Below are 55726 nucleotides of genomic sequence, written 5' to 3'. Positions count from 1 at the left end.
AGCGCCGCGCACAGCGCCCGCGTCCCGGCGATCCGGTTCACCAGGTAGCCGTCCACCGGTTTGCCGGTGAAGTTGTCCCACGTGGCGTACTTGGAATCCCACCGGATCCCCGGCGCCATCTCGTCCACGAAGGCGAAGTCAGCGTTCACTGGAGCTTCCCGGTCAGGGTCACCGACACTAGCCGGTCGATCACTTCACTCAGCGGTACGCCGGCCGCCGCCATCATCCTGGGATAACGGCTGTACGACGTCATACCGGGCAAGGTGTTGACCTCGTTGAGGACTGCTCGACCGTCCGCGGTGAGGAACAGGTCGACACGGGCCAGCCCGCCGCAGCCCAGCGCCCGGTACACGGCCTGCGCGGTCTCCTGGATGAGCGCCCGCGACTCCTCCGAGATGTCTGCGGGAACGACGAACGTCGCGTTCTCGGAACCTGTCTCCGGCGAATCCTCCTGGTGGATCTTGAAGAAGCCGTGCGTCAGCGCGACGCGATCCAGCTCGCCGGTCATCAGGTCCACGTCGTTCCCGAGGACCGCGCAGCCGACCTCACTGCCGACGACGGCCTCTTCGATCAGCACCTTCGAGTCGTACTGGCCGGCGGTCTCGAGAGCTTCCCGCAGTTCGGCGGCGTCGGACACCTTGGTGACGCCGAAGGACGAACCCGATCGGGCCGGCTTCACGAAGACGGGATACGGCAGCTGCTCGGGATCGAGGTCGGGCGTGGCGAACCAGAAGTTCGGTGTCGCGATGCCGGCGCTGCGGGCGACGGTGTAGGTCAGCGACTTGTCGATGCACTGCACGGAACTCTGCACATCGCAGCCCACGTAGGGGATCCCGGACAGTTCCAGCAAGCCCTGGATCACACCGTCCTCGCCGCGTTTGCCGTGCAGCACCGGAAACACCAGGTCCAGGTTGATCGTCCGGTACTGCCCCTGCCTGATCCGCGAACCCATCCGGTCGGACTCCAGGACGAGCAGGCCCTGGACGCTGCTGTCCGGCGACAGTACGACCGGTCGGCAGTTGCCGTTCTCCCAGTCCGGGCCGGGGCCGTCGCAGAGTTTCCACGCGCCGCGCTCGGTGATCCCGATGTAGAACGGCTCGTACTTGTCGAGGTCGAGGTTCTTCGCGATCTCCTGCGCGGACTTGACCGAGATGTGGTGCTCCTCGGAGATGCCGCCGAAGAGGACGGCGATCTTGACCCTATTCATGGTGTTCCCTGCTTCCGAATCTCAGGCAATTGATGATGGAGTTCTCGACCGTGTCGCGGAGTGCGTGGTCGGTGTAGTAGGCGGTGTGCGGACTGACGATCACGTTCGGCAGCTTCTGCAGCCGCAGCAGCAGGTCGCTCTCGACGGGTTCGTCGCGGCGGTCGGCGTAGAAGATGCCTTCTTCGCCTTCGAGTACGTCGAGGGCGGCGCCACCCAGCCGCCCGCTTTCCAGGGCCGCGAGCAGCGCCTCGGTGTCCAGGAGTGCCCCGCGTCCGGTGTTGACCACGAACGCGCCGGGCTTCAGCTGCCCGATCCGCCGGCGGTCCAGGAAATGATGCGTTTCCGCGGTAAGCGGCGTGTGCAGCGTCACGATGTCGCTCCGCCGCAGAAGCTCCTCGAGCGGAACACGTGTTCCGGGATCCTTGTCATAGGCAAGCACCACGCACCCGAACCCGCGCAGCCGGTCGATCACCGCGCTGCCGATGCGCCCCGTTCCGACGACGCCGACGGTCAGGTCGCGGAGTTCTCGCCCGCGGGTGGCGCTCAACCGGTAGTCGTGGACGTCGGCGCGCCGGAGGACCGACTTCATGTTCCGGACCGCCATCAGCATCAGCATCAGCGTGTAGTCCGCAACGCTGTCGGGTGAGTACGCGACGTTCTCGACGCGGATGCCGACGCGCTCGGCGTACCGCACGTCGATGTGGTTGTAGCCGACGCTTCGGGTGGAGATGTAGGTGACTCCGACCCGGCTCAGTGCGCGCAGGGTGGCGTTCGTGACGCGGGTCTTGTGGCCGACGCTGACGCATCGACTGCCGAACGCAAGGTCGATGTTGGCCTCGGAGACCGCGGCGTCGGTGATGGTCGGCGCGATGCCGAAGCGTGGCGCCAGTTCCCGGAACAAGGCGGCTTCGTCCGGTTCACACCCGAAGACGGTGAGGTCCGTGACGGTACGCCGTACCGCCAGAGCAGCTGGTTCGGTCATCTTCGCTTGCCTCTCAGGTGTTCGCGCCGCTTCATGTAGAGGTCGAAGGCCCGGTACATCACCGGCCGCAGGGGCAGGTCCCACTCGCCGACGTACCGGACCGCCTGACCTCCGGTGCCGACCTTGAACTGGATCAGTCCGACGTGCGGGTCGTCGACGTCGAGGGTCGGGGTGATGCCGCGGAGGTCGTACACGTCGCAGCCGGCCGCGAGCGCGTCGCGGATCATCGCCCACTGGCACGCGTTCGAGCCGCGGACCTCCCGCTTCTCGGTCGCGGAGGCGCCGTACGAGTACCAGGCGTAGGCCCCGACCTGGACCAGGATCGTCGCTGCGACCAGATCGCCCTGGTGACGGGCCAGATAGAGCTTGATCCGCGAAGGGTCCTCCGCGCTCAGCTCGGCGAACATCGTCTCGAAGTACCGCAGCGGCCGCGGCACGAAGTGGTCGCGCTCGGCGGTGTGCACGTACAGATCGTGAAACGCCTTCAGATCCGTGCCGACCGTGACCTCGACACCGGCTCGTGCAGCCTTCTTGATGTTCCGCCGCCAGAGCTGGTTCATCCCCCCGAGTACGTCGTCCGCGCTGCGGCCGGCCAGCGGGACCTCGTACTTGAACTGCGGCTGCCCGGCCCCGAACCCGTCCTCCGGGTTCTGCGCCAGCCACCCGGCGCCACGCAGCCAATCAGCCACCCGCCGACCCACCGGATCGAAGACCGCCTCGGGCATGTCGGTGAGCTTCCCGATGCCCGGATCCGCGATCCCGGCCTTGACCTGAGTGGCGCTCCAACTGTCCGTCCGCAGCGGCGGAACGAGCCGGATCGCGAACGCTCCCTGCGCCTTCAGGTACGCCGCCAACGGGTCGAGCCACCCGCTGAGATCGCCGGTCCAGTCGATGGACGGCCCCTCGGGCAGATAGGCCAGCGTATGACGCTCGAGCCGAGGTACCGGCCGGTGCAGCACGAGTCCGGCGCCGACGAGCCGAGGACCGTCGTACCAGCCGAGGGATTCGCTCCGCCATTCGGTCTTCACGCGGCCCCATGCCGGGGTCTGCAGGAAGCTGACCGACCGCTGGGTCCGCACGTACTCCAGATGCTCGATCGAGCTGATCGGCGCGACGGTCAGCGTCACCGCTGCATCCTCGGATCGTGCGTCGGGTCGGCGTACCTGGGCGGGCAGCCGCGCGTGACGGCCTCCGGGCGCAGCTCGTAGTGCCACGGCTCGTTGTCGTAGATCTGGCACAGCCCGTACCTGGCGCCATGCTCGGACAGCCACGCCGTCGCGTCGGAGCGCCCGATGTCGATCGCCTGCCCCGACACATGCGGCGACGTCGTCGGGGTCGCGACCCAGCGCGCCGCCTCCTGCTCGGAGCCGTACTTCGACACCGCCTCGCGGAGCAGGTGCTCCTGGTACGCCGGCGTACGCCAGCCGCTGTTGACGAAGAACTGCACCCCGTCGTCCGCGGCGTCGGTCGCGGCCTTGCGCAGGGCAACGAGCAGCGCGGGATCGAGGTTCGCGACCGCGGGAATGTCGTCGAAGACCGTGACCCCGTCGGGTACGGCGCCGTCGGTCTCGCCGAGCGTGGATCCGGCCGAGTACGACGGGACCGCGAGTGATTGGTGGATGAACACGCCGATGATCGCCACGTTGGCGACGACGAGCGCCGCCCGGAAGGTCATCCGGCGTGAAGGTGCGCTGACGGACATGGGTCCAGTCAAAACAGGCGCGTGTTGTCGGCGCGTATCCGGTTTTGGATATGCGGGCGATATGCGCCGCCTCGTACCATCGAGACTGTGCGGGTACTGATCGTCGAGGACGAACCTGAGATGGCGGACGCCATCCGTGCCGGTCTGCGCCTCGAAGCGATCGCCGCCGATGTGGCCGGCGACGGTGACGTGGCGCTGGAGCTGCTGAGTATCAACAGCTACGACATCGCTGTTCTGGACCGCGACATCCCGGGCCCGTCCGGCGACGAGATCGCCAAGCGGATTGTTGCCTCGGGCAGCGGTATGCCGATCCTGATGCTGACCGCGGCCGACCGGATCGACGACAAGGCGTCGGGGTTCGAGCTCGGCGCCGACGACTACCTCACGAAACCGTTCGAACTCCAGGAGCTGGTGCTCCGGTTGCGGGCGCTCGACCGCCGACGCGCCCACAACCGGCCGCCGGTGTGGGAGATCGCGGGCCTGCGGCTGGACCCGTTCCGCCGGGAGGTCTACCGCGACGGCCGGTACGTCGCGCTCACCCGGAAGCAGTTCGCCGTCCTCGAGGTCCTGGTCGCTGCCGAAGGAGGGGTCGTCAGCGCGGAGGAGCTGCTCGCGCGGGCCTGGGACGAGAACGCCGACCCGTTTACGAACGCCGTACGGATCACTGTCTCGGCACTGCGCAAACGCCTCGGTGAGCCGTGGCTGATCGCCACCGTGGCCGGCTCCGGCTATCGCATCGACACTGGAGCTGAGGGTCGTGAATAGGGAGCCCGGGCTGAGCGTTCGGCTCAAGCTGACTCTCAGTTATGCGGGATTCATCATGCTGGCCGGTGCCTTGCTGCTCGCGGTCGTGTGGGTGTTCCTGCTGCGCTACGTGCCTGACGTGACAATGGGCCCGCTACGCACGCCCGACCGCTCCGACCTGATGCGTGCCTTCGTCCCGAAGGTCACCATGATGCTGGCGTTCCTGCTGGTCTTCGGTCTCGCCGGTGGATGGATTCTGGCCGGCAGCATGCTCGCGCCGCTGACCCGGATCACCAACGCGACCCGCCTGGCCGCGAACGGCTCGCTGTCGCACCGGATCCATCTGGAGGGCCGCACCGACGAGTTCCGCGAGCTGGCCGACGCCTTCGACGTCATGCTCGCCCGGATCGAGGCGCACGACGCGGAGCAGCGGCGGTTCGCGGCGAACGCCTCGCACGAACTGCGCACCCCGCTGGCGATCACGCAGACACTGCTCGACGTGGCCCGCAAGGACCTGAACCACGACCCCGGCGAACTCGTCGAGCGCCTGCACCTGGTGAACACCCGGGCGATCGACCTCATCGAGGCGCTGCTCATGCTCAGCCGCGCCAACCAGCGGACCTTCATCCGGGAACCCGTCGACCTGTCCCTCCTGGCGGAGGAGGCCACCGAGACGCTGCTCCCACTCGCGGAGAAGCGCGGCCTCACCCTTGAGACCTCGGGAGACGTGGCCCCCACCATGGGTTCGACCTCGCTCCTCCTGCAGCTGACGACGAACCTCGTCCACAATGCGATCGTCCACAATCTGCCGGTTCAGGGCAGCATCTGGGTCCGGACCGGCGTCGGCCCCCGGACCGTGTCGCTCACCGTCGAGAACACCGGCCAGAAACTGACCGCGCACCTGGTGTCCACGCTGGTCGAGCCGTTTCAGCGGGGGGCCGAGCGCGCCCGCTCCGACCACGCGGGCGTCGGGCTCGGCCTCGCCATCGTCAACAGCATCGCGCAGGCCCACAACGGAACCCTCACCCTCACTCCACGCGACGGCGGCGGGCTCCGCGCCACCGTGGAACTGCCCTTGCGGAGTGTCGAGAAGAGCTGGACGCGACGAGCCCGTGGAGCCGCCGGGCCGGAAATCTGATCTTCAGCGGTTCTTGGCCGTGAGAGTCAGGTGCGTGATGCCGCTCGGACTCGTGACGACCTCGATGTCGTAGGTGTCCTCGAGGGCCTCCAGGCCGTCCCACAGGCGGACGCCGCGGCCCAGCAGGATCGGGACCTGGGCGATGTGCGCGTAGTCGACCAGGCCCTCGGCCAGGAACTCGCGGACGACGGTCGGACCGCCGCCGACCCGGATGTCGGCGCCGTTCGCCGCGGCCCGGGCCTGCTCGATCGCTTCCTGGGGCGTGCCGTCGAGGAAGTGGTACGTCGTCCCGCCCTCCATCTCGACCGACGCGCGCGGGCGGTGGGTGAGCACGAACACCGGCGAGTGGAACGGCGGGTTCGGGCCCCACCAGCCCTTCCAGTCCGGATCGTCCTGCCAGCCGGGCGGGCCGAACTTCCCGGCGCCCATGATCTCGGCGCCGATCCCCGGCTCGTGCCGTTCGGCGAACGCGTTCTCGGTGCCGACGGTGCCACCGGGCAGACCGTCCGCCGCGTGGAAGAACTTGGTGGCGACCAGCCACTCGTGCAGCCGCTCGCCGGCATGCCCGAACGGCGCCTCCAGGGACTGCCCGTCCCCAGTGGCGAACCCGTCGAGCGAGATCGCAAGGTTGTGAACACGAACTTCGGACATCGCACTACTCCTTCGTTCCGGCACCGCCCTTCGGCGCCCTCACGGAAAGGTCGGCACCGGCCGCCCCGTCTTGACATCACCCCACAGAAATCTCCATTTTGCCGCTGGTTCACCGGCGGAATGAGTCTGATTAGCGTGTCCGGTATGGAGAGAGCTCACATCAACAGGAGAACGGTTCTGGGCGGCCTGGCCGGGGCTGTCGGCGCCACGGCACTGCCGGGCGGAACGGCGTACGGAAGCAGTTCGCGGTATCCGGCGGCCTGGCCCGAGCTGACGCCGTACGGCGTGGCTGACACCCGGCTCGACCTGTGGCCGCGGGACAACAACTCCTTCGTGCTGCCGCTCGAACTCCGGCCCCGTGACGAGGAGCTCGGGCGGGTGTGGATGCGCGACACGTATGTCAACTGCTTCCGGGTCGATGGCCGCCCGCTGTACGTCGCAACGGGTACGACGCGGGTACCGGGGCGGCCGGGCGCCGGTCCGTGGAACGACGGGATCTTCGTCTGGACCGCATCGTCGCTGCGCGGCCCGTGGCGACTCGCCGACACGAGCGGGATCCGGCCGGACGCGGAGCGGGGCAAGGTCTGGTCACCCGAGTTCGCCGGCGAGAACACGCCGGGCCGTACTGTCGTCGCTCCGTGGCAGGAGTACTGGTACGACGACCAGTTCGGTAAGCGAGGAAACGCCTGGGCTCCCGAGCTGCACTACTTCCGCGGGACCTGGTACATCGTTGCCTGCATGGGCGACCACTCGCGCAAGGTCGGATCGTTCCTGCTGATCAGCGAGGGCGGCGTCGAGGGCCCGTACCGGGTTGCCCAGGGCAACTACGACAAGCCGTTCGGCGACTCGTTCATCGGCGGCCCGCCGTTCATTGAACCCGGCGCCTACCACCACATCGACGGCGGCCTGTACTCCGAGGGCGACGACGCGTGGCTCGTCCTGCACAACAACCTCTACGCGAAGTTCCGCGACGACATGGAGGACATCGTCCCCACGACCAACCTGCCCACGTTCCAGCAGACCGCCTACACACCCGAGCCGTACCTCGAGGGCGCGTACGTGATGAAGCACGGCGGAAAGTACTACCTCATGCACGCCGCCTGGGACCGCGCCTCGACGAACCCGGACGGCACTGCACGCAACGCCTACGACCCGCCCGCACCGGGCCGCGTCCAATACCAGTACGACCTGATCATGGCCGTCGCCGACCACTTCGAAGGCCCGTACTCGAAACGCTGGACCGCAGGTGTCGGCGCCGGCCACAACAACCTGTTCACCGACGCCGCCGGCCACCTATGGGCCACGTTCTTCCGCAACCCTGCCTTCGGCTACTGGGCAGACCCCACCCGCGTCGACGATGCCGCCGTACCAGGCGTCGTACGGATGGAATGGACCGGCCCCGAGACCAACCGAATCTACGTCAAGCGCCGACCGGCCAACGGCTGAACCGGAGCTTTGTCATGCCCCGTGTGCTCACCCGCATCCTCCTGGTCGCCGGCGCGCTGGTCCTGGTGAGTGGTGGCTCCCTCAGCGGAGCCGCCACCCCCGCGCCAACCGCTAACACACTCCCGGCGCTGGGCGCGCTCGGTGCCAACTACAACGAGAACCTGGATCAGCTGAACTATCGCGAGCTGCGCGCGGCACGCGCGACCTGGGTCCGCGGCTTCTACCCGCTGCCCGAGGCCGACACCGTCCCGCCCGGGCAGAGCGAGACCCTCAAGGTCATCCGCGATGCTCACAACCGCGGCTACAAGACCCTGCTCAGCCTGAAGTTCCCGAAGACCGGGACGTCGTTCCCACGACCAGGCACCCCGGAGATGGCCGCCGAGCTCGAGCGACTCGATCGAGTGCTCCCGCTGGTGCTCGGCACGGTAGACGTTGTCACGATCGGCAACGAGCCGTTCATCGAGAGCTTGCCGGCCGAGCGCGACGTACGCCTCAACGAGTTCTACGAGACCGTCGCGCGCCACATCATCCAGGCCCAGCCCGCAGGAAGCACCACCCACCTCTTCATGGGCGCACTGAACCGGCTGGATCTGCCGCAGAACCGCACACCCGCCGTCGAGCGTTATCTGAGGTTCGTCCGCGAGACACCTGAGCTCGAGGGCGTCGACCTGCATCCGCACGTCGCCGACGAGGCGGCGATCCAGAAATTCCTCGACTACACACTGCCGCGGCTCCGGCCCGGCCAGACGTTCCTCGTCACCGAGTTCTCGCTCGTCTGGTACTGGCAGCAGCACCTCACCGACCGCATCCCGGCGGCCTTCGCCCAGCGGTACGGCTATCTGCCGGAAACGCAGGTGTGGCAGGTCATCGGCGACGCGATCAAGGCGCCGTTCCCCGCGCGCAAGTGGAACGATCTGCTGTCCGAGAGCCCGTGGTTCGAGTCCAAGAAGCACTTCCTGCGGGACGAGTTGGACCGCTTCCGCGCGACGGGCCGGCTGGCTGTGGCGACGTACGGCTTCCGGCAGATCCCGTCCATGACAACCGGATGGAGCGCCACGAAAACGCCCTGGCTGTTGAACTCAGTGTTCGCCCCGCTGACGGTGCGGCCGCGTGACAGCGCCATGTCGACGCCGGGCTATGCCTGGATCGACGACTTCCGCGCACTGCAGTGAGAGCCGTGGGCCCTCGGCTGAGGGCCCACGGGCACTACTCCTTCTGGTACGTCGTTTCGTCGAGGCCGCTCATCGTCGGGTCGTAGGCGACCTCGCCCACGTCGTACATGGACGTCATCCAGTGGTAGAAGTTGTCGCCACGCTCCCGCAGCACCGTGTACAGCCGTCGCAGCATCCGCGACCGTACCTCGGCCTGCTCCGGGTGCTCGTACACGTTGAGCAGTTCGTCCGGATCGAGTTCCAGGTCGTAGAGCTCGTTCACCGAGTCCGGATTCACCACGAGCTTGTACCGGTCCGTCCGCAGCATCCGTTGCGGGTAAGGGAAGTGGTGCCCGTGGAACTCGCACACGATGTCGTCGTCCCACTCGACCGGCTCTCCGCTCACCAGCGGCAGCAGGCTCCGCGAGTCCACGGCCGCCTTCGGATCGGCGCTGGCCAGTTCGAGGATCGTCGCGGTGCAGTCGAGCAGACTCACGAACTCATCCCGTACGACGCCTTCCGGCTGCCCCGGCACGCGTAGCAGACCGGGAGTGCGGTAGATGTCCTCGTACATCGCCGGCCCCTTGTCGTGCAGCCGGTGCGAGCCGGTGAACTCCCCGTGGTCACACGTGAAGAACACCGACGTATCGTCGGCGAGCCCGAGCCGCTCCATCGCGTCGAGCACCCGGCCAAGCTCGAAGTCGATCAGCGCGACGTACCCCTGGTAGATCGCGATGAGCTTGCGCGTGGTCTCGATCGGCATCGTGTCGAATGTCCAGTGCGCGCTGTAGTTCTTCTGCACCATCGGCTTGCCCTGGAACGTCTCCGCCACCGATCGCGGCAGTTCGACATCCGCGGGATCGATCAGGTCGAAGTACTCGTCCGGCAGGATGTACGGCAGGTGCGGCCCGAAGAAGTGCAGTGCGAGGAAGAACGGTTTCCCACCGTCCGCGGCGTACCGCTCCAGCATCTCGATCGCCCGCGTCGCGAGATAGTGCTCGAAGGTCGCCTCCACCGGCTGGTGCAGCCGGGCGGCGAGCAGGTTGCCGGGCCCGCCGTTGGGCAGCGTGCCGCGGATCCGGTCCGAGATCTCGTACGGCGGCAGTCCCCGCTCCTCGAGGTAGGCCAGGTAGTCCGGGTGATCGACCGGGTTGTGCCAGCCCGGGAGATCGGGGCCGTCGAAGCCGAAGTCACCGGCCGACTTCCGCGTGCCGACATGCCACTTGCCGATCAGCCCGCAGTTGTAGCCACGATCGCGCAGCGCCTGCGAGAACGCGAACTGTCCTTCGCCCAGGTCCTCGAGATACCCGACGTTCCGCTCGTAGTTCGCCAGCAGCTTGTGCCGGAACGGCGCCTGACCCGTGAGCAGGCTGGCGCGGGCCGGCGTACAGATCGCCGTCGGCGTGTACCAGCGGTCGAACCGGGTCCCGGTGCGGGCCAGCTCGTCGAGGTTCGGGGTCGTGCCCAACTGGTTGCCGTAGGCACCGAGGGTGTCGGCCCGGTGCTGGTCGGTCATCAGGAACAGGATGTTCTTCGGCTCGGTCACTTGGACGCCGCCGCGGTGAACAGATCGCCCGTGTAGTAGGTCTTCGGGTCCGTCTTCGTCTTGAGCTTTCCGGCCTGGACGAAGTAGTCGGTCATTCCGTTCAGCCACTTGCCGATCGTGCCGTCCTTGGTCTTGGCGTCGAGTTCGTCGACCGGCAGCACCTTGACGTTGCTCGCGTCCGCCTTGACCTGGTCGACCGGCACGCTGAGCATCTTCGCGGTCAGTTCGATCGCCTTGTCCGGGTTCGCGGAGCGGTAGGCCATCGCGTCCCGCAGTACGGCGATCGTCTTCTCGGTCTTGTCCTTCTGGCCCGACACGACGTCGTTGCCGGCCACGAATGCGGTCGGGAACGAGACCTGGGACTCGAAGTCGGAGTTCTTGGCGAGCTCGGTCAGATCCGGCACCTGCTTCTTGATGGTGCCGATGGCGGGGTACCAGAAGCCGGCCGCGTCGATCTTCTTGGACGCGAACGCCGAGACGATCGTCGAGGCGTCCATGTTGACGACCTTCAGGTCCTTCTTCGTCATCCCGGCCTTCTGCAGCGCGAGGGTGAGGATCATGTCACCCGACGTGCCTTCCGGTACGCCGACGGTCTTGCCGCGGAGCTGGTCGATCGAGGTGGTGCCGGAGCGGGCGATCACCCGGTCGGCGTTGCCGAGGGTGTTGATCGCGATGATCTTCGCCTGCCCGGACGCCGGCAGCCAGAACGCGCCCGGGCCGATGTAGCCGAAGTCGAGGTCGCCGGTGCCGAGCGCCTGGATCTGCAGCGGGCCGTTGGTGAAGACCTTGGCGTCGGCCTTCAGCCCGTGTTTCTCCCAGAGCTTCTGGTCCTTCGCGATCGCGAGCAGGCTGGTGCCGTTGTAGTCGGCGATGTAGCCGAAGTTCACGGTCTGCAGGGGTCCGCCTGCTTCGTCTTCGGATCCGCCGCAACCGGCGAGGGCGAGGGTGAGAGCGACGGCACCAGCCGCCAGCTTGCGTGAAAGAGACATGAGGTTCCTTAAGATCGAGCTGCGACAGGGGCCGCGGTGCGGCCGTCCTGGTGGTAGACGGAGTGCCAGACCCGGTTGCGCAGGTCGGCGAACTCGGGGCTGAGGCGGAAGTCCTCCGACCGCGGGTACGGCAGGTCGACCTCGACCACGTCGTAGATCCGTCCCGGCCGGGCGGCCATCACGATGACGCGGTTCGCGAGGAAGACCGCCTCGTCGACGTCGTGCGTGATGAACAGGACCGTGCGCTGCTCCTGGCTCCAGGTGTCGAGGAGCTGCTCCTGCAGCTTGACCCGGGTCAGAGCGTCCAGGGCGCCGAACGGTTCGTCCATCAGCAGGATCGACGGATTCACGGCGTACGCACGGGCGATCGCGCAGCGCTGCCGCATACCGCCGGACAGCATCTTGGGCAGCGCGTCCGCGAAGTCGCCGAGCCCTACCAGGTCGATGAAGTGCTGGGCCCGTTCGCGTCGCTCGGCCTTGCCGACGCCTGCGGTCTTGAGGCCGAACTCGACGTTCTTGCGCACGGTGAGCCAGGGGAAGAGCGCGTACTGCTGGAAGATCACGCCGCGCTCGGGCCCGGGCCCCGACACCGGTACGCCGTCGACGAGCGCGCGCCCCGCGGTCGGTTCCTCCAGACCGGCGAGGATGTTCATCAGCGTGCTCTTGCCGCACCCCGACGGACCGACCACGGTGATGAACTCGTTGTCCGCGATGTCGAGCGACACCTGGTCGAGGGCGGTGAAGGTGTCCTTGCCCAAGGCAAATGTCTTGGTGACGGACTGGACGGAGATCATCGGCGCTCCTGCCATCCGGTGAGTTTGCGTTCGGCCACGAGCAGGATCCGGTCCATCAGCAGGCCGAGGATCCCGATCGAGATCAGGCCGACGAAGATCGTCGGCAGGTCGTAGTAGAGCTGCGCGTTCTGCATCCGGAAGCCGAGGCCCTGCTGCGCGGCGATCAGCTCGGCGGCGACCAGAGTGGCCCAGGCCGACCCGAGCCCCACCCGCATGCCGACGAGGATGAACGGCGTCGACGCGGGCACCACCACCCGGGCGAAGATGCCGGCGTCCTTGGCGCCCAGCACCCGGGCCGCGTTGATCAGCGTGCGGTCGACGTTGACCACGCCCTGGAACGTCGAGATCACGCAGGCGAGGAACGCGGCCAGGAAGATCACGAAGATCTTCGGCGCCTCGCCGATCCCCATCAGCACGATGGCCAGCGGGATGATCGCCAGCGGCGGAACGGTACGGAAGAACTGGATCCACGGCTCGACCAGTCCGCGAACGGCGGCGTACCAGCCCATCAGGAACCCGACGGGGACGGCGGCGGCGGTGCCGAGCGCGAAGCCGATCAGGACCCGGGTCAGGCTGGCCAGGACGTCCTTGCCCAGCGTGCCGTTCCCGATCAGGGTGATCGCCTGCGTGACGACCTCGGGCGGCGTGGGCAGTTTGAGTCCGGCGAGAGCCAGCGCCCACCACACCGCGATACCGAGGGCGACCGAGACCGCGTTCAGGAGCAGGGGAAGACCACCCGTCCGGGTGCGCGTTCGTCCGCCGGCGCGGTCGCGCGGCTTGGCGCCGCGGGCGGTCTGGTCACTGATGACGGCCATCGGCCACTCCTCGGGTCTGCCGCGGGGGCATCGCCGCCCGCGGACCGGCGCCGGTCGGCGCCGGCGTCTCTGGGTAGCCCGCCAGCAGTGGCGAGCTGTGGAACACCGCGGCGAGGGCACCGAGAGCGCCGTCGTCGTCGGCCAGGTGCGCTGCCCGTACGTCGGCGGCGTGCGCGGCGAGGTGCGCCGCTCGTACGTCGGGGGAGGGGGTGCTCGGGAAGCTCTCGTACGCGACTGTTGCGGAGGCTTGCTGGACGATCACGGGCGCGAGGCGGGTGATCTCTCCGCCGATGACGATCTCGGACGGGTTCAGCGCCATCGCGACGGCAGCGAGTACGCGGCCGACCGCGGCGGCAGCGTCGCGCAGTACCCGGTCGGCCAGTGGATGCGAGCGGGCGATCGCGGCCGCGAGGTCGTCCAGGCTCTCCACCGGGAGCCCGGCCGCCCGGCAGGCGGCCAGGATCGCGGGGACCGAGGCGATGGTCTCGAGGCAGCCGTTCTTGCCGCACCGGCAGGGGCTGCCGTCGGCCGTGACTGTGACGTGGCCGAGTTCGCCGGCCAGCCCGGCCGAACCGGACACCAGCCGGCCGCCCACCACGAGCCCGCCGCCGACGCCGTCGGACAGACGGACGTAGAGGAGGTTCTCGATCGCCTTCTCACCGAAGATCGCCTCCGCCAGCGCCGCCAGCCGGGTGTTGTTGTCGACGATCACCGGCGCGCCGAATCGCTCCCCGAAGGCCTCGTCGACCGACGCCTCGTGGAAACCGTCGGCCGCCGACCGGTGCGAGGGGTAGTCGCGTACGCCCGGCTTGCCCGAGTACGGCCCGGGAATGCCGATCCCCACCCCCTGCAGCGCGCCGTAGTGGACGCCGTACTGGTCGCTGAGGCGCTCCACCAGGCGGAAGGCGACATCGAGCCGGGTCGGCCAGTCGACATGGTCCGCATACCGGTCGGAACCAGAGGCCACGATCTCGTGCGAGGCGTCGGCCACGACGACGTGGACGCGGCGATGCCCGAAGTCGACGCCCATGAACTGCCCGGAAGCCGGATCCAGCGCCAGCCGCTCAGCGGGCCGGCCGCTGCCCTCGCGATGGGCCGCGTCGGTGTCGGTCACCACGATCGCGCCCCGTTGCAGCAGGCTCCCGGTGATCTCGGACAGCGTGGTGCGGGACAGGCCGATGGCCCGGGCGATCTGGTTCCGGCTGAGCGCGCCCTGCTCCCGCAGCACCTGGAGGACCCGCTCTTCGTGGGTCCTCCGCACCAGCGCCTGCACTCCTGGATAGCTCTGCACAACGGCGACGGTAGAAACCCGGAATTATTCCGTCAACACTCCGACAAAATTCGGCTTCCTTTCCGACGGCACCGGGCGCAACTCCCCACCGACCGCCAGGCCATCACAATTGATGGACGCCGGGGGCGGGTGCGCTCAGGGTGCGCTGGGGCGGGCAATCGTGATGGCCTGGAGATCCGGGCATCAGGCTGAGCGGAGGGTGATGTTGCCGCCGTGGGTGCGGGCGCGGACCTTGACGGTGCGGGCTGGGTGGTTGACGGACTCCAGTTCGTTGAAGATGCGGCCGACCGAGGTGTGTGCGTCCAGGGCGGCCGCGGTGCCTTCGGGTACGTCGATCGCGACCTCGCCGGTGGCGGTGTAGAGGTCGACGTTGCCGGTGCCGATGGCGCCGACGTGGATGTTGCCGCTCGCGGTCCGGGCGTTGATGTCGGCGCCGGCCGCTTCGACGGTGATGTGGCCGGTGGCCGACTTGGCCCGGAGGTTGCCGGTCACCGTGCCGACCCGGATGTCGCCGTTTGCGGTCTTCAGCTCGCACGAGCCGACCTCGCCCTCGACGACGTACTCGCCCTTGGCGGTGTATCCCTGGACGTCGGAGCCGGTCGGCAGCTCGATCAGCACCACGACCGCGCCGTACCGCTTGCTGAAGATCGAGCGCAGCTTCGGGTGCTTGACCTGCAGTTTGCCGTCGGTGAACTCGACGACCACCTGCTCGGCGGCCTTCACGTCCAGGTCCCAGGCGGGGTCGACGGGCCGGACCTCGACGACGGTGTCGGTACGGTCGCTCGCCCGCACCGTGATGTCGCCGAAGATGATGTCGACGGTGGCCGAGATCGGTGCGGGAGTGGTGAACGTGGACATCTGAGCTCCTTGGGGTGTCGGTTGCCGACAACTCTGGCCGCGCGCGCTGACAGGGCCCTGCGACGAGCGCGGACAGGGGGCTGACACCGTGTAGGCGGCGTGTCAGGTGCGTGTCAGGACGCCCGCCGAAGGTGTTCCCATGACAACTTCGGCGATCGCGGTCACAGGACTGCGCAAGGCATTCGGCGACAAGACCGTGCTCGACGGGATCGACCTCGACGTCCCCGCGGGCACCGTCTTCTCCCTGCTCGGCCCGAACGGGGCCGGCAAGACGACCACGGTGAACGTGCTGACCACGCTGACCAAGGCCGACAGCGGCACGGTCCGGGTGGCCGGGCACGACGTCGCGACCGAGGCCAAGGCGGTCCGGTCCGCGATCGGCGTCACCGGCCAGTTCGCGGCCGTGGACGAGCTGCTGACCGGCCGCGAGAACCTCCAGCTGATGGTCGACCTCAGCCCGGTCACGGACGACAAGCGGATTGTTGACAATCTGCTGCAGCGCTTCGACCTGGCGGAGGCGGCCGACAAGGCGGCGGCGACGTACTCCGGCGGCATGCGCCGCAAGCTCGACCTGGCGATGACCCTGGTCGGCGACCCGAAGATCATCTTCCTGGACGAGCCGACGACGGGCCTCGACCCGCGCAGCCGGCGCACCATGTGGACGATCATCCGCGAGCTGCTCGCCGACGGCGTGACCATCTTCCTGACCACGCAGTACCTCGACGAGGCCGACCAGTTGGCCGACCAGATCGCGGTGCTCGACAAGGGCCGTCTGGTCGCCCAGGGCACCCCGGAGGAGCTCAAGCGGCAGATCCCCGGCACCCACGTCCGGTTCCGCTTCGGTTCGATCGAGGACCTCGACACCGCCGCGCGGATCCTGCCCGACTCGACCCGGGACGACGACGCGCTGACCCTGCGGGTCCCCAGCGACGGCGGCACCCAGTCGGTCCGCACGCTGCTCGACCGGCTTGCCGAGTACTCGCTCGACGCCGACGAGTTCTCCGTCAACACCCCTGACCTCGATGACGTATTCCTCGCCCTGACGGGCCACGACACCGCGGAGGTAGTCGCGAAATGAAGAACCCCTCGATCGTGATGCTGCGCCGCAACCTCAAGCACATCGCGCGGAACCCGACCTCCGTCTTCAACGCGGTCCTGATGCCGGTCGTGGTGATGCTGATGTTCGTCTACATGCTCGGTGACGCGTTCAGCGTCGGCGTCCCGTACGTCGACTACGCGACTCCCGGCATGCTCCTGCTGGCGGTCTGCTACGGGCTCGGCGCCGTGGCGACGGCCGTGAACTCCGACATGACCAAGGGCATCATCAACCGCTTCAAGGTGATGGACGTGCCGCGCGGCGCGGTCCTGACCGGGCACGTGATCGCCAGCGTGATGACCAACCTGATCGCGATCGCCGCGATCATCGGGGTCGCGTTCGCGCTCGGCTTCAACCCGTCGGCGAGCTTCGCGCAATGGCTGGCCGTGATCGGTCTCGTCGTACTGCTCGGACTGGCCACCGGCTGGCTGACCGTTGCCCTGGGCCTCTTTGCGAAGACACCCGAGACCGCGGGTCTGGCCTCGGTGCCGCTGGTGATGCTGCCGTTCTTCAGCAGCGCCATCGTGCCGGCCGACAAGATGGGTCCCGGTGTGAAGCAGTTCGCGCAGTACCAGCCCTTCACGCCGATCATCGAGTCGCTGCGCGGCCTGCTGAACGGCTCGCCGCAGACCGGTGACCTGATCGCCGCGTTCGCCTGGTGCCTCGGGATCGCCGTGGTCGGATACTTCTGGGCGACCTCGACGTTCAAGAAGCGAGCGTGACCTCGACGAGCTCTCGCCAGCTCGCCTGCCGGCCCTCTTCCGTCGCCTCGGTGAACTTCTCGTCACCGAGGCGGCGGCGCGTTTCCTGCTCCAGCCGGTCCGCATCGGGGTTGGACCGGTCGGGCAGTCCGCGGACGACGGCGCTCGCGGCGAGCAGCCGCGCGGCCTGCTCGTCCTGATCGGTGCGCAACGCCAGATCCGCGATCCCGACGAGCATCTGGGCGATCCCGGGCGGGTGCCCGCCCTCGGCCGCCGCCTGGAACGACGCGCTGCGGTGCTGCCAGGCCTGGTCGAGGTCCGTCGCCAGATACCCGAGGACGTCCTGGATCATCGCGCGCAGGTTCGCCCGCTCGGCCTCGTGGCCCAGCATCGTGGTCGCCAGGTCGAGCTGCCGGTGCGCCTCCTCGGCGTCGCCGCTCCACCGTGCGAGCTCCGCCTTGCACAACGCCAACTCGACAAGGGCCTCCGGCCACGCGACACGCTCCGCCTGCCGCACGGCGTCCGTCATCGCGGCTGCGCTCGCGTCCAGGTCACCGGCGAGCCAGTACAGCTGCGCCTGCCGCGACCGCATCCGTACGACGTCCTCGGTCGCGCCGACCTCCGCGGCGACCGCGATCGCCTGCTCGCAGTACGCGCACGCGTCGGCGAACTCGCCGCGGACCGCGAGCCGGTCGGCGAGCTCGGTCAGCGCGAACGACATCCCCCAGCGTTCACCGATCGCGCGGAACTCGGCGAAGGCGGTTTCGATCGCCTGGTCGGCATCCCGGCCGCCGTCGCCGAGCATGATCCGCATCTTGCCGGTCTGCAGCCGCGCCAACGCCCGTACCCAGGGATCGTCGGCGGTCAGCAGCGGTTCGAACGCGGACACGAAGGAGTCAGGCCCTTGCAGCAGGCCTTCCAGCGCGGTCGACAGGGTTACCGCCGGGTGTGTGCTCTTGACCCGCCGGCTGATGTCCGCGGCCTTGTGGATCCAGTCGACCGCGTTGAACTGGTCGCGGCCACGCCCCGACGTCATGAAGTTGGCGACGAACGCGTACACCACGGCGCGGCTCTCGTCGGGCACCTCGCCGGGCACGTCCGGCGCCGCCAGCAGGAACTCACTGCCCTCGACCTTGTGCCCCGCGAACCACCAGTACCACCCGGCGGCCGCGGCGAGCCGCATCGAGCCCGCCGCGTCGCCTGCAGCCAGTGCCCCGCGCATCGCGGCGGCGATGTTGTCGTGCTCGGTCGCGACGTTCGCCAGCCATTCGAGCTGCTCCGTACGGCGCAGGTGCGGGTCGGCGGCCTCGGCCAGCTCGGTGAAGTAGCCGAGATGGGTACGGCGGGCCTGGTCGGTCTCGCCCGCTTCCTCGAGCCGCTGCTGGGCGTACTCCTTGATCGTGCCGAGCAGCCGGTACCGCGGCGCGCCCTCGTCCTTTGTGACCACCAAGGACTTCTCGGTCAACGCCGTCAGTAAGTCGAGCACCTCCCACGACTCGACCTCGCCACCCGCGCAGACCTGCTCGGCCGCCTCCAGGCTCGCACCGCCCGCGAACACCGACAGCCTGCGCAGCGCAGCCCGCTCGGCTTCGGACAGCAGCTCCCAGCTCCAGTCGACCACCGCCCGCAGCGTGCGGTGGCGGGGGAGCGCCGTACGACTGCCGCCGGTCAGCAGGCGGAACCGGTCATCGAGACGGTTGGCGAGCTGCTCCAGCGACATCGTCCGCAACCGCGCCGCGGCCAGCTCGATCGCCAGCGGCATACCGTCGAGCGCCCGGCAGATGCGCGCCATCGTCTCCGGATCCAGGGCGAGGTCCGCGCGGACCGCCCGGGCCCGGTCCTGGAGGAGCTGGACCGCTGGTGAGGAGCCGCCGTCATCCGTTGGAAGTGCCAACGGTGCGACCGGCCACAGCGCCTCGCCGGTGATGCCGAGCGGTTCCCGGCTGGTCGCGAGGATCCGCAGCCGCGGGCACTCGCCGAGCACCCGATGGGCGAACGTCGCCGCGGACTCGATCACGTGCTCACAGTTGTCCAGGATCAGCAGCATCGCCCGCTCGCGGACCGCGGCGATCACCCGGTCCGTCGGGTCCGCGTCCGGTACGTCGCCGAGCAGCGCGTCCCGCAGCGCGAGCGCGCCGAGCGTCGCCTGGGCCACGTTGTCGTCGGCGCCGATCGCCGCGAGTTCGACCATCCACGCGCCGTCGGGCAGGTCGCCCAGGACGGTTCGCGCGGTCTCGCTCGCGAGCCTGGTCTTTCCCGATCCGCCAGGCCCGATCAGCGTCGTCAGGCGGTGCCCCGCGATCAGGTCGCGGACGGTGGCGATGTCGGCGTCCTTGCCGACGTACGTCGTGAGTTCTTCGCGGAGGTTCGTGTTGCGCTTCTCGTCCCGGCGTACGAGCTCGCCGCGGAGGAGGGCGACGTGCAGCGCGGACAGCTCCGGCGAGGGGTCGACGCCGAGTTCGTCGGCGAGGGTCTCGCGGGTGCGCTCGTACACGCGGAGCGCCTCGGTGTCGCGGCCGGAGGCGACCAGCGCGCGCATCAGGGCGGCGACGAGGCGTTCGCGGACCGGGTGCGCGGCGACCAGGTCGGTCAGCTCGGTGACGAGGTCCGCGCCGTGGCCGAGGGTGATCTCGGCGTCGTACCGGTCCTCCATCGCGGTCAGGCGGAGACCGTCGAGCCGGGTCACGGCCGCGTCGAACGCGCCGCTCTCGGTCAGCCCGACATCCTGCATCGCCGAGCCGCGCCACAGCCCGAGCGCCTCACGCAGCAGCCGGACGCCTTGCGGGTCCTGGTCGGTGCGGGCACGAGTGAGGAGACGTTCGAACCGTACGGCGTCGACAGCCTCGGGATCGATCTGCAGCCGGTACCCGTCCGTGTGACCCTCGACCGAGCCGTCCGGCAACACCTTCCGCAGCCGCGACACCAACCGCTGCAGGGCATTCGCAGCATCCGCCGGCGGCTGCTCACCCCAGATCCAGTCGACCAACGTCGCCTTCGGAACCACCCGCCCGGCATCCAGCGCAAGCACGATCAACAGCCCACGCAACCGCGCCCCCGGTACGTCGACAAGCCCCCCATCGTCCGCACGCACCTCAAACGGCCCCAGCATCCCGATCTGCACCCAGCAGATCTTGCCACGCACCCGGCGCCCACCTGACCAGTCCCTGCACAGGCTGGTGATGCCGGCGCAGGTTCGGGTGAGTGGGGAGCAGACCGGCGGGGCCTTCTCGCTGACTGAGAACCTGGCGCGTCGGGGGAGCGGTAGCCCGGTGCACATCCATGAACACGAAGAGGAGTCACTCATCGTGCTGGACGGTGAGCTGCGGGTGGTGCTCGGCGATGACGAACATCTGGCCGGGCCCGGGACCGCTGACCTTGCCACCTGAGCCCGCCGTGCCGCCGGACCTCGCCGCGGTGACGGCGATCGCCGCCCGCCACGGCATCACGATCCTGGCTCCGCCGCCGACGCCTTAGCTGACGGCCCGCTTGACCAGCGCGGTGAGTTGTTTCTCGACGGCGGGGGTCAGCTTGGTGATCGCGTACGACGTGGGCCACATGTCGCCGTCGTCGAGGTTGGCGGTGTCCTGGAAGCCGACGGTCGAGTAGCGGTACTTGAACTTCGCGGCGTCCTGGAAGAAGACGACGATCTTGCCGTTCTTCGCCCAGCCGGGCATGCCGTACCAGAGCTTCGGAGTCAGTTCCGGCGCGATCTGGGGGATCAGCTCGTTCAACCGCTCGGCGATCTCGCGGTCGGCGTCGGCCATCCCGGCGATCTTCGCTGCCTGTGCCGCGGCCGGGTCCTCCTTGCCCTTCAGCTCCTTCGCGCGCTCCTTCATCGCGTCCCGCTCGGCTTCGCTGAACCCGTCGTACGACTTCTTCGTGGTGGCCATCGGACTCTCCCTTGAGTGGTTGCCGTTCCCAACACCTCAAACCCTAGAAGCCGCCGTCCACCCGCCGCTTCTCGAAAACTGATCGATCCGCATGCGTGACGACGGTCACGTTCCGTGCTGTCACGAAGCGGGGGCGCCGCCCGGTCAGGTGGGCATCGGACACGAGGAGGAAGACATGGATGCAGTCCTGACCCGCGGGGCCGACGCCGAGCGGCTCGGTGAGGCGCCGAACCGGACCTGGCTGATCGCCGACGCCGAGCACACCGACGGGATCATGAACGTCGTCCGGACGACGCTCGGCCCGGGCGTCGACGGCCCGCCGCCGCACTTCCACAAGGAATCGCCGGAGATGTTCTATCTACTCGGCGGCGCGCTCCGGATCCTGGCCGGCGACCAGGTCCTGACGGTGCGGCAGGGCGACTACCTGCTGGTGCCGCCGCTGATGCATCACGCGTGGGGTACGCCGATGGACACCGGCGCCGACGTACTGATCGTGAAGGCGCCCGGCAACAGCCGGTTCGAGTACTTCCGGCTCGGCGATCGCATCCGCCGGGGAGAGGCGTCGCCGGCCGAGGTACTCGCGACGGCGGAGCTGTTCGACAATCATTTTGTTGACAATCCGGTCTGGCGGCAGGAGCTTGCCGTACGGGAAGGGGAGCGCGAGCAGCTCGTACCGTTCCAGGGGGTTGAATGAGAATTGGGGCTGTGGACGACGTCGCCGAGTTCGAGCAGCAGCGGCCGCGGCTGTTCGGGATTGCGTACCGGATGCTCGGCGAGGCGAGCGAGGCGGAGGACGTCGTCCAGGACGCGTACCTGCGCTGGCGGTCGGGCCATGGGCCGGTGCAGACCCCGGCCGCCTGGCTGACCACGGTCGTCACCAACCTGTGCATCAACCGCCTGACGTCCGCACGCGCGCGGCGGGAGCGGTACGTCGGCCCGTGGCTGCCGGAGCCGGTTGCCACGGGCAATGACCCGCAGGAACTCGTGGAACGCCGGGACACGGTGTCGCTCGGCTTCCTCGTGCTGATGGAGAAGCTGACGCCGCCGGAGCGAGCGGTCTTCGTACTGCGGGAGGCGTTCGGCTACACGCACCGGGACAGCGCGGAGGTGCTCGGGATCGACGAAGGGCATGCGCGGCAGCTGTACCACCGGGCACTCGGCCGCCTGGGTGACGAGCGGCGGCGGTTCGACGCGCGTCCCGCGGACGGTACGAAGCTGGTCGAGCGGTTCATCGCGGCGACCGTCGACGGCGACGTCAAGGGCCTGGAGGCGATCCTGACCGAGGACGCCGCGATCTGGGCCGACGGCGGCGACAAGGCGATCGCGGCCCGCGAACCGATCTTCGGCCGCTCCAACGCAGCGCACTACCTGGCCGGCCTGGCCGCCGGCCCGCGCGCCCGCATCGCTCGCCTGTCCGTCATCGAGGTCAACACCACGCTCGCCGTCCTGGTCCACGAGTCCGGCGCCCTCACCGGCGTACTCGTCCCCGAGATCCACGACGGCGCCATCACCACGATCCGCGCCGTCCTGAACCCCGACAAACTCGCGTACCTGCGCAGCCAACTAGATTGACGGCGTGTACGACGACTTCCCGGCAGAGCTGACCACCGAGCGCCTGTACCTGCGTCGCTGGCAACCGTCCGACGCCGAGGACCACCGGGGACTGTGGGTCGAACGCGACCACCGCGCCCGCCGGCGGATCGATGCCGACGGTCACCCCACCGTCGAGGAGATGCGCGAGTGGCTGATCGACAACCCGCTCGGCGCCGAACCGGGACTGGGGCTGCTGCCGATCGAGCTGCGCACGACCGGGGAGTTCATCGGGTACTGCGGGCTGACCGTCGGGCAGGCGACGTTCGACGAGCCGGAGATCGCGTACGAGCTGGCGCGGCGGGCCCACGGACACGGGTACGCGACCGAGGCGGCCCGCGCCGTCGTCGACGCCGCGGCGCGAACCGGTCGCAAGAGGCTGTGGGCGTCCGTGCGGCAGTGGAACGCCCCATCGTTCCGCGTCCTCGAGAAGCTCGGCTTCGAGAACAGCGGCCAAGGCATCGCAGACCCGGAACGCGGCGACCTGGTCTGGATGACGCTGCAGCTGGATCAGGCGTAAAGACAGAACGGATGGCCCGCCGGGTCGATCAGCACCCGGACATCGGCCTGCGGCTGGAACTCGGCGAGGGTGGCGCCGAGTTCCAAGGCATGCTCGACGGCCGCGTCCAGGTCGCCGACCTCGATGTCCAGGTGCATCATCATTTGTTGCCGGCCCTCGGCAGCCGGCCAGACCGGGCGTTCCCACGGCGCCGACCTCTGGGGCTGGAACGCCAGGTACGTCTCGGAGTTGCCGGGGACCGCGAGGGTGAACTCGTTCGGCTCGTTCTTGTGGATCTCCCAGCCGAGCACCTCGTGGTAGAACAGGCCGAGCGTCTGCGGATCCGGTGCGTCGATCACCGTCCCGAACCAGTGCCCCTTCGCGGATCGTCCTCTGAGCATCGTCGTACCTCCTCGTGTGGACTACGACGCTAGAGGAGCGATCCGACAGATCAGCGCTTTCGGTAGGTGGCCGTGTATGTGGTGTTGGTGGTTGGTGCAGTGATGGTGTGGCTCTGCGGGCCTCCGTCGGACCAGGACGTGAAGTTGTACGTGAACTTGTTGAACTGCTGTGGCGACGGTGCGCTGACCGAGTTCGCCGAGCCGACCACAACGGTGACGGAGAACGGGGTCGAGCGTGGTGCCTCGTTGACAACCATGTTGGTGAGGTTGAGGCCGCCGGGGTTGGTGCGGAACGTGAGTACGACGGTTCGCGGGTCCAGCCGGACCGAGGTGGTCGAGGACAGGCCGCCGGAGTCGGTCGCGGTCAGCGCCAGTTCGAGCCAGCTCGGATAAGAGTGGTCCGGTGCCGTGAAGTTCCCTGACGACACACCGTTGAACGTCTGCAGCAGGTGTGCGTGGCAGTCGGACGGCGTCGAGCAGTGATGCATGGTCACACCCCAGCTCAACGCGGACGCAGGCAACGACCCGTCCTGCACGTCGGTCGCGTGGCCGCTGAAGCCGATCTGGTCTCCGACCTTCCACGTCAGGCTCGAACCGGGCGTGTCGATCACCGCCGTCGGCGCCGTGTTGCCGGCCGTGACCGTGACCGTCGTCGTACCCGTCGCGCCCTGGTTGTCCGTCACGCGGAGACCCGGGTGATAGACCCCGGCGGTGCTGTAGGTGTACGTCGCCGTCGCGCCGGTCGCGTCGCCGTACGTGCCGTCACCGTTGAGATCCCACGAATAGCTGAGCGGTCCGCCCTCGGGATCGGAGGACGCGGTGCCGTTGAAGTTCACGGTCAGCGGGACGGCACCACTGGACGGCGTTGCCGTGAACACCGCGGTCGGCGCCTGGTTGGCGGCCGTGAACGTGATCCGGTGCACGGCGCCGCTGTCCATGTCGACGTAGAACAGATCACCGCCCGGACCGATCTTCAGGTCGACCGGATGACCGGCCGCGCCACCCGTCGCGTCGACCCCGACGAACGACCGCAGCCGCGCCGGATCGGGCAAGCCGTTCGTACCGGGCAGCATCGCCCAGATCTCGTTCCGCGAGTGGTCGGCGAAGAACAACGCTCCGCTGTACTCCGACGGATACGACCCGCCTTGGTAGAAGGCGATCCCGGTGATCGACGAACCGCCGGTGCGGCACCCGGTGTAGCTCACCACGCAGGCACCGTGGTTGTAGGCGTAGTACGGCGCCACGACCGAACCAGGCGTCGAGTACAGCGATGAGCACGACGACAACCCCGCGCCCTGGTACCCGCCCTGCGCGCCCGCCCCCTCGTAACAAGGCCAGCCGAAGTTGGCGGCCGTCGTCGGGGACACCACGCGATTGATCTCTTCCCAGGTGTTCCACCCGACATCGCCGATCCACAGCTCGTCGGTCCCCGGGCGCTGCGTCATCCGGAACGGATTACGGACGCCGTAGGCAACGATCCGCCGGGCGTTCGGATCCGCCGACGAGAAGAACGGGTTCCCCGCGACGCCGGCGCCGGTGGCCGGATCGAGCCGCAGGATCGCACCGTCGAGCGTGGCCGGACCGCTCGGACGGCGAATGCTCTGACTGCGCAGCGCACCGCCCTGAGCGTTCGGCGGCGTCAGAGCGGTGCCGACCGAACCCGGCGGATCGCCACACGGATTCGCCTGGTCGCCCGCGTACGTCGCGCCGTACTGCCCGTAGTCGACATTGTTGAAGCTCGCGCCGTCGCCGGCACTGACGTACAGGTAGCCGTCGCGCCCGAAGAGCAACGTACCGACCGAGTGGCTGGGGAACTGCTGGCACCAGTCGTTGATCAGGACCTGCTCGGGGCCGGTCATGACGTTGCCGCTGATCTGCAGCCGGGACAGCCGAGCCGACACGAGGCAGCCGTCGGTGGTCGGACCGGGTGGTGTCGGGCAGGCGTCGTTCCACCGCGGGGCGGTTCCGCCGATCGCGGCGTCGTACGCGTAGAGCACGTAGATGTACGGGCTGGTGGGGAAGTTGGGCGGTAGGGCGAGACCGAGGAGACCGCGGTCCCAGTAGTCCCCGACCTGGAGCGACAGGTCGGCGACAGTGACCGGACCGGTGTCGGTGAGGCTCTGGAAGATCTTGATCACGCCGTTCTTCTGACCGACGACGATCCGCCCGTCCGGCGCGAACTGCAGCACCGTCGGGTTCGTCAGTCCGCTCAGGACGACCGTGTCACGGAACCCGGCAGGCAACGTCGCCGCCCCGGCCGCGCCCTGACTGAGTACCGCGGCGACCAGCAGCATCGCCGCCGCCACACTGATCCACCCGCGCGCACGCCTGACCAGACCCCACATCTCGCGCCCCCACTTCCCAGCGCCTCAGACCCCTCCGCGCGCTGTCTGCTGGTTCAGAATGCGCCGATCCACGCGAACCGTCGAGTGGGTAGCTGCCCGCAGCCACCCGAGCTCAACAGGTAGCCGACACTGGACGGGTGAATCGACAGAACGATCTCGCCGCCGAAGGTGAGCCGGAGCGGGAGTTCAATCCGGGCATCGCCGCCCGTTTCCCTCGCAAGACGGCCGCCGGTGGCGCACTCATCCGCGACCCGGCAGGCCGGATTCTCTTTCTCGAACCCACCTACAAACCCACGCTCGACATCCCCGGCGGCATCGTCGAGTCCGACGAGTCGCCGTACGAGGCCTGCTGCCGTGAGGTGCGGGAGGAGATCGGCCTCGACCTGCCGATCGGCCGCCTACTGGTCGTCGACTGGGTCCCCGCCCACGGCCCCTGGTCCGACTCTCTGGCCTTCGTCTTCGACGGCGGCGTCCTGGACCACGAACCCCTCACCCTCGACCCCACCGAAGCCCGAGCCCACCACTACCTGACCCTCCCCGAGGCCACGCCCCGCCTGCGCCCCTCCATGACCCGCCGCCTCACCCTCGCCCAACAAGCCCTAACCACCGGCATCCCCACGTACGCCGACTTCGGCCGGCCCATCTGAGGGATCGTGTGCAGCTCGACAGGAGGTGTCTGGCCGCGGGGTAGTGCACGTGAGCGTGGCGGAGGTAAACGTGTACGGCGTCTCAGGGTGCTCTACCTGTCGAGAGTGCACACGTCGCGCGCCGCTACCGCTCCTGCGGCCGGCAGGTGATCTGGAGATCGTTTCTCCGGTTAGTGGTAGTGTGGTAATCGGAGAAGTGATCTCCGGTTATGAGGTGGAGACGATGGTTGCGGTGCTGGTGACGGGCGGGACCGGGTATGTCGGTGGATGGGCGATTGCCGGTCTGCTCGAGCGGGGCTTCGATGTTCGGACGACGGTCCGGAGTCTCGGGCGGGCGGATGCGGTGCGTGCGGCGGTGGGAGCGGACGAGCGGTTGAGTTTTGCCGTTGCGGATCTGCTGCGGGACGACGGGTGGGATGCGGCGATGGAGGGCGTCGACTACGTCCTGCATGTCGCGTCGCCGCTCGGGGACGAGAACGCGAGGGAGGCGGACGCGCTGATCGTGCCTGCGCGGGATGGTGCGTTGCGGGTGCTGCGGGCCGCGACCCGCGCCGGGGTGCGGCGGGTGGTGATGACGTCGGCGGCGAACGCGGCGAGTCCCGCGTCGTACGCCGAGGACGGCGTCACGGACGAGGCGCTCTGGACGGTCGACGACCCGAAGCTGCCGGCGTACCGGCGGTCGAAAACCCTGGCGGAGAAAGCGGTCTGGGACTTCATGGCGACGTACGACGGTCCGACCGAGCTGACCACGGTGCTGCCCGGCGCGGTGCTCGGGCCGATCCTGAGTGCGGACAATGTCGGTACGACGCGGATAGTCCAGCGGATGCTCGCGGGCCGGATGCCTGGTACGCCGAGGATCGGGCTGGAGGTCGTCGACGTCCGCGATCTGGTCGACCTGCACGTGCGCGCGATGCTCGCACCCGAGGCGGCCGGCGAACGGTTCCTCGGGACCGGTGAATTCGTGTGGATGCGCGAGATCGCCGCGGCGCTGAAGGACGCGCTGGGTGCACAGGCCGCGAAGGTGCCGACGCGCGAGCTGCCGAACTTCGTCGTCCGCCTGGCCTCGATCACCGACCCGTCGCTGCGCGCGCTCACGATCTCGCTCGGTCGTCGCAACCGGCATACGACCGCGAAGGCCGAGCGTGTGCTCGGGTGGAAGGCCCGCCCTGCCGCCCAGACCGTGGTGGAGTGCGCCGAGAGTCTGATCTCACACGGTGTCGCCGGATGAGCGAGCCTGCCCAGCGCCCCGCCCGGCGGGACTCCGTGCGCAATCGGCAGCGGCTCGTCGTCGCCGCGCGCGAGGTGTTCGCCGAGCACGGCTTCGGCGCGACCTTGGACGACATCGCGCGGCACGCCGGCCTCGGCACAGGTACGGCGTACCGGCACTTCCCGAACAAGCACGCGATCGCCGCGGAGGTACTGCGGGAGGCGACCGAGCAGATCGTGGTCGACGCCGAGGAGGCGCTCGCCGTCGACGATCCGTGGGACGGGCTGGTGCAGTTCTTCGAACGCACCGCGGCTCGTCAGGCCGCGGATCGGGGACTGTACGAAACCCTGACCGGGCAGGGGGATGACGACGAGCAAGCCCGGATCTGGCCGCGGATCGTTGCCGCGGTCACCGAACTGTTCGAGCGCGCCCAACGCGCCGGTGCGATCCGTCAAGACGCCGCACCGCAGGACGTCGCCGCGATCTTCGCGATGCTCGGCCCAGCGTTCGCGATGAGCCGATCCATCAACCCTGACCTCTGGCGCCGCTATCTGGCCCTCCTCCTCGACGCCCTCCGCCCAACGGACGGGCCCGCACTCCCCGTCGCCCCACCCCCACCCGAATCCCTCTCCACAATCCTCAGCTCGGGAAAGAGCTGAGCCGGCTCCCTAGTGAGGAGCCGGCTCGCCGTGTCCTACGGGAACTTCAATCGGACAATCACATTGTCGATTGTTGACGGGGTGCCGCCGTTCTTGTCGTTGTTGGTGGAGGTCAGCCACAGGCCGCCGTCCGGTGTGTGGGTGATGCTCCGCAGTCGGCCCCAGCGGCCGGAGAACAACGCCTGCGGGGTCCCGACGCCGGTGCCGGCCGAGTTGATCTTCGTGACCCACAACTGCTCGCCGGTCACGCCCGCGATGTAGATCCAATCGTTGACAATCTCGATCCCGCTCGGTCCGGCCTGTGACGTCGGCCAGGTGCGCTTCGGTGCGATGTACCCACTGCAGTCGCCGATCGTTCCCTCGCACGCGGGCCAGCCGTAGTTCCCGCCCTTCTGGATCAGGTTGAGCTCGTCCTGGCTGTTCTCACCGAACTCGGCCGCCCACAGCTGGCCCCGCGAGTCCCAGGCGAGCCCTTGCGGGTTCCGATGCCCCCAGCTCCACACGTACCGCGCGTTGCCGCCCGTGCTGTAGAACGGGTTGTCGCTCGGCGCGCTGCCGTCCGGGTTCATCCGCAGGATCTTCCCGTTCAGCGAGCCCTTGTTCTGCGCGTTCCCGGAATTCTTGGCGTCACCAACGGTCGCGTACAGCTTCCCGTCCGGACCGAACGCGATCCGCCCGCCGTTGTGGTACCGGTTCTTCGCGAGCCCGGTGAGCACCGGCGAGGATGTCGTACCGAGCTGCCCGTTCTCGTACTTCATCCGCACGATCCGGTTGTCGCCGGACGCCGTGTGGTAGAAGTACACCCAGTGGTCGCTCGCGAAATTCGGCGACAGCGCGATCCCGAGCAGACCGCCCTCACCGGTCGTCGTGGCCACCCCAGGCACCTTCCCGAGCGTCGTCTTCTGCCCGCTCGCGGTCACCCGCAGCACCTCGAACCGGTCCCGCTCGGTGACCAGCGCGGACCCGTCCGGCAGGAACGCCACACTCCACCCGAGATCGACCTTCGCGATGTCCTTGTCGTACGCCGGAATTCCGCCGGCGCCCGTGGTCGCCGTACGAACCGTCACCGCGTTGCTCGCACCGGACGCGTTCCCGTCCGGGTCCCGCGCCTTCACGGTGAACGTGTACTCCGTGTTCGCCGCCAGCCCGGTCACCGTCGCGGTCAGCGAACCGGTCGACGCGACCTTCGTCGAGCCCTGGTACACGTCGTACCCGGCGATGCTCCCGCTGTTGTCCGTGGACGCGTTCCACGCCAGCGACACGCTGCCCGCGGTGACGCCCGTCGAGCGCAGGTTCCCGGGCACGGTCGGCGGTTGGGTGTCGCCACTGCCCGGCGTGGTGAACGTGACCACGTTGCTCTGCTGCGAAGCGTTGCCCGCGGCATCGAACGCGCCGACCGAGATGTCGTACGCCGTGTTCGCGGTCAACGTGTCGACGGTCGCGGACAGCGTGTTGCCGTCGACAACTTTCAGCACGTTGCCGCCGCGGTTGATCTCGTACCGGACCACGCCGACCTCGTCGGTCGCGGCGGTCCAGTGGAACGTCGCGGCGTTCGACTTGATGTCGCTGACGGTCAGGCCGGCGGGCGCGGACGGGGGAGTGGTGTCGTCGGTGGTCGGTGTGACGGTGAGCTTGTCGGCGTTCGGTCCGCCGTCGGCGCTGGTCGCGCGGGCGCGGATCGTGTTCGTGCCGGCGGCGAGCTGGAGGCGGACGGTCTTGGTCTGCCAGGTCGCCCACGCGCCGGTGCCGGGGAAGGTGATGCCGACGGCGCCGGGCTGCCCGTTGACGGTGAAGTCCATCGGACGCGCGGCCGCCGTACCGTTCGCGTACCGCAGCGTGACGTCGGCCGGTCCGGCCGGAGCCGTCACGGTCCACTCGACGTAGCTGCCGACGAGGTTGTCGTAGTTGACGAAGCCGGTGCCGGTGTAGCCGGTGTGGTTGGACTCGACCACGCCTTGCGAGACGGTCGCGTCCTCGGCCTGGTAATCGGTGGCTGCCGCGGTCGCGGCAGAAGGTGCGCTGAGCCCGAGCGCGGCGACGGCCAGCGCGGTGACAGCCCAGAGGGAGCGTTTCATGAGGTCTCCTGGTGTTCCGGGGCGGAGGAGCTGCAGGGGACAAACTATTAGGAAAGCTTCCTAACGATAGAACCTCGTGTCAACAGCACGAAAGCCCCCGCGGAAGGGCGGTTTCAAGGGGTCGTTGCAACACCGCCTTGGTTTCTAGGTGGTGAGTAGATCACGTAAGCGCTCGGCTGGGGTGTCCCAGCCGAGCGTTTTGCGTGGTCGTCCGTTGAGTTCTTGGGCGACGTGTTCGAGGTCTTCGGGTCCGTGGACGGACAGGTCGGTGCCTTTGGGGAAGTACTGGCGCAGGAGTCCGTTGGTGTTCTCGTTCGAACCGCGCTGCCAGGGTGAGTGCGGGTCGCAGAAGTAGACCGCGATGTCGGTGGCCATCGTGAACTGTTTGTGCCGTGCCATCTCGCTGCCTTGGTCCCAGGTCAGCGAGCCGCGCAGGTGCTCAGGCAGGGTGGTCATCGTGGCGATGAGTCCGTCCCGCACCAACTCGGCGTCGTGGCCGCCGGGCAGGTGGACCAGCATCGTGTAACGGGTGGCGCGTTCGACGAGTGTGCCGATCGCGGACTGGTTGCCTGCGCCCATGATCAGATCGCCTTCCCAGTGGCCAGGGACCGCGCGGTCGTCGGCCTCGGCTGGCCGCTCGGAGATCATGATCATGTCGTCGACAAACCGGGTCTGGCGCTGGTCTGGGCGGCGTTGCGGTTTGCGGCGGGTCCGGCCGGTGCGCAGCGCGGTCTGGACCTCGCGTTTGAGGCCGCCGCGGGACTGGAAGTAGAGCGCCTGGTAGATCGTCTCGTGGCTCACGCGCATGCTCTCGTCGTCGGGGAAGTCCTTGACGAGCCTGTTGCAGATCTGCTCCGGAGACAACTTCTCTTCCAGGCCCTGTTCGACCTGTCCACGCAGCGCCGGGTTGGTGACCAGCTTGGACGGCTTCGGCCGGGCCCTCGCGGCCGCGGCGGTGCGATCAGCCTGGTGGGGCAGGTAGATCCCGTCGACGCTGTGCGCGCGGACCTCGCGGGAGACCGTGGACTTGTTCCGGCCGATTCCGGCTGCGATCGCGGTCAGCGTCTGCCGGTTGATCAACCCGTCGGCGATCACCAACCGGTCATCCAGCGACAAGTACCGCTCAGCGGCGCCGCCGGTCCCCGCACCACCGCTGATCCCCCCATCACCGCTGGTTGTGGTCACACCGGTTGAGTAGCGGGTTCCGGCGGTGTAGTCCACGACCGTGCCGTCGGGATGGACCCGCGTGTTGCCGACCTTGCGGATCCCGCGCCGCCAGTCACGCCCGGTCCGCTCATGCACCCCCACCTCACGCGCCGCCAGGGCGGTCGCCCAGCCCAGCTCCACCAACTCCTCGAACCGGGCCTTCGCGCCGGGCTTGCCCGCTGTCCCCGCCTCGGTCGGCACCAGCCCAGCTACCACCAGAATCCGGCGTGCGGCGCTGTGACTCAACCCAGCCACCTTCGCCGCCCGATTCACGCTCCCCGAGGCGCCGAACTCACCAACCACCTGCTCTCGCAACTCATCGGTGATCCCGGTCCGCGCCCGCCCGACACCCCGCCCCGCCTCCCGCAACAACCGGTACGCCCGCGCCCGAGACACACCCAACTCATCCGCCGCGACACCAACCGGCACCCCAGCATCCACCAGCCTCAACAGACCAGCCAACACCTCCGAAAACGACACGGCCCTCGCAACTCCTCAAATCGAGGTGTTGCGAGGACCGCATGAACCCGCCAAGGTCCGCGGGGGCTTTCGTCTCCGGTTGTTACGCGGTGGCCAGCATGGTTGGGCGGTAGAGCGTCAGGCCCTCCTCGTCGACGACGGCGACCCGGATCGCCGACGGGGTGGAGTCCTGGTGCGGTACGGCGAAGACGGCGGTCGCGCGGCGGCCGTCGTACTTGGCGGCGTAGCTCACGTACCGCCAGTCCTCGTCGTCCCAGTAGTCGTGGATGTCGGAACGCAGCAACCCGTCGACCGCGCGGTACGCCGGGCTGAGCAGGACCCGCCGCTGGGTTGCGACGAGTGGTGTGTCGTCGGACGCGGTGCCGGCGTACGGGTGTCCGAGCCGGATCCGGAACCGCCGCAGTGGCAGCAGCCAGTACCGGTCCAGCTCGGCGGACAGCATCGCAAACGCCGCCGCCTCGACGACGAGTACGAGCAGACCCGCACCCGCCGACCACCAGCCGGTCGACGCCGTGGCCGCGAGGCCGGAAGTTGCCAGTAGCAACAACGCGCGGCCGATCGCCCGGTGCCCGACCGGTCTGGCCGACTTCCCCGCACACCCGCAGGACGCCTCGGGGACGACGATCTTCGAGTAGACGAGGAATCCGGTGAAGCCGACGGACAGTGCGACAGCAGCCACTGCCCCGATCGCCCAGGACCGCAACAGGAGAAGGGCGATCACGATCTCCAGCACGGCGACGCCTCGGTAGGCGGCGACGGCGCGGGATGCGCCGAACCAGCCCGGACGAGCTGCGCCGGACTCGCCGAGGAGGCGGGGGAGTGCTGTGCGGTCCGCTTGGTCCGGTGAGGTGAGTTTTCCGTAGGCCGACCACGCCAGGATCAGCGCGATCAAGAGCGGCTGAGCAGCCGCCAAGGTACCCATCTCAGTTCGACGTGTAGATGGTCGCGATGTCGATCTCGTTGGTCCCCGGACGCCAGGCGCCGATCACCTGGGCGTGCCGGCCGACCTTCAGCATCGACAGGTCCGACACCGCGGGCGTTCCGTTGTACACGGCAGCCGTGGTCCCGGACTGCACGTGCCCGACGACCTTCTGCCCGTGATGGTCGAACTGGACCCCGTTCCGGCCGATCGCCCTGATCGCGACGGTCAGATTGACGATGTTGACCCAGATCGCCTCGGCGGCGAGGATCCCGTCCGGCAGCAGTACGCCGCGCGCGTACAGGCCGTCGCCGATCTTGGCCTGGTCGATCGTGGTCGGGCGGAGCTTCCAGACGCTCGTCACACCGGTCAGCTGGATCCGGTGCAGCCGGCCGTCGGATCCCTGTACCTGCAGGAGATCCTGGTTCCGGCCGGTGATCACACCTTCGGCGAAGTTCGGGTCCGGCTGGCCGGCCTCCGGAGACTGCGCCGCGAACGCGGCTTCCGGGGCGAGCGAGCCCATGGCGGTGGCGGCGACCAGGCCGGTCGCACCGAGGGCGGCGCGGCTGAGCAGCGAGCGGCGGTCCATCGTGGTGGTCATCTCGGTCTCCTCTCAGGCCACGTCGATCGACACGGGGGACAGGCCGCTGCTCAGGCTGAGGCCGAGCGCGCTGAACGCGGCCGGCGTGAAGTCGATGACCCGGTTCGAGGCGCAGTTCCCGCCGCAGCAGGAGCGTTCGCCGCAGAACAGGTCGGTCTGCGGACCGCAGTCGGCGATCGACGTGACGACCCGCTTTCCGGTACACGGGCTGGTGGTGGCGTGCCGGAAACCGCAGGTACGCCGGGACATCCCGGTGATCCCGCAGCTGTCCGGTCGAGTGATCGCGTAGCAGGCGTCCGAGGTGTTCGGCCACGCGTGCTGCATGCTTCCCGAATTGCACGTCCCGCAGGCGCCGTGCCCGGCGCTTCCACAGGGACCCCATGCGTTCCCACAACAGAACCATGAGGCTTCGGCGGTGATTCCGGCCATGACAGATTCCTCCAGGTCTAGGGGCGGTAAGACCTACTGGAACTCTTTTGTACTCCGGTTCGGCGGAATCTCCCAGAGGTAATCGAAGAAACGGAAACTTTTTGCCTAGCGTTCGGTGCTGAGTTGCTGGCCGCGGAGCAGGAACCAGGCGACGACCGCAGTGGTGAGCAGGACGGCAGCGCCGACCCCGGCGGCGATCGAAACCCCGTGGGCAAAGGACTCCCGGGCCGCGTCGAGCAACTGCGCCGCCGCCTCCGGTGGAAGCTGCGCGGCCGCCTCGACCGCCCCGCCCAGCGACTCGTGCGCTCCTGCGGGCGTGCCCGCGGGACCGGTGAAGTCGCGGTAGACACCCGTGACGATCGACCCGAGGAACGCGATCCCCAACGCCGCGCCGAGCTCGTACGCCGTCTCGGACACCGCACTCGCCGCGCCCGCTTCCTCCTTCGGTACGGCGGCCAGGATCACGTCGGCCGTGACGGTGAACGAGAATCCGGCACCCGCCCCGACCACGAGCAACGCCGCGCCGAGCAGCGGATACCCGGTGTCCTGGCTGATCGTGGTCAGCGCCGCGAGCGCCAGCCCGATGGCCGCGAGACCGCCTGCCACCACCGCGCGCACCGAGAACCGGCGCGCCACCTGCCCGGCGAGCAGACCGGCGACGATCGAACCGATCGCGGCCGGCAACTCCGCGAGCCCGGCCTCGATCGGCCGCCGCTCCTGCACCAGTTGCAGGAACTGCGACAGGAAGAAGATCAATCCCGAGAGCCCGAGAATCGTCAGCAGATCGGCCAGTACGGCGCTGCTGAAACCACGGCTGCGGAACAACCGCAGGTCCAGCAGCGGGACCGGGAGCCGACGTTGACGACGTACGAAACCGTAGAGGGCGACCGCGCCGACCAGGACCGCGGCCAGTGGGATCCAGTCGAACCCGTGCGCCGCGAACTCCTTGATCGCGTAGACGATCCCGATCATGCCGACCATCGACAGCACCACGCTCGCCAGGTCCCACGGGCCCGGCTCCGGATTGCGCGACTCGGGCAGCAGGCGAGCGCCGACGACGACCAGAACCGCCATCACCGGCAGGTTGATCAGGAAGACCGAACCCCACCAGAAGTTCTCCAGCAGGACGCCGCCGACGATCGGGCCGATCGCCATCCCCGCGGACGCCGCGGCGCCCCAGATCCCGATCGCGACACTGCGCTCCCGCGGGTCGTGGAACAGGTTGCGGATCAGCGCGAGCGTGGCCGGCATCAGCGTCGCGCCCGCAACCCCCAGCAGTGCTCGCGCGACGATCATCAGCTCGGCGGAGTTCGCGTACGCGTTCAGTACCGAGATCGCGCCGAACGCCGTCGCCCCGATCAGCAGGATGCGCTTGCGGCCGATCCGGTCGCCGAGGCTGCCCATCGACACGAGCAGGCCGGCGAGCACGAACGAGTACGCGTCGCCGATCCACAGCAGCTGGGTGCCTGACGGCTTCAGGTCCTCGGACAGGAACGGGGTCGCGAGACCGAGCACCGTCGCGTCGAGCGCGACCAGGAGCACGGCCAGTACGAGGACGCCGAGCGCCAGCCAGCGCCTCGGCCGGGTGATCGCTTGCTGCTTCATTTCTCTCTCCGTAGCGCGCCGCCGAGCAGCAACTCGGTGACGTTCGAACTCGAATCCTTGGGGGCGATGCGGCCTTCGCAGACGGCCCAGGCCGCGGAAACCAGCAGCCCGTAGAGCGCCTCGGTCAGCCACACCGGGCTGAGGTCGATCCGGAACTCGCCGGCTTCCTGACCGCGCCGGAACAACGCGACCAGGCGCGCGTCGAGCCGGGCCCAGCCCTCGTTCTGCTCGTCGCCCTCGAACAGCTGGTTCTCGGAGTACAGGAACGCGAGCAGTCCCGCAGCAGGCTCCAGCTCGCGCACAAGTCGCCGTACGGCGTCCGGCGCGGGCCCGTCGTCGACGGCGGCCCGCTCCGCCGCGGCCTCGCACTCGGCGATGCCGAGGTCCTCGAGCGCCCGGACCAGCGCGTCCCGCCCGGCGAACTGCCGGTTCAGCGTGGCGCGGCTGATCCCCGCGGCGCGAGCCACCTCGTCCATCGTCGCCGAGGACTTCCGCATCAGCAGACTTGCGGCGGCCCGCAGTACCTGCTCCCGATCAACAGCCATGAGACGAGCATACCTCACATGAGACATTGGTGTCTCATATTGGTGAGTGATCTAGTTTTGCAGGCAGTATGCGGTATACGATCTTCGCGAACGCGCCGGTGTGACCTGCCGAACGGTGAGATAGATCGGGACCCTATACACTTGGCGCGTTTGTGGAGGGGAGTATCCCCGAAGCGGCAGCGTCGTCATCACGGGAGGCCTGGACGGCCGAACCGGTGCTGCCGGCCTGGATCTGTTCCAGGCGGGAGAGACCTCCGGACCAAGCAGCTGTTCGCCGACGTCCGGAGGTTCGTCATGGTCTCTGTCATGTCCCCTGCCGTCTGGGTGCTGACGATCGCCGGGTTGCTCGCGATCGTCGCCTTCGACCTGATCGTGATCGCCCGCCGCAACCACACCGTGACGATCAAGGACGCGACCCGCTGGGTGCTGTTCTACGTCGGGCTGGCCGGGCTCTTCGCGCTCGGGCTGTTCCTGTTCAGCCCCGGGCAGTCGGGCAGCGAGTTCGTCGCCGGGTACATCACCGAGTACAGCCTGAGCGTCGACAACCTGTTCGTGTTCGTGATCATCATGGCGCGGTTCGCGGTCCCGAGCCTGGCGCAGGACAAGGTGCTGTACGTCGGCATCGTGGTCTCGATGCTGCTCCGGGCGATCTTCATCCTGGCCGGCGCGGCGGCGATCTCGGCCGCGAGCTGGGTCTTCTACATCTTCGGCGCCTTCCTGGTCTACACCGCGGTCCGGCTGGCGATCGAGGGCGAGAACGACGAGCAGGACTTCCAGGAGAACGCCGTACTGCGCGCGCTCCGCCGGATCCTGCCGCTGCAGCACGACTACGACGGCGCCAAACTGGTCACCAGGACCGGCGGCCGGCGGATGCTGACCCCGCTGGTGATCGTGATCTCCGCGATCGGGATGGCGAACGTGATCTTCGCGCTCGACTCGATCCCGGCGATCTTCGGGCTCACCCAGGACGCGTACATCGTGCTGACCGCGAACGCGTTCGCGCTGATGGGCCTGCGGCAGCTGTACTTCCTGATCGGCGGCCTGCTGGAACGGATCGTCTACCTGAACGTCGGCCTGTCGGTGATCCTCGCGTTCATCGGCGTGAAGCTGATCATCGAGGCACTGCACGGCTCGCACATCGACGACATCGGCGCGATCCATCTGCCGCATATCGGCATCCTGACCTCGCTCGGCTTCATCGTCGGCACGCTGTTCGTCACCACGGTCGCCAGCCTGGTCAAGTCGTCGCGCGACAACCGCCGCGAAGCCATCCGGATCAAGATCGACGAGTGAGCCTGAGGTACAGGGCCGGGATCGGCAGCCAGATCAGGCCCGACGCGAGCAGCGCGCCGCGCAACGACCGACGGCCGACGGCGCCGAGCGGTGGGCCGCCGACGACCTGACCGATCGCGTTCGCCTGCGACACCATCGAGAGCACGGTCGCCCGGGAACGGGAGTCGACATGCCGGTTCAGCCAGCCCGAGTGGATCGGGCTCGTGAGGGTGTCGGCGATCTGCCGCAGCCAGAGCGCCGCGAGTGCGAGCCAGAGGTTCCCGGCGAACGCGAACAGGAACATGCCGAGGACGTCCAGCGCGGCGAGCGTCGCGAGGATGCCGGTCGGGTGCGCGGCCTGCAGGCGTTCGGCGGAGAAGCGGTTCAGCAGCAGTGACGCACCCAGCGAGAGGACGGTGCCGGCCAGCGCCAGGAGCGTGAACCAGAACGCCGGGTCCGACGTACCGAACACGGTCGGGAAGCTGAAGGTCAGCAGCTTCACCGACCACAGCCGGTCGAACGCCTCGCTGGACAGGCCCGCGATCAGGCTGATGACCACCAGCGTCCGGACGACGGGACGCCGCCGGGCGACCCCCAGACCGTGCTTGAGCGTCTCGGCCATCTGCCGGAACGTCTCGCGCTCCTCGCGCGGCGTGCGATGGAAGTTCTGCTCACGCATGAACACCGCGAGCAGCAGGCCGAGCACCATCGTCCCGGCGCCGGAGATCACCATCGGCAACGGCAGGCTGATCAGTCCGAGACCGCCGGCGGTGACCGTGCCGGCGATCCCCGCGCCCAGCGCCAACTGCTGCGTGCGGATGAACACCCGGCCGGCTCGTTCGGCGCCGATCTCGTCGGTGATCCAGGCCTGGTCGGCGCCGGACGTGAACGTGTAGCCGACACCCCACAGCACCTGCGCGACGAGGATCGCCAGGAACGCCGGCACCAAGCCCTGGAGCAGCAGGCCGGCGCCGATCAGCACGAAGCCGATCACGATCGAGAGCCGGCGGCTGTACAGGTCGGCAACGATGCCGGTGGGGACCTCGAAGAGGAAACAGCTGAGCTCGAGGGCGGTCCCGACCAGGACCATCTGGAGCGGGTCGAGTCCGGCCTCGCGGACGTAGTACACGAGGTTGAGGGTGAAGGAGAGGGCGGCCAGGAAGGACCAGGCGGCGTTGTAGACGTAGTACGTCCGGGTGGGGTCGGCGGACCGGTAGGAAGGCATCTTGAGCTGCTCCTGAAAGCGCGTGCGGGCAGGACGAAGCGCCGACCGGCAAGGTCAAACGCTTGCGTGGCGCACGGACGGCGGCAGGGCCGCGGTGGTGCGCTTTCAGGAGCGGGTTCGCATGGCGAACAGGGTAGGGGAGACCCGGCGCGTCTGCCTTCGAATTAGCCGACCCCGGTTGGTGATCAGGGGTACTATCGATAGTGCCTGGCCCGGCCGTTCCCCCGTGATGGTCGGGTCAGGTTTCTCTTGGCCCGTCGACCGGCTTCCGGTAGCGCTCCTGCCGCTCGACGACGCGATAGCCGGCCCGCTCGTACAGCGCGACGCTCCCCGTCGGGTTCTCCAGCACGGTCCACAGCGACGCCTCCCGTACGCCGCACTTCCACAACGCAGCGTGATTCGCGCGGAGCAGCGCCGAGGCCAGCCCGCGCCGCCGCCAATCCGCCCGTACGCCGACCCACGGGGTGTCGTCACGCCCGCTGACCACCCACCCGGCCAGCCGGTCCCCGTCCCACGCGAGCGACCAGAGCCCGTAGTCCGGGAAGTCGTCGGCCACATCCCGCTCGAACTCCTCGAACGGGTCCTGCACGTACCCGAGCGAACTCCCGCGGAACACCTCCGCGTTCCCGTCGAACACAGCCCGATGATCCGCCGCCGACGCCGCCCGCAACTCCACCCCACGCGGCAGCTCAATCGCGTTCGGGGCGCTCAACGGCATCGTCATCCGCACCCGAGTGAACGCCACCTCATATCCCGCCGCCCGAACCAACGCCAGATCCCGTTCGGACACCGGATTGGTCCCCAGCACCGCCGTACCCGAAATCCCCACCGCCGCCTCGCGAGCCCGCTCCTCCTGCCACGCCAGGATCCGCCGCCCATACCCACGCCCCTGACAGGCCGCGTCAACCTCACCCGTCAGCAAATACAACCGAGTCCCATCCGCCTCGTCCCACCACCGCATCCTCGCCGTCCCCACCACAACCCCATCAACAACCACCTGCCCATCCAAAATCTCCACACCCCAACTATCCCAACCTGCCAGGACGAACGGATGGTCGCGCTGGCCGCGGTCAGGTCTTGACATAGGGCGTCACCGGCAGATTGACTGCGATATAGTTAACCGAAGAAATAAATTGTGGATCGGTCCGGTGCCGGTGGCTCAGAGCGACTCCGGGCGTGATCTCGTGATGCCCGGATCCGGTGGCGAGCCATCGGATCATTCGGCGTTCTGTGACCGTTAGTTGCTGGGGGCAACGCCGGGAATCCCTTGTCTGCAAGGGATTGAGGCGCTTCGGTCACCGTCCGGTATCGACCCGGGCAGGAAGTCTTCCACTCCGCGGGGGTTGTGTGTCATCCTCCGGGATAGCGAAACCCGAGATCCTATCGGATATCGGTTCCACTCCAGCGCGTGAGGGAAAGGATGCGGAGTGAGCGCAACCTTCGAGGTGAAACCGGCCCGCGGGCAGCAGCCGGCAGCGGCGCCGCCGGCGGCATCGACCGACCGGAGACCACCGCGAACGACTCGCCGGACCCAGGCCGCGCGCAGTCTGCGGCGGCACTGGCAGCTCTACCTGCTGGTCGTCGTACCGCTCGCGTACTTCGTGATCTTCAAGTACATCCCGATCGCGAACGCGGTGATCGCGTTCAAGAACTACAGCCCGATCAAGGGCCCGTGGGGCAGTGACTGGGTCGGCTTCCGCAACTTCGAACTGTTCTTCCAGAACCCGGTGTTCTGGACCCTGGTGAAGAACACGTTCCTGCTGTCGGTCTACACGGTGCTCGCGAGTTTCCCGATCCCGATCATCCTGGCGATCGCGCTGAACGAGATCCGCAACGGCCGCTTCAAGAAGACCGTGCAACTGGTCACGTACGCGCCGTACTTCATCTCCACCGTGGTCGTGGTCTCGATGACGATCCTGGTGCTGTCGCCGCGGCTCGGGTTCGTGAACGACGCGATCGGGCTGTTCGGCGTACCGTCGATCGACTTCCTCGGCAGGCCGGACTACTTCCGGCACATCTACGTGTGGTCGGACGTGTGGCAGACCACCGGGTACTCCGCGGTGATCTACCTGGCCGCGTTGTCCGGGATCGACCCGGCGTTGCACGAGTCGGCGCGGATCGACGGCGCCAGCCGGCTGCAGCGGATCCGGCACGTCGACCTGCCGGGCATCATGCCGACCGCGGTGATCATCCTGGTGCTCGGCGTCGGCAACATCATGTCGATCGGGTTCGAGAAGGCGTTCCTGCTGCAGAACCCGCTGAACACCGCGCAGTCGGAGATCATCGCCACCTACGTCTACAAGACCGGTCTGCTGAACGCCGACTTCAGCATGGCGACCGCCATCGGGCTCTTCAACTCGGTGATCAACCTGTTCCTGCTGCTCGGCGTGAACTTCGCCGCCAAGCGCATCACCGGAAACGGACTCTGGTCATGAGCATCACACTGCAAGGCTTCCGGCGTACGACGGGACAACGGTCGGAGCGCACCACGATCGAGGAGACGCGGACCGACAAGATCTTCCTGCTCGGCGTGAAGATCATGCTCTGGATCGCCCTGATCCTGGTCGCGCTACCGCTGATCTACATCGTCGCGAACTCGTTCAGCAGCCCGTCGGCGGTGAGCGCCGGCCGGGTGTTGCTGTGGCCGATCGAGCCTTCGCTCAAGGCCTACCGGGAAGCGTTCAGCGATCCGCTGATCATGAAGGGCTACCTGAACTCGTTCATCTACGCGATCGGCGGGACCTTCATCAGCGTCACGCTGACGATCGCGATCGCGTACCCGTTGTCCCGCCGGACGTTCTTCGGCCGGAACGTGATCATGAGCGTGCTGATCTTCACCATGCTGTTCTCCGGCGGCCTGATCCCGACGTACCTGGTGGTCCAGGACCTCGGGCTGCTGAACACCCGCTGGGCGATGGTGATCCCGAGTGCGATCGGGGTCTGGCAGGTGATCATCGCGCGGACGTTCTTCCGCAGCACGATCCCGGACGAGCTGTACGAGGCGGCCACCATCGACGGCGCCAGCGACCTGCGGTTCCTGTGGTCGGTCGTGCTGCCGCTGTCCAAGCCGGTGATCGCCGTGATCGCGCTGATGTACGCGATCTTCCAGTGGAACAGCTACTTCGACGCGCTCATCTACCTCAAGGACCCCGGCCTGTACCCGCTGCAGATCGTGCTGCGGAACGTGCTGATCCTGAACCAGTACGGCGGCGCGGGCGCGCAGAACCTCGCGCAGCAACTCGAGCAGCAACAGCTGGCCAACGTCCTCAAGTACGCGCTCATCGTCATCTCGAGCCTGCCCGTACTCCTCATCTACCCATTCGTCGCCCGCCACTTCACCAAGGGCGTGATGGTCGGCGCGGTCAAGGGCTGAAACGCCCACTTCAGAAGGGAACAAGAAATGCGCTCATCCGTGAGCAAGGTCGTCGCGCTCGGCATCGCCGGCGCGCTCGCCCTGGCGGCGTGCAGCTCGGACAAGTCGGGCAAGGGGGCCGCGAACGAGACCAGCGCCGACGGCAAGGTCGTCCTCGACGTCTTCGCACCGGCCGACCCTTCCAACGGCACCAACCTGGACACCAACGCGGTCACCAAGGTGGTCAGCGACAAGTTCAAGATCCAGTTCCGCTGGCAGACCACGACGTTCGACGCCGGTGCGGCCAAGGAGAAGCGCCAGATCGCGCTGGCCAGTGGCGACTACCCGGACCTGTTCCTGCTGATTCCGTGGGTCGACGGCTTCAGCCAGGCCGAGGTACTGAAACTCGGTCAGCAGGGCGTCGCGCAGCCGCTGGAGAACCTGATCAAGGACAACGCGCCGAACATCCAGAAGGCGTTGGACTCCAACAAGACGTTCAAGGAAATGGTGACGGCGCCGGACGGGCACATCTACGCCCTGTCGCAGTGGTCGGACTGCTTCCACTGCACGTACCCGGACAAGCTGTGGATCAACAGCACCTGGCTGAAGAAGCTCGGTCTGCAGGTGCCGAAGACGACCGACGACCTGCGCAAGGTGCTCGAGGCGTTCAAGACCAAGGACCCGAACGGCAACGGCAAGGCCGACGAGATCCCGATGACCACCGACGTCCAGGACAGCAGCCTGATCGCGTACCTGATGAACGCGTTCGCCTACGACCCGGTCGGCGCGAACAACGGCGTCCGGTCGCTGCTCACCCTGAACGGCGACAAGGTCACCACGCCGGTGACGTCGGACCAGTGGAAGGAAGGCCTGAAGTACATTCGCGGCCTCTACAAGGACGGCCTGATCGACCAGGCGGCGTTCACCCAGAACGCGCAGGCGCTGCAGGCGCAGGGCAACAACCCGAAGGCCGTCGTACTGGGCTCGGTGCCGGTGCTCTGGCCCGGGATCTTCGTCCAGCTGGACTCCAAGGACGGGCGGGACAAGCAGTACGACGCCGTACCGCCGCTGACCGGCCCCGAGGGCAAGAACTACACCGGGTACAACTACCCGAGCTCGACCGGGTACACGTTCATGCTGACCAACAAGGCCAGCAAGGAGGCCCAGGTCGCGGCCATCAAGATGCTCGACTGGATCTACAGCGACGAGGGCCGTGAGGTCTCGCTGATGGGCCCGGAGAACGTCGGCTGGCGCAAGCCGAAGGCGGGAGAGATCGGGCTCGAGGGGCAGCCGGCGTGGTACCGGTTCTCCGGCGACAAGCAGCCGAAGAACCTCTCGTGGGACGCGATGGCGCAGTACAACATCACGCTCGCCTTCAGGAACTCGCAGGTCGTGCCGAAGGACATCTACTCCGGCGACGGTCTGGAGCGGCGGCTGTTCGAGGCCACGAAGCAGTACGAGGGTCACGAGGACAAGGCACAGTGGTTCCCCTCGACCTCGGTCTGGCCGGACCCGAGCCTGAGCAGTGAGCTCGCCACGCTGCAGACCAACCTGAACACGTACGTGAACCAGAACCAGCTGGCCTTCATCACCGGTTCGAAGAACATCGACACCGAGTGGGACGCGTACGTGAAGGGGCTCGAGAGCACCGGCATGCCGCGGTACCTGGAGATCAACCAGCAGGCCTACGACAAGTACAAGAGCGGAAGCAAGTAATTGTCCCACCTCCTGTGGTTCCACGCCCCCGCGGCGGACTGGTTCGAGGCGTTGCCGCTCGGCAACGGGCACCTCGGCGCGAAGGTGTACGGCGGGGTCGCCGACGAGCGGATCGCGCTCAACCTCGACGACGTCTGGTCCGGTGACGGTCCGCGCTCGCTCGAGGTCGCGGACGGGCCGGCGGTGCTGGCCGACGTACGCCGGTCGTTGCTGGAGGACGGTGATCAGCTGGCGGCCACCGAACGGACCCGTTCTCTGCAAGGGCCTCTGGTGGAGTCGTACCAGCCGCTCGCCGACCTGGTGATCCGGTCGGGCGGTACGGCGACGGCGTATCGGCGCACGCTCGACCTGAGTACCGGCGTTGTGGGCGTGGACTACACGGTGGACGGCACCCGGTTCCGGCGTGAGACCTTCGTGTCCGCGCCGGACCAGGTGCTGGCCTGGACGATCACGGCCGATCGGCCCGCGGCCGTTTCGTTGGGACTCTGCTTGGAGAGTCTGCATCCGGTCTCGGTGGAAGTTGCCGAGGGCACCTACGGTGTGGTCGGGCGGGCGCCGTCGGACCTGACGATCGAGTACCGGGACCGGCCGGATCCGATCCGGTACGAGGAAGGGCGCGGCATCGGGTTCGGTGTCGCGCTGCGCGTTGTCGCTCAGGGCGGTGACGTCACGACGTCGCCTGCCGGGGTCGCGGTGCGCGGGGCCGATCAGCTGACGGTGCTGGTAGCGGCCGCCAGCACGTTCGCCGGGTGGAAGGTCCCGCCGGGCCGCGACCTCTCCGCCGCGTTCGCGAAGGCGACGGCCACCCTGGATGCGGTCGACGTGGACAAGCTTCGTGCGCGGCACGTCGAGGATCATGCTTCTCTGTACGACCGGGCGTCGCTGGAGCTGGGACCGGCCGTGAATCTGCCGACCGACGAGCGGGTACGCGCGGTCGCTGCCGGGGGCAACGATCCGGATCTGGTCGCGCTGGCCTTCAATCTCGGCCGGTACCTGTTGATCGCGTCCTCCCGCCCTGGGACGCAGGCGGCCAACCTGCAGGGCATCTGGAACCAGGACCGGCGCCCGATGTGGGCCAGCGACTGGACCAACAACATCAACACCCAGATGAACTACTGGCTCGCCGACCTGACCGGGCTGAGCGAGTGCTTCGACCCGCTCACCGACCTGCTCGAAGGTCTGGCCGCGTCGGGGGCCGAGACGGCCCGGATCCTGTACGACGCACCGGGCTGGGTGTCGCACCACAACGCGGACATCTGGCGCGCGACCTGGCCCGTCGGCGACGGCGGCGACGATCCGGTGTGGTCGATGTGCGCGACCTGCGGGGTGTGGCTGACGGCGCATCTCATGGAGCACTACCGGTTCGGTTTGGACGCGGACTTCCTGCGGGAGCGGGCGTATCCGGTGATCGCGGGCGCTGCGGAGTTCGTTCTCGCGATGCTCGTGGACGATGGTGAGCAGTTGCAGTTCATCCCGTCGACGGCGCCGGAGCATCATTTCGTCCTGCCCTCCGGCGAGAAGGCATCGGTCGACCTCACGTCGACGTACGACATCTGGCTGATCCGCGAGCTGTTCGCGAACCTGATCGAGGCGGAGGGCGTGCTGGGGTTGAGTTCGTCGCTGGCTGAGCGGGCCGCGGCTGCTCGCGACCGGTTGCCTGCGATCCGAGTGACGCCGGACGGGCGGCTGCACGAGTGGCCGACGGACTGGCAACCGTCGGAGCCGCAGCATCGTCACCAGTCGCACCTCTACGGCCTGTATCCAGGCGCCGAGATCGATCCTCTGCGTACGCCGGAATGGGCCGCGGCCGCTCGTACTTCGCTGGAACTGCGGACCGACGGCGCGGTGAACGGAGGCTGGACCGCTGCGTGGCTGGTGGCGTTGTGGGCCCGGCTGTTCGAGCCGTCCCGCGCGGTCGCGGCGATCCAGGACTACCTGAGCCGGCTCGTGTCCGACAACCTCATGCACCGTGACGGCGACATCTTCCAGATCGACGCCAACCTCGGCATGACCGGCTGCATCGCGGAACTCCTGCTCCAAAGCCACACCGACGTCATCCGCATCCTCCCCGCCCTGCCACCCGAGTGGCCCGACGGCTCCTTCCACGGCCTACGCGCCCGCGGCGGCCTCACCTTCGACATCACCTGGCGCAACAGCACCCTCACCCAAGCCGCCGTACACGCAACCCACCCCGGCACCCACCAAATAGCCCTACCCACCGAGACCCGAACCATCACCCTCACCCCCGGCCAATACCTCCACCTCGTCACCCCCACATAGCCACCACCCGCCCCGCGCAGCCACCACCCGCCCCACGCAGGACGCCACCCGCCCCGCCCCACCTTGTGCATCGGATCCGTGCGCCGCGCGCCCCGCCGTACGGATCCGATGCACAAAGTCGCCCCGGAACGCCCGGCGAGGTGCTCTTTGAGCGCGGGTCAACCGTTTGGGGCGGGTCGGGATGGTTGATGGGGGCTCAAGGTGGGGCTGGTTAGGGCAGCCTAAGTTGGGTTGTTGTAGGGTCAGCGGTTGTGAAGAAGCTGAGTGCGGTTGTGGTTGTCGCGGCGTTGCTGGTGCTGGCCGGGTGCGGCGGCGGGGACACCAAGAGCGCGGACGCCGGCGTCGGTGACAAGGAAGTGGCGACCGGCGGGCGGCTGTTCAAGACGGCCGACGAGGAGACCGCGAAACTCGGCTCGGATGCCGCGCCGGGAGCGTTCCCGCGGACGGTGAAGCACGCGCTCGGCTCGACCGAGATCCCGGCCAAGCCGTCGCGGGTCGTCGTACTGGACAGCGGCGAGCTGGACGACGTCCTGGCGCTGGGCATCACCCCGGTCGGGATGGCGACGACGGCGGGGCAGAGCGGCGTACCGTCGTACCTCGCCGACAAGGCGCAGGGGATCAAGACCGTCGGCGGGATCAGCGAGCTGAACCTCGAGGCGATCGCCGCGCTGAAGCCGGACCTGATCCTGGGCAGCAAGCTGCGGGCCAACGACCTGTACGAGAAGCTCAGCGCGATCGCGCCGACGGTGTTCAGCATCCGGCCCGGGTTCCCGTGGAAGGAGAACTTCCTGCTGGTCGCGGACTCGGTCGGCGCGGAGGACCAGGCGACCTCGATCCTGAACGACTACCAGAAGCGCGCCGACGAGGTGAAGTCGAAGGTGGAGGGTACGCCGACGATCTCGCTGGTCCGGTTCCGTCCGGGGCAGATCCGGCTGTACGGCAACCTGTCGTTCATCGGCGTCATCCTGAAGGACGTCGGCCTGCCGCGCCCGAAGATCCAGGACGTGCAGGACCTCGCCGTCGAGGTCTCCCAGGAGAACATCGGCCAGGCCGCCGGCGACTGGATCTTCTACTCCAGCTACGGCAAGCCCGACAGCACCGACGAGACGAAGGTTGTCAACGGCAACCTCTGGAAGTCCCTCCCCGCCGTCAAGGCCGGCAAGTCCGCCCGCGTCGACGACGAGGTCTGGTTCCTCGGCCTCGGCCCCATCGGCGCCATGGACGTCCTCACCGACCTCGAAAAGCTCCTCGCCCCCAAGGGTTAGGACCTAGTTCTTCACCTGGTAGTGCAGGTGGACGACGCCGCCGGCGAAGCGGTGCTCGTCCACCAGCTCCAGAGCGAGCTGTAGGTGGTGGGGGAGTGCCCGTTTGCCGCCGCCGACGATGACCGGGTTGAGGAACAGGTGGATCTCGTCGACCAGGGCGGACTCGAGGGCCTGGGCGGCCAGTTCGGCGCCGCCGACGCTGATGTCGGCGGCGGACGACTCTTTGAGGAGCTGTACGGCGTCGGCGTCGAAGCTGCGCCAGATGCGTGTTTTCGCACTGGTCACCGCCTGCAGCGTCCGCGAGTACACGACCTTCTCGGCCGACCGCCAGATGGCCGCGTAGTCCCGGGTCGCCGGCGACTGATCGGTCGCGGTCTCCCAGTAGCGCATCGTCTCGTACATCCGGCGCCCGTACAGGTACGTGCCGATCGGGCGCTCCAGCGCGTTGACGAAGGTGTGCACCTCCTCGTCCGGCGCCGCCCAGTCGAAGTTGCCGTCGGCATCCTCGACGTACCCGTCCAGCGACGTGATCGCCGCATAGATCAGCTTCGCCATCTCACCCCTCCAAGCGGCCCCGGTTGGTGACCGGTACGTGTGGCGCGTGCTGGGCGACGGCGGTGGCGAGTTCGTCGTACGGGAGGGTTCGGCCGAGGATCTCGTGGGTGCCGGGCCAGGGGCAGGACGGGCCCCAGGCCTTGGCACTGCGGGGGAGTGCGTCCTCGTCGACGAGCATGACGACGAGCCGCGGCTCCCAGGTCTCTTCGCTGTCCTGGAGTTCGAGCCGGCAGACCCCGCGGACCTGCGCCCACGGGATCGTTCGCGGCTGCTCACCGCCCAGGTAGATGCCGGTGTCGTCGACGGTGAGCAGTACGTCGGCATCGTCCTCCTCGCGGCGTTCCTCGTACGCCGTGATCGCACCGACGACCAGCAGGATCGGCAGCCCGACCGCGAAGATCAGCGGCGTACCGCCCCAGGCCAGCCACACGGCCTCGAGCGGTTCCCGGATCGAGGCGCCCCGGATCGCCTGCACCACGACGATCGTGAGCGTCAGGACGACCATCAGCGCGAAGACCGCGGTACCGAGCGCGAGCGCGGTCTTCGTCGTACCGAGCCCGTGGCGCTTGACGACGAACGGCTCGGTGATCTGGGCTGACGCCATACGGGCATTGTGCGATGCGGTCACCCGAAGGCACCAGAGCTCTCATGGTTTCCTCATCATTCCGGTGCGGGGCGATCGTCCGTACGGATGAAATCGCCGTACCTGACCGTGCACGGACTTTGGTCCGGCCCGGACGTCCGCAACAATCGCTGCATGCCGGACCGCCAAACAGCTGTCGCCACTCGCAAACCGCCGCCGCCGCGCACCAGCGCCCGGCGGAGGAAGAATGGTGGCATGTGGCGACGTGGACGGGTGATCGCGGTGCTGGCGATCCTGTCGGCGCTGCCGCTGCTGTTCCACCGTTACGTTCCGAACTCGTTCGGCAACCTGGGCAGCCTGCTCGACACCTTCCTGCCCTGGGTGGGCGTCGCGGTGCCGGTCCTCGGCCTCGCCGCTCTGGTACGCCGGTCCGCGACGGCCGGTGTCGCGCTGCTGGTCCCCGCACTCGTGTGGGTCCTGATGTTCGGCAACCTGCTCGTCCCGGGCAAGGGCGGCGGGGGAGCGTACGACCTGCGCGTGCTGACGCACAACGTCGACGCCGCCAACCCGGACCCGGAGAAGACCGCGCAGGACCTGATCGCGGCCGACGCGGACGTGATGGCGCTCGAGGAGCTCACCTCGTCGGACCTGAAGATCTACAAGGCCGCTTTCGCCAAGCTGTACCCGTACCAGGTGTCCCGCGACACGGTCGCCCTCTGGTCGAAGTACCCGGTCGTCGAGACCAAGTCCGTCGACGTCGGCTTCAAGTGGACCCGGGCGCTGCGCGCGGAGGTCAGCACGCCGGAGGGCAAGGTCGCCGTGTACGTCGCGCACCTCGCCTCGGTCCGCGTCGGCACCAGCGGCTTCACGTCGGACCAGCGCAACGACACGATCAAGGCGCTCGGCCGGCAGATCGCCGACGAGAAGCTCGCGGGCGTGATCGTGATGGGCGACTTCAACGGGACGGCGAACGATCGCAGTCTCGCCCCGCTGACGGCCGGCCTCCGCTCGGCGCAGGGCGCGGCCGGTACCGGCTTCGGGTTCACCTGGCCGTCGAAGTTCCCGATGGCGCGCATCGACCACATCCTGGTGCGCGGCGTCACCCCGACCAAGGCCTGGGTGATGAGCTCGACCGGCAGCGACCACCGCCCCGTCGTGGCCGAGCTACGAATCTGACGCGATCCCTTTGCGGTAGGCGTACCGCACCGCCTCCGCGCGATGCCGGGCGCCGATCTTGGCGAACGTGTTGTTGATGTGCGTCTTCACGGTCGCCTCGCTGATGAACAGCCGGCCCGCGATCTCCGGGTTGCTGAGTCCTTGCGCGATCAACCGCAGTACCTCGGTCTCCCGGGCCGTCAGCCCGTCGCTGCTCTGGTCGGTCGGTGTGAGCCCCGCGATCAAACGCTTCGAGACCTCGGCGTCGAACGTGGACTGCCCGGCCGCGGTCGATCGCAGCGCGGCGCCGATCTCGGCACGCCCGGCGTCCTTGGTGAGATAGCCGCGGGCCCCGGCGCGGAGGGCACTCGCGATCGAGGCGTCGTCGGCGTACGTCGTCAGCACCAGTACGGCGACATCCGGGAAGTCGGCCGTGATCCGCGCGGTCGCCTGCGTCCCGTCGAGGACCGGCATCCGCAGGTCCATCAGCACCACGTCTACGTTGCCCCGGGCAACCAGGTCGACGGCTTCGACACCGTTCGCGGCCGCGCCGATGACGTCGACGCCGGCGATCAGCCCGAGCAGGGCGACCAGTCCTTCCCGCACGACCTGCTGGTCGTCCGCCACGACCACCCGGATTGCGTCAGTCAACCTCCGCCACCACCAACCAGTCGTCCCCGTCCGCACCTGCCGTCAGCGTCCCACCGACCAGCGCCAGCCGCTCCCGCATCCCTGCCAACCCGAACCCCTCGCCGCTCGTGACCCCTTTGGTTCGCACCGACAGCCGCACGCCGTCCTCGTAGACAAGCCTCATGTCAACAATCTGACCAGGCGCATGCTTCGCCGCGTTCGTCAGCGCTTCACGCGCCGCGCCGAGCAGTGCAACCGTGACGCCTGACTCCAGCCGCTGCCGGCCGGTGACAGTCAGCCGTACGGCGGTGCCATGGTCCGCCTCGTGCTGCTCTGCGAGCGCAGCCAACGCGGCAGGGAGCTCAGGCACCTCATCCGCCCGCAGCGCGGCTACAGCATCACGGGCCTCGGTCAGCCCCTGTACGGCGAGCCGGCGCGAGCGACGTACCCGCTCCAGCGCACCGGCCGTGTCACCACGCTCTTCCAGCAGTGCCTCGGCTACCTCGAGCTGAACGCTCAGTGCGCCCAGCGAATGCGCCAGTACGTCGTGCAGGTCCCGAGCGATCCGCCCGCGCTCCTCCAGCGTGGCCGCGCGGGCCTGCTCGCTCTGCGCCAGGCGGGTCTGCTCCAGTAGCTGCTCGGTCTGCCGCGCCTGCACCTCGTACTGGCGCCGGTTCAACCCGAAGGCGGTCAGTGCGGCGGTCCAGAGCAGCTGGGAGAAGTACCAGGTGTCCGGCTGCCCGAACCACCAGGCCGACCCCGCGTACGCGGCCGCGACACCGATGCCGACAGCAATGATCGGCCGGTTGCCGCGACGGCCGAAGTCGATCACCGCGATGTCGGTGATCGCAACCAGCACCAGGACCAGGGCGTTCGACTGCGGGTAGCCGGCGATCAGCGCGTTGCTGACCGCGACGGTGGCCAGCAGTGCGAGCGAGACGTAAGGACGAGCCGTCATCAGCACCGAGCCGACGACGAAGGCGGCGAAGGTGACAAGGAGCACCACCCAGACCCACGCGGCCGCGGGCCGTGCGGTGGCCAGAACGGCGACCGCGACCCCCGTGGTGAGCACCCGGCCGACCCAGCCGCTCTCGCCGTGCGGACGGGGCGGCAGCAGCGCCTTCAGCTTCACTGGTGGGTGTACTCCTCGGCCATCTGGCTCGCCTTGCTCTGGATGATCAGCGACTGAGTCAACAGGTTCGCACCCATCGAGACCATCAGCGCGCCGCCGCCGGCGACCGAGGCGCCGAGCAGGTGGCCGAGTCCCGCGAGCCCGAGCCGGACGACCAGGTAGGCCACCATGATGCCGAGCCCGGGCATCCCGAGCCGGAAGAACACCTTCCCGGCGCGCCGCTCGACCTGCGCGACCCGTCCGGAGCCGACACCGGCCACGAGCGCGAGTACGGCGCCGACCACGAGCAGTACGACGTCGACGGCGCCGAGGCCGGTGTGCCGGTCGTACAGCTGGTAGACGCCGACGCCCATCAGCACGAGCGGGCCGCGCCACACGTCGGTGTCGGAGTTCTCCAGCTCGGACCAGGACAGCCGCCGGGCGAGGACGGCCACCACGACGGCGATCACGACGAGGGCGTTGGGCAAGGTTCCGAAGCTCATGTCACGGACGGTAGGTCTGCCCGGACATTTCTGGGTACCGACCACGGGTGGAGATCCGGGTGGAGAACCGGCCGGGTCGCCGCGCTGTTTGGTTGAAAGTAGGAGTAACGTTCCTGAGCGGTAACAACACGAGCAGTCACAGCGGTGATCCGGAGGCCCGATGCTTGCCCAACAATCCATCCTCAGACTGGATGCCACGGCGATCGACTACATCATCATCGCCCTCTACTTCGTCTTCGTGCTCGGCATCGGGTACATCGCCAGACGCGCGGTGTCGAGCAGCCTGGACTTCTTCCTGTCCGGACGCTCGCTGCCCGCCTGGGTCACCGGCCTGGCGTTCATCTCGGCCAACCTGGGCGCGATCGAGATCATGGGCATGTCGGCGAACGGCGCGCAGTACGGCATGCCGACCGTGCACTACTTCTGGATCGGCGCGATCCCGGCGATGCTGTTCCTCGGCGTCGTGATGATGCCGTTCTACTACGGCTCCAAGGTCCGCAGCGTGCCGGAGTTCATGCTGCGCCGGTTCGGGAAGCCCGCGCACCTGGTGAACGCGATCAGCTTCGCCCTGGCGCAGGTACTGATCGCGGGCGTGAACCTGTTCCTGCTCGCGACCATCGTGAACGTGCTGCTCGGCTGGCCGATCTGGGTGTCGGTGATCGTCGCCGCCCTGATCGTGCTCAGCTACATCACGCTCGGCGGGCTGTCGGCCGCGATCTACAACGAGGTGCTGCAGTTCTTCGTCATCGTCGCCGCGCTGCTGCCGCTGACCCTGGTCGGCCTGCACAAGGTCGGCGGCTGGCAGGGCCTGGTCGACAAGGTGACCGCGTCGCCGGGCGGCGGCGAGCAGATGTCGGCCTGGCCCGGTAACGCGCTGAGCGGGTTCGGCAACAGCTTCCTGTCGGTGATCGGCATCGTGTTCGGTCTCGGCTTCGTGCTCTCGTTCGGCTACTGGACGACGAACTTCGTCGAGGTGCAGCGGGCGATGGCGTCGAAGAACATGTCGGCGGCCAGGCGGACGCCGATCATCGGCTCGTTCCCGAAGATGTTCGTGCCGTTCATCGTGATCATCCCCGGCATCATCGCCGCGGTGATCGTGCCGGAACTGGCCCAGTTCAAGGCCACCGGCAGCGGCGAGGTCGACTACAACGACGCGATCCTGCTGCTGATGCGCGACCTGCTGCCGAACGGCATGCTCGGCCTCGCGATCACCGGTCTGCTGGCGTCGTTCATGGCCGGTATGGCGGCCAACCTGAGCTCGTTCAACACCGTGATGTCGTACGACATCATCGAGCGCTACGTCATCAAGGACCGGCCGGACGACTTCTACCTGCGCACAGGCCGCTGGGTGACGGTGGCGGGCACGCTGATCGCGATCGGCACGGCCGCGATCGCCTCCGGCTACAGCAACCTGATGGACTACCTGCAGCAGCTGTTCTCGTTCTTCAACGCGCCGCTGTTCGCCACGTTCATCCTCGGTATGTTCTGGAAGCGGATGACCGCCGCGGCCGGCTGGATCGGCCTGGTCAGCGGTACGACGACGGCGATCGTGGTCTTCATCCTGTCCGAGAACGGCGTCATCAACCTGCCCGGTCAGGGCGCCAGCTTCGTCGGCGCCGGTGCGGCGTTCGTGGTCGACATCCTGGTCAGCGTCCTGGTCAGCACGATGACCCGGCCCAAGGAGGACTCCGAGCTGGTCGGCCTGGTGTACTCGTTGACACCGAAGGAACAGCGCACCGAGGTCGCCGTCGCCGGTGACCACGGCTGGTACCGCAAGCCGGTCCTGCTGGCCGGCATCTCGCTGGCGATGACCATCGTCCTGAACATCGTCTTCGGCTGATTGGGAGCTTGTGATGGCGGAGAAGAAGAAGGCCGGGGCGTTCGACATCCGGATCGTGATCGCGACCCTGGTCGGGATCTACGGGGTGGTGCTGACCGTCCTCGGCATCGTCGAGAAGCAGGCCGAGATCGACAAGGCCGCGGGGATCAACATCAACCTCTGGGGCGGCCTCGGGATGCTGGCGTTCACCGCCGTGTTCGTGCTGTGGGCGCGGCTGCGGCCGATCGCCGTACCGGTCGACGAGAAGCCTGCCGACGAGTAGGCATGTCCGTTTGACGAACATCGGCGTCCGGTCGGGTCCTCCCGTCCGGACGCCGGCGTTCGTAGGCTCGAAGTACCCGATCAGGAGGTACTCCGACATGACGATCACAGACGGGCGCCCCGAACTCTCGACGCTCGCGCAGCAGTATGCCGAGAACGGCTTCGTGCTGGTGAAAGGCCTGCTCAGCAAGGAAGAAGCAGCGCACTACCGGCAGCGCAGCCACGACGTGCTGGCCCAGCTGAACCGGACCGACGACCCGACCTGGGGCGCCGCCCGGGACATGACCGAGGCGCCGACGAAACTGCAGCACCTGCACGACGCGCAGTTCTACGACGCCGAGTTCTCGAAGCTCCTGGTGGACCCGCGGTTCACCGACGTGGCCGCCGCGGTGATGGGTGTGGACAACGTGCAACTGCACCACACCAAGCTGTTCGTGAAGCCGCCGGAGAACGGTTCGCCGTTCCCGCTGCACCAGGACTATCCGTTCTTCCCGCACACCTATCACCGGGTCGGGGCGGCGATCTTCCACTTCGACGACGCACCGGTCGAGAAGGGCTGTGTCCGGGTCATTCCGGGCAGCCACAAGGAGGGGCCGCGGGACCACAGCCCAGAGGGGTCGTACCACCTGCTGGAGCCGTCGTTCGACGCGGCGACACCGCAGCCGGCCGAGGCGGGCGACGTACTGTTCTTCACCTACCTGACCGTGCACGGGTCCGGGGTGAACACCAGTGACGAGGCGCGCACCACCTGGCTGGTCCAGTACCGCGACCCGTCCGACCCGCCGACCGTCAAGACGCACGAGTGGTCGCTCGGTCAGGGCATGATGCTGCGGGGAGTCGACCCCACGGGCAGGAGCGCTGTTTGAGCCTCGTATCCGTTGCCGCAGCGGATCGTTTCGTCGACCTCGCCGGACTGCTCGAGTCCTGCGAGGTCGACGGCTTCCGCGCGGACTTCCTCAGCTGGGGCCACTACCGGCCGGAGTACTGGCGCAACTACTGGCACAGCCACTCTTTCCACGAGGTCTGCCTCGCCTACTCCGGCGAGGGCCGCTTCAACAACGGTGCAGTGCAGTACGACGTGGTGCCGGGGTCGGTGTTCCTCGCGCGGCCCGGTGATGTGCACGAGATCGAGTCCTCGCACACGTCGCCCCTCGGCATTGCGTTCTGGGGCTTCACCTTTCGTCCCGGATCCGATGAACGCGGATGGTGGTCCGGGCTGACCCGTGCTGACGGCCCTGTCATGTCCATGAGAAGCGGTGCGTTGCCGGCACTCGTCACAGGCTTGGCTGCCGAGGCGGCTGCGCCGGTGTCCGGGTACACCACCGTGCTGGGCGCACTGGGCGCGACCCTGGTCATGGAAACGGCTCGTGCCTTCGCACTGGATGAGGATCTAGCGGTGGAACCCGTCAGACGGGACCGTGGACCTCTGGTCGTGGAGGCGATGCAGAGGCACCTCCGCGACAACCTGTCCCGGCCCATCACCGTCCGGGATGTGGCAGCCGCCGTACACCTCTCCGAGCGTCACGCCGAGCGCCTCTTCACTCAGCAGACCGGTGCGTCCATCATGTCGACGCTCCGCCGCCTCCGGCTCGAGCTGTCCGCACAGCTCCTCCTGGACCACACCCTGTCCATCACCGAGGTAGCGAGAGCGTGCGGCTACTCCGACGTACGTCCGTTCTCCACTGCCTTCAAACGCAAGTACGGCCGCACCCCCGGCGACCACCGCCGCGCCGGCGGCACAGAGTTCATCTAGAACGAGACCTGTTCCG

At 68.2% G+C, this 55726-nt stretch carries 56 protein-coding genes (2 of these 56 cut by a window edge); 25 read left to right on the top strand and 31 right to left on the bottom strand.

What is annotated here, in order from left to right:
• The 5 genes in view from vanX to E0H92_RS19970 are tightly spaced (each overlapping or abutting the next) and all read right to left on the bottom strand, a layout consistent with a single transcriptional unit that may run on beyond the window.
• On the bottom strand, positions 1 to 149 hold the 5' end (the start) of the coding sequence (gene vanX, locus E0H92_RS19990; RefSeq protein WP_131497250.1) for a D-Ala-D-Ala dipeptidase VanX. 460 nt of this gene lie to the left of the window's left edge; only the first 149 of its 609 coding nucleotides appear in the window; the start codon lies at positions 147 to 149; its stop codon lies off the left edge, out of view.
• Positions 146 to 1207 carry a D-alanine--(R)-lactate ligase gene (vanA, locus tag E0H92_RS19985; RefSeq protein ID WP_131497249.1) on the bottom strand — a complete coding sequence of 354 codons (1062 nt, stop codon included), beginning with the start codon at positions 1205 to 1207 and terminating at the stop codon, positions 146 to 148. Before vanA ends, vanX begins: the two co-directional genes overlap by 4 nt.
• A complete protein-coding gene (locus E0H92_RS19980) occupies positions 1200 to 2189 on the bottom strand; it encodes a D-isomer specific 2-hydroxyacid dehydrogenase family protein (protein ID WP_131497248.1) in 990 nt (329 codons plus the stop codon). Before E0H92_RS19980 ends, vanA begins: the two co-directional genes overlap by 8 nt.
• On the bottom strand, positions 2186 to 3316 hold the full coding sequence (locus E0H92_RS19975) for a lipid II:glycine glycyltransferase FemX (protein ID WP_131497247.1): 1131 nt from the start codon (positions 3314 to 3316) through the stop codon (positions 2186 to 2188). Before E0H92_RS19975 ends, E0H92_RS19980 begins: the two co-directional genes overlap by 4 nt.
• Positions 3313 to 3891 (bottom strand): M15 family metallopeptidase, encoded by a 579-nt coding sequence (locus tag E0H92_RS19970; protein WP_131459249.1) that lies wholly within the window; start codon positions 3889 to 3891, stop codon positions 3313 to 3315. The genes E0H92_RS19975 and E0H92_RS19970 overlap by 4 nt, the downstream gene beginning before the upstream one ends.
• 87 nt (positions 3892 to 3978) lie before the next feature.
• On the opposite strand from E0H92_RS19970, the gene E0H92_RS19965 reads away from it, so the two are divergent.
• Positions 3979 to 4656 carry a response regulator transcription factor gene (locus E0H92_RS19965; RefSeq protein ID WP_131497246.1) on the top strand — a complete coding sequence of 226 codons (678 nt, stop codon included), beginning with the start codon at positions 3979 to 3981 and terminating at the stop codon, positions 4654 to 4656.
• Complete coding sequence (locus tag E0H92_RS19960) at positions 4649 to 5773, top strand: sensor histidine kinase (RefSeq protein WP_131497245.1); 1125 nt, start codon at positions 4649 to 4651, stop codon at positions 5771 to 5773. Before E0H92_RS19965 ends, E0H92_RS19960 begins: the two co-directional genes overlap by 8 nt.
• A gap of 3 nt (positions 5774 to 5776) precedes the next feature.
• Here E0H92_RS19960 and E0H92_RS19955 read toward each other — a convergent pair whose 3' ends face one another.
• Positions 5777 to 6424, bottom strand: a complete 648-nt coding sequence (locus tag E0H92_RS19955) for a dihydrofolate reductase family protein (RefSeq protein WP_131497244.1) — start codon at positions 6422 to 6424, stop codon at positions 5777 to 5779.
• Positions 6425 to 6568: 144 nt separating this feature from the next.
• Here E0H92_RS19955 and E0H92_RS19950 point away from each other — a divergent pair, with 144 nt between their 5' ends.
• A complete protein-coding gene (locus E0H92_RS19950; RefSeq protein ID WP_131497243.1) occupies positions 6569 to 7870 on the top strand; it encodes a family 43 glycosylhydrolase in 1302 nt (433 codons plus the stop codon).
• A gap of 14 nt (positions 7871 to 7884) precedes the next feature.
• Positions 7885 to 9042, top strand: a complete 1158-nt coding sequence (locus E0H92_RS19945; RefSeq protein ID WP_202873700.1) for a hypothetical protein — start codon at positions 7885 to 7887, stop codon at positions 9040 to 9042.
• Between the two features lie 34 nt (positions 9043 to 9076).
• Here the strand turns inward: E0H92_RS19945 and E0H92_RS19940 are convergent, their stop codons facing one another.
• The 6 genes from E0H92_RS19940 to E0H92_RS19915 form a co-directional block, all read right to left on the bottom strand.
• Entirely contained in the window at positions 9077 to 10567 is a 1491-nt protein-coding gene (locus E0H92_RS19940; RefSeq protein WP_238173497.1) for a sulfatase family protein, read from the bottom strand.
• Positions 10564 to 11556 (bottom strand): aliphatic sulfonate ABC transporter substrate-binding protein, encoded by a 993-nt coding sequence (locus tag E0H92_RS19935; protein ID WP_131497241.1) that lies wholly within the window; start codon positions 11554 to 11556, stop codon positions 10564 to 10566. The genes E0H92_RS19940 and E0H92_RS19935 overlap by 4 nt, the downstream gene beginning before the upstream one ends.
• A gap of 8 nt (positions 11557 to 11564) precedes the next feature.
• On the bottom strand, positions 11565 to 12365 hold the full coding sequence (locus E0H92_RS19930; protein WP_131497240.1) for an ABC transporter ATP-binding protein: 801 nt from the start codon (positions 12363 to 12365) through the stop codon (positions 11565 to 11567).
• Positions 12347 to 13165, bottom strand: coding sequence for an ABC transporter permease (locus tag E0H92_RS19925; protein ID WP_131497239.1), 819 nt, complete (start codon positions 13163 to 13165; stop codon positions 12347 to 12349). Before E0H92_RS19925 ends, E0H92_RS19930 begins: the two co-directional genes overlap by 19 nt.
• The gene (locus E0H92_RS19920; protein WP_131497238.1) at positions 13149 to 14456 is read right to left on the bottom strand and encodes an ROK family transcriptional regulator; all 1308 of its coding nucleotides are present in this window, start codon (positions 14454 to 14456) and stop codon (positions 13149 to 13151) included. Before E0H92_RS19920 ends, E0H92_RS19925 begins: the two co-directional genes overlap by 17 nt.
• A 183-nt stretch (positions 14457 to 14639) precedes the next feature.
• Positions 14640 to 15314, bottom strand: a complete 675-nt coding sequence (locus tag E0H92_RS19915; protein ID WP_131497237.1) for a DUF4097 family beta strand repeat-containing protein — start codon at positions 15312 to 15314, stop codon at positions 14640 to 14642.
• Between the two features lie 139 nt (positions 15315 to 15453).
• On the opposite strand from E0H92_RS19915, the gene E0H92_RS19910 reads away from it, so the two are divergent.
• Complete coding sequence (locus tag E0H92_RS19910) at positions 15454 to 16392, top strand: ATP-binding cassette domain-containing protein (RefSeq protein ID WP_131497236.1); 939 nt, start codon at positions 15454 to 15456, stop codon at positions 16390 to 16392.
• Positions 16389 to 17132, top strand: coding sequence for an ABC transporter permease (locus tag E0H92_RS19905; RefSeq protein WP_131459235.1), 744 nt, complete (start codon positions 16389 to 16391; stop codon positions 17130 to 17132). Before E0H92_RS19910 ends, E0H92_RS19905 begins: the two co-directional genes overlap by 4 nt.
• Here the strand turns inward: E0H92_RS19905 and E0H92_RS19900 are convergent.
• Positions 17116 to 20253, bottom strand: a complete 3138-nt coding sequence (locus tag E0H92_RS19900) for an ATP-binding protein (protein WP_238173496.1) — start codon at positions 20251 to 20253, stop codon at positions 17116 to 17118. The two genes, E0H92_RS19905 and E0H92_RS19900, sit on opposite strands and share 17 nt — an antisense overlap.
• Before the next feature lie 37 nt (positions 20254 to 20290).
• Between E0H92_RS19900 and E0H92_RS45765 the strand changes: the two genes are divergently transcribed.
• Positions 20291 to 20497, top strand: coding sequence for a cupin domain-containing protein (locus E0H92_RS45765; RefSeq protein WP_131497235.1), 207 nt, complete (start codon positions 20291 to 20293; stop codon positions 20495 to 20497).
• Positions 20451 to 20585: a hypothetical protein gene (locus E0H92_RS45525; RefSeq protein ID WP_275670093.1), complete on the top strand. Its 135-nt coding sequence runs from the start codon at positions 20451 to 20453 to the stop codon at positions 20583 to 20585. The genes E0H92_RS45765 and E0H92_RS45525 overlap by 47 nt, the downstream gene beginning before the upstream one ends.
• On the opposite strand, the gene E0H92_RS19890 is transcribed toward E0H92_RS45525, so the two are convergent.
• The gene (locus E0H92_RS19890; RefSeq protein ID WP_131497234.1) at positions 20582 to 21001 is read right to left on the bottom strand and encodes an iron chaperone; all 420 of its coding nucleotides are present in this window, start codon (positions 20999 to 21001) and stop codon (positions 20582 to 20584) included. The two genes, E0H92_RS45525 and E0H92_RS19890, sit on opposite strands and share 4 nt — an antisense overlap.
• Positions 21002 to 21176: 175 nt before the next feature.
• On the opposite strand from E0H92_RS19890, the gene E0H92_RS19885 reads away from it, so the two are divergent.
• The 3 genes from E0H92_RS19885 to E0H92_RS19875 are packed head-to-tail and all read left to right on the top strand — an operon-like array spanning position 21177 to position 23111.
• Positions 21177 to 21695, top strand: a complete 519-nt coding sequence (locus tag E0H92_RS19885) for a cupin domain-containing protein (protein ID WP_131497233.1) — start codon at positions 21177 to 21179, stop codon at positions 21693 to 21695.
• Positions 21692 to 22573, top strand: a complete 882-nt coding sequence (sigJ, locus tag E0H92_RS19880; RefSeq protein ID WP_202873699.1) for an RNA polymerase sigma factor SigJ — start codon at positions 21692 to 21694, stop codon at positions 22571 to 22573. Before E0H92_RS19885 ends, sigJ begins: the two co-directional genes overlap by 4 nt.
• 4 nt (positions 22574 to 22577) lie before the next feature.
• Positions 22578 to 23111 (top strand): GNAT family N-acetyltransferase, encoded by a 534-nt coding sequence (locus E0H92_RS19875; protein ID WP_131497232.1) that lies wholly within the window; start codon positions 22578 to 22580, stop codon positions 23109 to 23111.
• Here E0H92_RS19875 and E0H92_RS19870 read toward each other — a convergent pair.
• A complete protein-coding gene (locus tag E0H92_RS19870; protein WP_131497231.1) occupies positions 23102 to 23491 on the bottom strand; it encodes a VOC family protein in 390 nt (129 codons plus the stop codon). The genes E0H92_RS19875 and E0H92_RS19870 overlap by 10 nt on opposite strands.
• Positions 23492 to 23541: 50 nt before the next feature.
• The gene (locus E0H92_RS19865; RefSeq protein WP_131497230.1) at positions 23542 to 25836 is read right to left on the bottom strand and encodes a PQQ-dependent sugar dehydrogenase; all 2295 of its coding nucleotides are present in this window, start codon (positions 25834 to 25836) and stop codon (positions 23542 to 23544) included.
• Between the two features lie 137 nt (positions 25837 to 25973).
• Between E0H92_RS19865 and E0H92_RS19860 the strand changes: the two genes are divergently transcribed.
• The 3 genes from E0H92_RS19860 (at position 25974) to E0H92_RS19850 (ending at position 28349) form a co-directional block, all read left to right on the top strand.
• Entirely contained in the window at positions 25974 to 26483 is a 510-nt protein-coding gene (locus tag E0H92_RS19860; RefSeq protein WP_131497229.1) for an NUDIX domain-containing protein, read from the top strand.
• A 223-nt stretch (positions 26484 to 26706) separates the two neighbouring features.
• Positions 26707 to 27711 carry an NAD-dependent epimerase/dehydratase family protein gene (locus E0H92_RS19855; RefSeq protein ID WP_131497228.1) on the top strand — a complete coding sequence of 335 codons (1005 nt, stop codon included), beginning with the start codon at positions 26707 to 26709 and terminating at the stop codon, positions 27709 to 27711.
• Positions 27708 to 28349, top strand: coding sequence for a TetR/AcrR family transcriptional regulator (locus E0H92_RS19850; RefSeq protein WP_131497227.1), 642 nt, complete (start codon positions 27708 to 27710; stop codon positions 28347 to 28349). The genes E0H92_RS19855 and E0H92_RS19850 overlap by 4 nt, the downstream gene beginning before the upstream one ends.
• 35 nt (positions 28350 to 28384) lie before the next feature.
• On the opposite strand, the gene E0H92_RS19845 is transcribed toward E0H92_RS19850, so the two are convergent.
• The 7 genes from E0H92_RS19845 to E0H92_RS19815 form a co-directional block, all read right to left on the bottom strand.
• Positions 28385 to 30424: a PQQ-dependent sugar dehydrogenase gene (locus E0H92_RS19845; RefSeq protein ID WP_131497226.1), complete on the bottom strand. Its 2040-nt coding sequence runs from the start codon at positions 30422 to 30424 to the stop codon at positions 28385 to 28387.
• Between the two features lie 144 nt (positions 30425 to 30568).
• Positions 30569 to 31765 (bottom strand): IS30 family transposase, encoded by a 1197-nt coding sequence (locus E0H92_RS19840; RefSeq protein WP_420843826.1) that lies wholly within the window; start codon positions 31763 to 31765, stop codon positions 30569 to 30571.
• A 427-nt stretch (positions 31766 to 32192) separates the two neighbouring features.
• Positions 32193 to 33032, bottom strand: coding sequence for a MauE/DoxX family redox-associated membrane protein (locus E0H92_RS19835; protein ID WP_131497225.1), 840 nt, complete (start codon positions 33030 to 33032; stop codon positions 32193 to 32195).
• 1 nt (position 33033) lies between these two features.
• Positions 33034 to 33630, bottom strand: a complete 597-nt coding sequence (locus tag E0H92_RS19830; RefSeq protein ID WP_131497224.1) for a cell wall protein — start codon at positions 33628 to 33630, stop codon at positions 33034 to 33036.
• Between the two features lie 12 nt (positions 33631 to 33642).
• Complete coding sequence (locus E0H92_RS19825; RefSeq protein ID WP_238173495.1) at positions 33643 to 33954, bottom strand: hypothetical protein; 312 nt, start codon at positions 33952 to 33954, stop codon at positions 33643 to 33645.
• A gap of 210 nt (positions 33955 to 34164) precedes the next feature.
• Positions 34165 to 35664, bottom strand: coding sequence for an MFS transporter (locus E0H92_RS19820; protein WP_131497222.1), 1500 nt, complete (start codon positions 35662 to 35664; stop codon positions 34165 to 34167).
• Entirely contained in the window at positions 35661 to 36209 is a 549-nt protein-coding gene (locus tag E0H92_RS19815) for a TetR/AcrR family transcriptional regulator (protein ID WP_165549842.1), read from the bottom strand. The genes E0H92_RS19820 and E0H92_RS19815 overlap by 4 nt, the downstream gene beginning before the upstream one ends.
• 306 nt (positions 36210 to 36515) lie before the next feature.
• Here E0H92_RS19815 and E0H92_RS19810 point away from each other — a divergent pair, with 306 nt between their 5' ends.
• On the top strand, positions 36516 to 37502 hold the full coding sequence (locus tag E0H92_RS19810; RefSeq protein WP_131497221.1) for a TerC/Alx family metal homeostasis membrane protein: 987 nt from the start codon (positions 36516 to 36518) through the stop codon (positions 37500 to 37502).
• Here E0H92_RS19810 and E0H92_RS19805 read toward each other — a convergent pair.
• Positions 37486 to 38706, bottom strand: coding sequence for an MFS transporter (locus tag E0H92_RS19805; protein ID WP_131497220.1), 1221 nt, complete (start codon positions 38704 to 38706; stop codon positions 37486 to 37488). The genes E0H92_RS19810 and E0H92_RS19805 overlap by 17 nt on opposite strands.
• Positions 38707 to 38944: 238 nt before the next feature.
• Positions 38945 to 39724 (bottom strand): GNAT family N-acetyltransferase, encoded by a 780-nt coding sequence (locus E0H92_RS19800; RefSeq protein WP_165549841.1) that lies wholly within the window; start codon positions 39722 to 39724, stop codon positions 38945 to 38947.
• Positions 39725 to 40133: 409 nt separating this feature from the next.
• Here E0H92_RS19800 and E0H92_RS19795 point away from each other — a divergent pair, with 409 nt between their 5' ends.
• The 5 genes from E0H92_RS19795 (at position 40134) to E0H92_RS19775 (ending at position 47319) form a co-directional block, all read left to right on the top strand.
• Entirely contained in the window at positions 40134 to 41141 is a 1008-nt protein-coding gene (locus E0H92_RS19795; RefSeq protein ID WP_238173494.1) for an ABC transporter permease, read from the top strand.
• Entirely contained in the window at positions 41138 to 42079 is a 942-nt protein-coding gene (locus E0H92_RS19790; RefSeq protein WP_131497219.1) for a carbohydrate ABC transporter permease, read from the top strand. The genes E0H92_RS19795 and E0H92_RS19790 overlap by 4 nt, the downstream gene beginning before the upstream one ends.
• A 27-nt stretch (positions 42080 to 42106) precedes the next feature.
• Positions 42107 to 43774, top strand: a complete 1668-nt coding sequence (locus E0H92_RS19785) for a type 2 periplasmic-binding domain-containing protein (protein ID WP_131459214.1) — start codon at positions 42107 to 42109, stop codon at positions 43772 to 43774.
• A complete protein-coding gene (locus E0H92_RS45520; RefSeq protein ID WP_131497218.1) occupies positions 43775 to 46054 on the top strand; it encodes a glycoside hydrolase family 95 protein in 2280 nt (759 codons plus the stop codon).
• A gap of 251 nt (positions 46055 to 46305) precedes the next feature.
• Positions 46306 to 47319: an ABC transporter substrate-binding protein gene (locus tag E0H92_RS19775; RefSeq protein ID WP_131497217.1), complete on the top strand. Its 1014-nt coding sequence runs from the start codon at positions 46306 to 46308 to the stop codon at positions 47317 to 47319.
• A gap of 3 nt (positions 47320 to 47322) precedes the next feature.
• Here E0H92_RS19775 and E0H92_RS19770 read toward each other — a convergent pair whose 3' ends face one another.
• Entirely contained in the window at positions 47323 to 47874 is a 552-nt protein-coding gene (locus E0H92_RS19770) for a dihydrofolate reductase family protein (protein WP_131497216.1), read from the bottom strand.
• A 1-nt stretch (position 47875) separates the two neighbouring features.
• Positions 47876 to 48478, bottom strand: coding sequence for a hypothetical protein (locus E0H92_RS19765; protein WP_131497215.1), 603 nt, complete (start codon positions 48476 to 48478; stop codon positions 47876 to 47878).
• 234 nt (positions 48479 to 48712) lie between these two features.
• Here E0H92_RS19765 and E0H92_RS19760 point away from each other — a divergent pair, with 234 nt between their 5' ends.
• Positions 48713 to 49633, top strand: a complete 921-nt coding sequence (locus tag E0H92_RS19760; RefSeq protein WP_238173493.1) for an endonuclease/exonuclease/phosphatase family protein — start codon at positions 48713 to 48715, stop codon at positions 49631 to 49633.
• On the opposite strand, the gene E0H92_RS19755 is transcribed toward E0H92_RS19760, so the two are convergent.
• The 3 genes from E0H92_RS19755 to E0H92_RS19745 are packed head-to-tail and all read right to left on the bottom strand — an operon-like array spanning position 49622 to position 51856.
• A complete protein-coding gene (locus E0H92_RS19755; RefSeq protein WP_131497213.1) occupies positions 49622 to 50263 on the bottom strand; it encodes a response regulator in 642 nt (213 codons plus the stop codon). The genes E0H92_RS19760 and E0H92_RS19755 overlap by 12 nt on opposite strands.
• Complete coding sequence (locus tag E0H92_RS19750; protein WP_131497212.1) at positions 50256 to 51374, bottom strand: sensor histidine kinase; 1119 nt, start codon at positions 51372 to 51374, stop codon at positions 50256 to 50258. Before E0H92_RS19750 ends, E0H92_RS19755 begins: the two co-directional genes overlap by 8 nt.
• Complete coding sequence (locus E0H92_RS19745) at positions 51371 to 51856, bottom strand: hypothetical protein (RefSeq protein WP_131497211.1); 486 nt, start codon at positions 51854 to 51856, stop codon at positions 51371 to 51373. The genes E0H92_RS19750 and E0H92_RS19745 overlap by 4 nt, the downstream gene beginning before the upstream one ends.
• A 160-nt stretch (positions 51857 to 52016) precedes the next feature.
• Between E0H92_RS19745 and E0H92_RS19740 the strand changes: the two genes are divergently transcribed.
• The 4 genes from E0H92_RS19740 to E0H92_RS19725 all read left to right on the top strand — a co-directional run bounded on the left by E0H92_RS19740 (position 52017) and on the right by E0H92_RS19725 (position 55710).
• Positions 52017 to 53696 carry a sodium:solute symporter family protein gene (locus E0H92_RS19740; protein ID WP_131459205.1) on the top strand — a complete coding sequence of 560 codons (1680 nt, stop codon included), beginning with the start codon at positions 52017 to 52019 and terminating at the stop codon, positions 53694 to 53696.
• 13 nt (positions 53697 to 53709) lie between these two features.
• Entirely contained in the window at positions 53710 to 53958 is a 249-nt protein-coding gene (locus tag E0H92_RS19735) for a hypothetical protein (RefSeq protein WP_131497210.1), read from the top strand.
• 97 nt (positions 53959 to 54055) lie between these two features.
• Positions 54056 to 54823 (top strand): phytanoyl-CoA dioxygenase family protein, encoded by a 768-nt coding sequence (locus tag E0H92_RS19730; RefSeq protein WP_131497209.1) that lies wholly within the window; start codon positions 54056 to 54058, stop codon positions 54821 to 54823.
• On the top strand, positions 54820 to 55710 hold the full coding sequence (locus E0H92_RS19725; RefSeq protein WP_131497208.1) for a helix-turn-helix domain-containing protein: 891 nt from the start codon (positions 54820 to 54822) through the stop codon (positions 55708 to 55710). The genes E0H92_RS19730 and E0H92_RS19725 overlap by 4 nt, the downstream gene beginning before the upstream one ends.
• Here the strand turns inward: E0H92_RS19725 and E0H92_RS19720 are convergent.
• A protein-coding gene (locus tag E0H92_RS19720; RefSeq protein ID WP_131497207.1) for a DUF3574 domain-containing protein crosses the window boundary here: on the bottom strand, positions 55707 to 55726 show its 3' portion. It continues 409 nt past the right edge of the window; 20 of the gene's 429 nt are visible here — the last part of the coding sequence; its start codon lies beyond the right edge, outside the window; it ends in the stop codon at positions 55707 to 55709. The genes E0H92_RS19725 and E0H92_RS19720 overlap by 4 nt on opposite strands.

Source organism: Kribbella speibonae (assembly GCF_004331375.1).
GTDB classification, from domain to species: domain Bacteria; phylum Actinomycetota; class Actinomycetes; order Propionibacteriales; family Kribbellaceae; genus Kribbella; species Kribbella sindirgiensis.
This window is presented reverse-complemented; position numbering and strand designations above follow the sequence as displayed.

Coding starts and splice junctions, on each gene's coding strand:
- E0H92_RS19760 (WP_238173493.1), top strand. CDS start 48,713: ATGTGGCGACGTGGACGGGTGATCGCGGTGCTGGCGATCCTGTCGGCG.
- E0H92_RS19855 (WP_131497228.1), top strand. CDS start 26,707: ATGGTTGCGGTGCTGGTGACGGGCGGGACCGGGTATGTCGGTGGATGG.
- E0H92_RS19915 (WP_131497237.1), bottom strand. CDS start 15,314: ATGTCCACGTTCACCACTCCCGCACCGATCTCGGCCACCGTCGACATC.
- E0H92_RS19950 (WP_131497243.1), top strand. CDS start 6,569: ATGGAGAGAGCTCACATCAACAGGAGAACGGTTCTGGGCGGCCTGGCC.
- E0H92_RS19955 (WP_131497244.1), bottom strand. CDS start 6,424: ATGTCCGAAGTTCGTGTTCACAACCTTGCGATCTCGCTCGACGGGTTC.
- E0H92_RS19945 (WP_202873700.1), top strand. CDS start 7,885: ATGCCCCGTGTGCTCACCCGCATCCTCCTGGTCGCCGGCGCGCTGGTC.
- E0H92_RS19770 (WP_131497216.1), bottom strand. CDS start 47,874: ATGGCGAAGCTGATCTATGCGGCGATCACGTCGCTGGACGGGTACGTC.
- E0H92_RS19790 (WP_131497219.1), top strand. CDS start 41,138: ATGAGCATCACACTGCAAGGCTTCCGGCGTACGACGGGACAACGGTCG.
- E0H92_RS19910 (WP_131497236.1), top strand. CDS start 15,454: ATGACAACTTCGGCGATCGCGGTCACAGGACTGCGCAAGGCATTCGGC.
- E0H92_RS19850 (WP_131497227.1), top strand. CDS start 27,708: ATGAGCGAGCCTGCCCAGCGCCCCGCCCGGCGGGACTCCGTGCGCAAT.
- E0H92_RS19735 (WP_131497210.1), top strand. CDS start 53,710: ATGGCGGAGAAGAAGAAGGCCGGGGCGTTCGACATCCGGATCGTGATC.
- E0H92_RS19805 (WP_131497220.1), bottom strand. CDS start 38,706: ATGCCTTCCTACCGGTCCGCCGACCCCACCCGGACGTACTACGTCTAC.
- E0H92_RS19740 (WP_131459205.1), top strand. CDS start 52,017: ATGCTTGCCCAACAATCCATCCTCAGACTGGATGCCACGGCGATCGAC.
- E0H92_RS19785 (WP_131459214.1), top strand. CDS start 42,107: ATGCGCTCATCCGTGAGCAAGGTCGTCGCGCTCGGCATCGCCGGCGCG.
- E0H92_RS19825 (WP_238173495.1), bottom strand. CDS start 33,954: ATGCAGCACGCGTGGCCGAACACCTCGGACGCCTGCTACGCGATCACT.
- E0H92_RS19970 (WP_131459249.1), bottom strand. CDS start 3,891: ATGTCCGTCAGCGCACCTTCACGCCGGATGACCTTCCGGGCGGCGCTC.
- E0H92_RS19865 (WP_131497230.1), bottom strand. CDS start 25,836: ATGTGGGGTCTGGTCAGGCGTGCGCGCGGGTGGATCAGTGTGGCGGCG.
- E0H92_RS19730 (WP_131497209.1), top strand. CDS start 54,056: ATGACGATCACAGACGGGCGCCCCGAACTCTCGACGCTCGCGCAGCAG.
- E0H92_RS19830 (WP_131497224.1), bottom strand. CDS start 33,630: ATGACCACCACGATGGACCGCCGCTCGCTGCTCAGCCGCGCCGCCCTC.
- E0H92_RS45525 (WP_275670093.1), top strand. CDS start 20,451: ATGACGAACATCTGGCCGGGCCCGGGACCGCTGACCTTGCCACCTGAG.
- E0H92_RS19810 (WP_131497221.1), top strand. CDS start 36,516: ATGTCCCCTGCCGTCTGGGTGCTGACGATCGCCGGGTTGCTCGCGATC.
- E0H92_RS19845 (WP_131497226.1), bottom strand. CDS start 30,424: ATGAAACGCTCCCTCTGGGCTGTCACCGCGCTGGCCGTCGCCGCGCTC.
- E0H92_RS19905 (WP_131459235.1), top strand. CDS start 16,389: ATGAAGAACCCCTCGATCGTGATGCTGCGCCGCAACCTCAAGCACATC.
- E0H92_RS19815 (WP_165549842.1), bottom strand. CDS start 36,209: ATGGCTGTTGATCGGGAGCAGGTACTGCGGGCCGCCGCAAGTCTGCTG.
- E0H92_RS19885 (WP_131497233.1), top strand. CDS start 21,177: ATGGATGCAGTCCTGACCCGCGGGGCCGACGCCGAGCGGCTCGGTGAG.
- E0H92_RS19980 (WP_131497248.1), bottom strand. CDS start 2,189: ATGACCGAACCAGCTGCTCTGGCGGTACGGCGTACCGTCACGGACCTC.
- E0H92_RS19935 (WP_131497241.1), bottom strand. CDS start 11,556: ATGTCTCTTTCACGCAAGCTGGCGGCTGGTGCCGTCGCTCTCACCCTC.
- E0H92_RS19925 (WP_131497239.1), bottom strand. CDS start 13,165: ATGGCCGTCATCAGTGACCAGACCGCCCGCGGCGCCAAGCCGCGCGAC.
- E0H92_RS19765 (WP_131497215.1), bottom strand. CDS start 48,478: ATGGCGTCAGCCCAGATCACCGAGCCGTTCGTCGTCAAGCGCCACGGG.
- vanA (WP_131497249.1), bottom strand. CDS start 1,207: ATGAATAGGGTCAAGATCGCCGTCCTCTTCGGCGGCATCTCCGAGGAG.
- E0H92_RS19745 (WP_131497211.1), bottom strand. CDS start 51,856: ATGAGCTTCGGAACCTTGCCCAACGCCCTCGTCGTGATCGCCGTCGTG.
- E0H92_RS19820 (WP_131497222.1), bottom strand. CDS start 35,664: ATGAAGCAGCAAGCGATCACCCGGCCGAGGCGCTGGCTGGCGCTCGGC.
- sigJ (WP_202873699.1), top strand. CDS start 21,692: ATGAGAATTGGGGCTGTGGACGACGTCGCCGAGTTCGAGCAGCAGCGG.
- E0H92_RS45765 (WP_131497235.1), top strand. CDS start 20,291: ATGCCGGCGCAGGTTCGGGTGAGTGGGGAGCAGACCGGCGGGGCCTTC.
- E0H92_RS19930 (WP_131497240.1), bottom strand. CDS start 12,365: ATGGCAGGAGCGCCGATGATCTCCGTCCAGTCCGTCACCAAGACATTT.
- E0H92_RS19835 (WP_131497225.1), bottom strand. CDS start 33,032: ATGGGTACCTTGGCGGCTGCTCAGCCGCTCTTGATCGCGCTGATCCTG.
- E0H92_RS19870 (WP_131497231.1), bottom strand. CDS start 23,491: ATGCTCAGAGGACGATCCGCGAAGGGGCACTGGTTCGGGACGGTGATC.
- E0H92_RS19890 (WP_131497234.1), bottom strand. CDS start 21,001: ATGGCCACCACGAAGAAGTCGTACGACGGGTTCAGCGAAGCCGAGCGG.